Source organism: Streptomyces sp. NPDC035033 (assembly GCF_040636735.1).
Taxonomy (GTDB): Bacteria; Actinomycetota; Actinomycetes; order Streptomycetales; family Streptomycetaceae; genus Streptomyces.
Genome location: NZ_JBEZUZ010000012.1, coordinates 1 through 56,585 on the forward strand (window position 1 = coordinate 1; position 56,585 = coordinate 56,585).

At 74.3% G+C, this 56,585-nt stretch carries 49 protein-coding genes and 1 riboswitch (1 of these 50 running past the window's edge); of the genes, 21 read left to right on the top strand and 28 right to left on the bottom strand.

All coding sequences use genetic code 11. The features are described from left to right. On the bottom strand, nt 1-1,043 hold a 1,043-nt coding region (locus tag AB0E83_RS07700; protein ID WP_362107429.1), incomplete at its 3' end, for a LacI family DNA-binding transcriptional regulator. A gap of 223 nt (nt 1,044-1,266) precedes the next feature. Between AB0E83_RS07700 and chvE the strand changes: the two genes are divergently transcribed. Genes chvE through mmsB form a run of 3 tightly spaced genes read left to right on the top strand, consistent with a single transcriptional unit; the run spans nt 1,267 to nt 5,203 of the window. After that, entirely contained in the window at nt 1,267-2,376 is a 1,110-nt protein-coding gene (chvE, locus tag AB0E83_RS07705) for a multiple monosaccharide ABC transporter substrate-binding protein (RefSeq protein ID WP_362107432.1), read from the top strand. A gap of 14 nt (nt 2,377-2,390) precedes the next feature. Then, complete coding sequence (mmsA, locus tag AB0E83_RS07710) at nt 2,391-3,962, top strand: multiple monosaccharide ABC transporter ATP-binding protein (RefSeq protein ID WP_362107435.1); 1,572 nt, start codon at nt 2,391-2,393, stop codon at nt 3,960-3,962. Next, complete coding sequence (gene mmsB / locus AB0E83_RS07715) at nt 3,959-5,203, top strand: multiple monosaccharide ABC transporter permease (protein ID WP_362107438.1); 1,245 nt, start codon at nt 3,959-3,961, stop codon at nt 5,201-5,203. The genes mmsA and mmsB overlap by 4 nt, the downstream gene beginning before the upstream one ends. 67 nt (nt 5,204-5,270) lie before the next feature. On the opposite strand, the gene AB0E83_RS07720 is transcribed toward mmsB, so the two are convergent. The 12 genes from AB0E83_RS07720 to AB0E83_RS07775 form a co-directional block, all read right to left on the bottom strand. Then, a complete protein-coding gene (locus AB0E83_RS07720) occupies nt 5,271-6,338 on the bottom strand; it encodes an aldose epimerase family protein (RefSeq protein ID WP_362107441.1) in 1,068 nt (355 codons plus the stop codon). 74 nt (nt 6,339-6,412) lie between these two features. Beyond that, nucleotides 6,413-7,411: a galactofuranose ABC transporter, permease protein YjfF gene (gene yjfF, locus AB0E83_RS07725; protein WP_362107444.1), complete on the bottom strand. Its 999-nt coding sequence runs from the start codon at nt 7,409-7,411 to the stop codon at nt 6,413-6,415. Continuing rightward, nucleotides 7,408-8,523, bottom strand: a complete 1,116-nt coding sequence (locus tag AB0E83_RS07730) for an ABC transporter permease (RefSeq protein ID WP_362107447.1) — start codon at nt 8,521-8,523, stop codon at nt 7,408-7,410. The genes yjfF and AB0E83_RS07730 overlap by 4 nt, the downstream gene beginning before the upstream one ends. Continuing rightward, nucleotides 8,520-10,073 (bottom strand): sugar ABC transporter ATP-binding protein, encoded by a 1,554-nt coding sequence (locus tag AB0E83_RS07735; protein WP_362107450.1) that lies wholly within the window; start codon nt 10,071-10,073, stop codon nt 8,520-8,522. Before AB0E83_RS07735 ends, AB0E83_RS07730 begins: the two co-directional genes overlap by 4 nt. Nucleotides 10,074-10,140: 67 nt before the next feature. Then, nucleotides 10,141-11,142 (bottom strand): ABC transporter substrate-binding protein, encoded by a 1,002-nt coding sequence (locus AB0E83_RS07740; protein ID WP_362107453.1) that lies wholly within the window; start codon nt 11,140-11,142, stop codon nt 10,141-10,143. 518 nt (nt 11,143-11,660) lie between these two features. Further along, a complete protein-coding gene (gene ruvB / locus AB0E83_RS07745; protein WP_362107699.1) occupies nt 11,661-12,686 on the bottom strand; it encodes a Holliday junction branch migration DNA helicase RuvB in 1,026 nt (341 codons plus the stop codon). A gap of 122 nt (nt 12,687-12,808) precedes the next feature. Continuing rightward, nucleotides 12,809-13,978 (bottom strand): recombinase RecA, encoded by a 1,170-nt coding sequence (gene recA, locus AB0E83_RS07750; RefSeq protein ID WP_362107456.1) that lies wholly within the window; start codon nt 13,976-13,978, stop codon nt 12,809-12,811. A 61-nt stretch (nt 13,979-14,039) separates the two neighbouring features. After that, nucleotides 14,040-14,543, bottom strand: a complete 504-nt coding sequence (locus AB0E83_RS07755; protein ID WP_362107459.1) for a single-stranded DNA-binding protein — start codon at nt 14,541-14,543, stop codon at nt 14,040-14,042. Between the two features lie 93 nt (nt 14,544-14,636). After that, nucleotides 14,637-15,437, bottom strand: a complete 801-nt coding sequence (locus tag AB0E83_RS07760; RefSeq protein ID WP_362107462.1) for a hypothetical protein — start codon at nt 15,435-15,437, stop codon at nt 14,637-14,639. After that, nucleotides 15,434-15,949, bottom strand: coding sequence for a hypothetical protein (locus AB0E83_RS07765; protein WP_362107465.1), 516 nt, complete (start codon nt 15,947-15,949; stop codon nt 15,434-15,436). The genes AB0E83_RS07760 and AB0E83_RS07765 overlap by 4 nt, the downstream gene beginning before the upstream one ends. Continuing rightward, nucleotides 15,946-16,902 (bottom strand): ATP-binding protein, encoded by a 957-nt coding sequence (locus AB0E83_RS07770; protein WP_362107468.1) that lies wholly within the window; start codon nt 16,900-16,902, stop codon nt 15,946-15,948. Before AB0E83_RS07770 ends, AB0E83_RS07765 begins: the two co-directional genes overlap by 4 nt. Nucleotides 16,903-17,183: 281 nt before the next feature. Continuing rightward, nucleotides 17,184-17,546 (bottom strand): DUF1304 domain-containing protein, encoded by a 363-nt coding sequence (locus AB0E83_RS07775; protein WP_362107471.1) that lies wholly within the window; start codon nt 17,544-17,546, stop codon nt 17,184-17,186. Nucleotides 17,547-18,028: 482 nt separating this feature from the next. Here AB0E83_RS07775 and AB0E83_RS07780 point away from each other — a divergent pair, with 482 nt between their 5' ends. Then, nucleotides 18,029-18,514: a VTT domain-containing protein gene (locus AB0E83_RS07780; RefSeq protein ID WP_362107474.1), complete on the top strand. Its 486-nt coding sequence runs from the start codon at nt 18,029-18,031 to the stop codon at nt 18,512-18,514. A gap of 87 nt (nt 18,515-18,601) precedes the next feature. Here AB0E83_RS07780 and AB0E83_RS07785 read toward each other — a convergent pair whose 3' ends face one another. After that, entirely contained in the window at nt 18,602-19,309 is a 708-nt protein-coding gene (locus AB0E83_RS07785; protein ID WP_362107702.1) for a pyridoxamine 5'-phosphate oxidase family protein, read from the bottom strand. Nucleotides 19,310-19,416: 107 nt separating this feature from the next. Beyond that, a complete protein-coding gene (locus AB0E83_RS07790) occupies nt 19,417-20,688 on the bottom strand; it encodes a globin domain-containing protein (RefSeq protein ID WP_362107477.1) in 1,272 nt (423 codons plus the stop codon). A 420-nt stretch (nt 20,689-21,108) separates the two neighbouring features. On the opposite strand from AB0E83_RS07790, the gene AB0E83_RS07795 reads away from it, so the two are divergent. From AB0E83_RS07795 to AB0E83_RS07805, 3 genes are all read left to right on the top strand, one after another. Further along, the gene (locus AB0E83_RS07795) at nt 21,109-22,647 is read left to right on the top strand and encodes an FAD-dependent oxidoreductase (RefSeq protein ID WP_362107480.1); all 1,539 of its coding nucleotides are present in this window, start codon (nt 21,109-21,111) and stop codon (nt 22,645-22,647) included. A gap of 122 nt (nt 22,648-22,769) precedes the next feature. Continuing rightward, a complete protein-coding gene (locus AB0E83_RS07800) occupies nt 22,770-23,177 on the top strand; it encodes an FKBP-type peptidyl-prolyl cis-trans isomerase (protein ID WP_362107483.1) in 408 nt (135 codons plus the stop codon). A gap of 52 nt (nt 23,178-23,229) precedes the next feature. Next, entirely contained in the window at nt 23,230-24,546 is a 1,317-nt protein-coding gene (locus tag AB0E83_RS07805) for a cytochrome P450 (RefSeq protein WP_362107486.1), read from the top strand. A 12-nt stretch (nt 24,547-24,558) separates the two neighbouring features. On the opposite strand, the gene AB0E83_RS07810 is transcribed toward AB0E83_RS07805, so the two are convergent. Together AB0E83_RS07810 and AB0E83_RS07815 are read right to left on the bottom strand one after the other, a co-directional pair. Further along, the gene (locus tag AB0E83_RS07810) at nt 24,559-26,970 is read right to left on the bottom strand and encodes a polysaccharide lyase 8 family protein (protein WP_362107489.1); all 2,412 of its coding nucleotides are present in this window, start codon (nt 26,968-26,970) and stop codon (nt 24,559-24,561) included. Between the two features lie 98 nt (nt 26,971-27,068). Continuing rightward, complete coding sequence (locus tag AB0E83_RS07815) at nt 27,069-28,367, bottom strand: substrate-binding domain-containing protein (protein ID WP_362107492.1); 1,299 nt, start codon at nt 28,365-28,367, stop codon at nt 27,069-27,071. Between the two features lie 891 nt (nt 28,368-29,258). Here AB0E83_RS07815 and AB0E83_RS07820 point away from each other — a divergent pair. Both AB0E83_RS07820 and AB0E83_RS07825 read left to right on the top strand, forming a co-directional pair. Beyond that, nucleotides 29,259-30,404, top strand: coding sequence for a cellulose binding domain-containing protein (locus AB0E83_RS07820; RefSeq protein ID WP_362107495.1), 1,146 nt, complete (start codon nt 29,259-29,261; stop codon nt 30,402-30,404). Between the two features lie 175 nt (nt 30,405-30,579). Further along, nucleotides 30,580-31,710, top strand: a complete 1,131-nt coding sequence (locus tag AB0E83_RS07825) for a lytic polysaccharide monooxygenase (RefSeq protein ID WP_362107498.1) — start codon at nt 30,580-30,582, stop codon at nt 31,708-31,710. A gap of 94 nt (nt 31,711-31,804) precedes the next feature. Here the strand turns inward: AB0E83_RS07825 and AB0E83_RS07830 are convergent, their stop codons facing one another. After that, on the bottom strand, nt 31,805-33,295 hold the full coding sequence (locus tag AB0E83_RS07830; protein WP_362107501.1) for a DHA2 family efflux MFS transporter permease subunit: 1,491 nt from the start codon (nt 33,293-33,295) through the stop codon (nt 31,805-31,807). Nucleotides 33,296-33,707: 412 nt separating this feature from the next. On the opposite strand from AB0E83_RS07830, the gene AB0E83_RS07835 reads away from it, so the two are divergent. After that, nucleotides 33,708-34,049, top strand: a complete 342-nt coding sequence (locus AB0E83_RS07835; RefSeq protein ID WP_362107504.1) for a GNAT family N-acetyltransferase — start codon at nt 33,708-33,710, stop codon at nt 34,047-34,049. A 52-nt stretch (nt 34,050-34,101) separates the two neighbouring features. After that, nucleotides 34,102-34,674 (top strand): antibiotic biosynthesis monooxygenase, encoded by a 573-nt coding sequence (locus AB0E83_RS07840; protein ID WP_362107507.1) that lies wholly within the window; start codon nt 34,102-34,104, stop codon nt 34,672-34,674. Between the two features lie 28 nt (nt 34,675-34,702). On the opposite strand, the gene AB0E83_RS07845 is transcribed toward AB0E83_RS07840, so the two are convergent. The 3 genes from AB0E83_RS07845 to AB0E83_RS07855 form a co-directional block, all read right to left on the bottom strand. Beyond that, nucleotides 34,703-35,533: a DUF1206 domain-containing protein gene (locus AB0E83_RS07845; protein ID WP_362107509.1), complete on the bottom strand. Its 831-nt coding sequence runs from the start codon at nt 35,531-35,533 to the stop codon at nt 34,703-34,705. Nucleotides 35,534-35,590: 57 nt separating this feature from the next. After that, nucleotides 35,591-36,085, bottom strand: coding sequence for an ATP-binding protein (locus tag AB0E83_RS07850; RefSeq protein ID WP_362107512.1), 495 nt, complete (start codon nt 36,083-36,085; stop codon nt 35,591-35,593). 119 nt (nt 36,086-36,204) lie between these two features. Next, a complete protein-coding gene (locus AB0E83_RS07855) occupies nt 36,205-36,576 on the bottom strand; it encodes a hypothetical protein (protein WP_362107515.1) in 372 nt (123 codons plus the stop codon). Between the two features lie 96 nt (nt 36,577-36,672). On the opposite strand from AB0E83_RS07855, the gene AB0E83_RS07860 reads away from it, so the two are divergent. The 3 genes from AB0E83_RS07860 (at nt 36,673) to AB0E83_RS07870 (ending at nt 40,329) form a co-directional block, all read left to right on the top strand. Further along, entirely contained in the window at nt 36,673-37,536 is an 864-nt protein-coding gene (locus AB0E83_RS07860; protein ID WP_362107518.1) for a class II glutamine amidotransferase, read from the top strand. Between the two features lie 299 nt (nt 37,537-37,835). Beyond that, complete coding sequence (locus AB0E83_RS07865) at nt 37,836-39,266, top strand: Gfo/Idh/MocA family oxidoreductase (protein WP_362107521.1); 1,431 nt, start codon at nt 37,836-37,838, stop codon at nt 39,264-39,266. A gap of 34 nt (nt 39,267-39,300) precedes the next feature. Next, a complete protein-coding gene (locus tag AB0E83_RS07870; RefSeq protein ID WP_362107524.1) occupies nt 39,301-40,329 on the top strand; it encodes an NEW3 domain-containing protein in 1,029 nt (342 codons plus the stop codon). Nucleotides 40,330-40,394: 65 nt separating this feature from the next. On the opposite strand, the gene AB0E83_RS07875 is transcribed toward AB0E83_RS07870, so the two are convergent. Then, entirely contained in the window at nt 40,395-41,192 is a 798-nt protein-coding gene (locus tag AB0E83_RS07875; protein ID WP_362107527.1) for a DeoR/GlpR family DNA-binding transcription regulator, read from the bottom strand. Nucleotides 41,193-41,357: 165 nt separating this feature from the next. Then, nucleotides 41,358-41,563, top strand: a riboswitch (cobalamin riboswitch). 67 nt (nt 41,564-41,630) lie between these two features. On the opposite strand from AB0E83_RS07875, the gene AB0E83_RS07880 reads away from it, so the two are divergent. From AB0E83_RS07880 to AB0E83_RS07890, 3 genes are all read left to right on the top strand, one after another. Beyond that, nucleotides 41,631-42,674: an ABC transporter substrate-binding protein gene (locus tag AB0E83_RS07880; protein ID WP_362107530.1), complete on the top strand. Its 1,044-nt coding sequence runs from the start codon at nt 41,631-41,633 to the stop codon at nt 42,672-42,674. Nucleotides 42,675-42,787: 113 nt separating this feature from the next. After that, entirely contained in the window at nt 42,788-43,759 is a 972-nt protein-coding gene (locus AB0E83_RS07885) for an iron chelate uptake ABC transporter family permease subunit (protein WP_362107705.1), read from the top strand. After that, nucleotides 43,756-44,568 (top strand): ABC transporter ATP-binding protein, encoded by an 813-nt coding sequence (locus AB0E83_RS07890; protein WP_362107533.1) that lies wholly within the window; start codon nt 43,756-43,758, stop codon nt 44,566-44,568. The genes AB0E83_RS07885 and AB0E83_RS07890 overlap by 4 nt, the downstream gene beginning before the upstream one ends. A 44-nt stretch (nt 44,569-44,612) precedes the next feature. Here AB0E83_RS07890 and AB0E83_RS07895 read toward each other — a convergent pair whose 3' ends face one another. After that, complete coding sequence (locus AB0E83_RS07895; protein ID WP_362107536.1) at nt 44,613-45,422, bottom strand: ABC transporter permease; 810 nt, start codon at nt 45,420-45,422, stop codon at nt 44,613-44,615. Between the two features lie 299 nt (nt 45,423-45,721). On the opposite strand from AB0E83_RS07895, the gene AB0E83_RS07900 reads away from it, so the two are divergent. Next, a complete protein-coding gene (locus AB0E83_RS07900) occupies nt 45,722-46,096 on the top strand; it encodes a VOC family protein (protein WP_362107539.1) in 375 nt (124 codons plus the stop codon). Between the two features lie 56 nt (nt 46,097-46,152). Here AB0E83_RS07900 and AB0E83_RS07905 read toward each other — a convergent pair whose 3' ends face one another. The 3 genes from AB0E83_RS07905 to AB0E83_RS07915 form a co-directional block, all read right to left on the bottom strand. Beyond that, a complete protein-coding gene (locus tag AB0E83_RS07905; RefSeq protein WP_362107542.1) occupies nt 46,153-48,186 on the bottom strand; it encodes an alpha/beta fold hydrolase in 2,034 nt (677 codons plus the stop codon). Next, a complete protein-coding gene (locus tag AB0E83_RS07910) occupies nt 48,159-49,943 on the bottom strand; it encodes an N-acetylglutaminylglutamine amidotransferase (RefSeq protein ID WP_362107545.1) in 1,785 nt (594 codons plus the stop codon). The genes AB0E83_RS07905 and AB0E83_RS07910 overlap by 28 nt, the downstream gene beginning before the upstream one ends. A gap of 208 nt (nt 49,944-50,151) precedes the next feature. After that, nucleotides 50,152-51,333 (bottom strand): glutamate--cysteine ligase, encoded by a 1,182-nt coding sequence (locus tag AB0E83_RS07915; RefSeq protein ID WP_362107548.1) that lies wholly within the window; start codon nt 51,331-51,333, stop codon nt 50,152-50,154. Nucleotides 51,334-51,690: 357 nt separating this feature from the next. On the opposite strand from AB0E83_RS07915, the gene AB0E83_RS07920 reads away from it, so the two are divergent. After that, nucleotides 51,691-53,166 (top strand): ornithine decarboxylase, encoded by a 1,476-nt coding sequence (locus AB0E83_RS07920; protein ID WP_362107551.1) that lies wholly within the window; start codon nt 51,691-51,693, stop codon nt 53,164-53,166. A gap of 117 nt (nt 53,167-53,283) precedes the next feature. On the opposite strand, the gene AB0E83_RS07925 is transcribed toward AB0E83_RS07920, so the two are convergent. After that, nucleotides 53,284-54,534 carry an amidohydrolase gene (locus AB0E83_RS07925; RefSeq protein WP_362107554.1) on the bottom strand — a complete coding sequence of 417 codons (1,251 nt, stop codon included), beginning with the start codon at nt 54,532-54,534 and terminating at the stop codon, nt 53,284-53,286. Between the two features lie 256 nt (nt 54,535-54,790). Here AB0E83_RS07925 and AB0E83_RS07930 point away from each other — a divergent pair, with 256 nt between their 5' ends. After that, nucleotides 54,791-55,057, top strand: coding sequence for a DUF4235 domain-containing protein (locus tag AB0E83_RS07930; protein WP_362107557.1), 267 nt, complete (start codon nt 54,791-54,793; stop codon nt 55,055-55,057). Nucleotides 55,058-55,245: 188 nt separating this feature from the next. Here the strand turns inward: AB0E83_RS07930 and AB0E83_RS07935 are convergent, their stop codons facing one another. After that, the gene (locus AB0E83_RS07935; RefSeq protein WP_362107560.1) at nt 55,246-55,545 is read right to left on the bottom strand and encodes a YkvA family protein; all 300 of its coding nucleotides are present in this window, start codon (nt 55,543-55,545) and stop codon (nt 55,246-55,248) included. A 329-nt stretch (nt 55,546-55,874) separates the two neighbouring features. Here AB0E83_RS07935 and AB0E83_RS07940 point away from each other — a divergent pair, with 329 nt between their 5' ends. Continuing rightward, nucleotides 55,875-56,585: the 5' portion of a SigB/SigF/SigG family RNA polymerase sigma factor gene (locus tag AB0E83_RS07940; RefSeq protein ID WP_362107563.1), read on the top strand. 186 nt of this gene lie beyond the right edge of the window; 711 of the gene's 897 nt are visible here — the first part of the coding sequence; it begins with the start codon at nt 55,875-55,877; its stop codon lies off the right edge, out of view.

Below are 56,585 nucleotides of genomic sequence, written 5' to 3' on the forward strand. Positions count from 1 at the left end.
GCCCCGCCCGACGGGCGGGTGCTCGCCCGCATGATGAGCTGCGGTTCGACGAGCAGGTGCTCGGCCTTCCTGGCCCGGCCCTCGATGTGGTCCACCAGGAGACGGATGCTCCGGCGCCCGATGGTGGCGAAGTCCTGCCGGACCGTCGTCAGCGGCGGAGGGAAGTACTCGGCCTCCGGGATGTCGTCGAAGCCGGCCACGGCCACCTGCGCGGGGGTGCGGATGCCGCCCTCGCGCAGCGCCCGCAGGACGCCGAGCGCCATCTGGTCGTTGGCCACGAAGACGGCCGTGACCGGGGTCGTGCCGCGGCGGGCCAGGGCGAGGCCCGCGAGCTCCTGGCCCGCCCGGTACCCGGACAGCGGGCTCCAGTCCCCCGTCAGGACCCGCGGGGGCCGGATGCCGCTCTCCTCCAGGACGGCGCGCCAGCCCGCGGTGCGGGCCTCGCTCTCCAGCCAGTCGTCGGGCCCCGAGACGTGCCAGACGTTCTCGTGTCCGGCGGCGAGCAGGTGCTCGGTGACCAGGCGGGCGCCGAGCTCCTGGTCGAGGGAGACGCCGGGCAGGTCGAGCTGGTGGCCGCCCTCGACGGTGACCACGGGGAAGGGCGCGTCCAGTTCGGCGAGCGCCTGCACGTGCGAGCGCTGCGGGGTGATGGCGACGACGCCCTCCACGCCCCAGGCCGCGAGGTGGTCGATGGCGTCCCTGAGGCCCTGGCCCCCGCCGCCGCGCAGGCTGACGGTCGAGACGAGGTAGCCCTCCTCCCGCGCCGCCTCCTCCAGGCCGGTCAGGGTGCTGGCCGGGCCGTACAGGGCGGTGTTGACGGCGATGACGCCCAGCGTCCTCGTGCGGCGCGTCACCAGGGCGCGGGCGGCGGAGTTGCGGCGGTAGCCGAGCCGCTCGATGGCCACGGTGACCTGCTCGCGGGTGGCCGCGCGCACGTTGGGGTGACCGCTCAGCACCCGGGAGACGGTCTGGTGGGAGACCCCCGCCTCCCGTGCGACGTCGGCCATCGTCGGCGGGCGGACGTCTTCCGCGGGATGGGCCACGATCGCCTCCCTTCTCCGTGCTCACGGCTGTGTATCGATACGGGAAAAACCTTAGCGCCTCTTGTATCACGCCTTTGTGAGCGCTAACAATCTAGCTCGACCGGGGCGCCGACGCCCCGGCCGCCCAGCCGGAACGGTGCCGTCCCGGTGGTGCGTGGACCCGCGCTGCCGTCGACCCCGCTCCCGGTCGGAGCCGCCCTCGACGACGGGATGGGTAACGCCCATGAAGAAGTTCCGATCCGCATCCGCCCTCCTGGCCGTGGCCACCGGCTGCGCCCTGCTCCTGACCGCCTGCGGACAGACCGCCGAGGGCGGCAGCCAGGAGGCGAAGGAGAAGAAGGACCGCACCATCGGCATCGCCATGCCCACCAAGTCCTCCGAGCGGTGGATCGCCGACGGGCGCAACATGACGGAGAGCCTGAAGAAGGCCGGCTTCGCCACGACCCTGCAGTACGGCGAGGACGACCCCGACCAGCAGGTCGCCCAGATCGAGAACATGATCACCCAGGGCGTCGACGCCCTGGTCGTGGCCGCCATCAACGGCGAGGCCCTCTCCAACGTCCTCCAGCAGGCGGCGGACGCCGACATCCCGGTGATCTCCTACGACCGGCTCATCCTGGGCTCCCCCCACGTCGACTACTACGCCTCCTTCGACAACGAGAAGGTCGGCGAGCTCCAGGCCACCTACATCGTCGAGAAGCTGGGGCTGAAGTCCGGCGCGAAGAAGGGCCCCTTCAACATCGAGCTGTTCGCCGGATCCAACGACGACAACAACACCAAGTACTTCTTCAACGGCGCCATGAAGGTGCTGAAGCCCTACCTCGACAAGAAGCAGCTGGTCGTGCGCTCCCGGCAGACCCAGCTCAACCAGGTCACCACCCTGCGCTGGGACGGCGGGACGGCGCAGAAGCGCATGGACGACCTGCTGACCTCCGCGTACTCCACGGCCCGCGTCGACGCCGTCCTCTCCCCGTACGACGGCATCTCCATCGGCATCCTGTCCGCCCTGAAGTCCGACGACTACGGGAGCGCCGCCAAGCCGCTGCCGGTCGTCACCGGCCAGGACGCGGAGGTCGCCTCCGTGAAGTCGATCATCGCGGGCGAGCAGACGCAGACCGTCTACAAGGACACGCGCGCCCTCGCGAAGGTCGCCTCGGACATGGTCACCGCCGTCCTGGAGGGCAGGAAGCCCCAGACCAACGACGACAAGACGTACGACAACGGAAAGAAGGTCGTTCCGGCCTATCTGCTCGACCCGGTCAGCGTCGACAAGTCGAACTACCGGAAGGTCCTGGTGGAGTCCGGCTACATCGACGCCGGGGCACTGAAGTGACCGCCCTCCTCCAGATGCGTTCCATCGTCAAGACCTTCCCCGGGGTCAGGGCGCTCGACGACGTGACCCTGTCCGTGGAACGCGGCGAGGTGCACGCCCTGTGCGGGGAGAACGGCGCCGGCAAGTCGACCCTGATGAAGGTCCTCTCCGGCGTCCACCCGCACGGGACGTACGGGGGCGAGATCCTCTTCGACGGCGAGCCGTGCCGCTTCAAGGACATCCGGGCCAGCGAGCGGCGCGGGATCGTCATCATCCACCAGGAGCTCGCGCTCGTCCCCCACCTGTCGATCGCCGAGAACGTCTTCCTCGGCAACGAACCGTCCCGGCGCGGGATCGTCGACTGGCGCGAGGCGCTGCGCCGCGCGTCCGCACTGCTCCGGCGGGTCGGGCTCGACGAGCACCCCGAGACCCGGGTCGCCGACATCGGCGTCGGCAAGCAGCAGCTGGTGGAGATCGCGAAGGCGCTGGCGAAGGACGTCCGCCTGCTCATCCTCGACGAGCCCACCGCGGCCCTCAACGACGAGGACAGCGCGAAGCTCCTGGGTCTGATGGGGGAGCTGAAGGGCCAGGGCATCACCTCGATCCTCATCTCGCACAAGCTGAACGAGATCGCCCGGATCGCCGACTCCGTCACCATCCTGCGCGACGGACGCTCCATCGAGACCCTCGACGTCAGGGACCCGGCCACCACCGAGGAGCGCATCATCCGCGGCATGGTGGGCCGGGACCTCGACAGCCGCTTCCCCGACCGGACCCCGTACGAGGGCCCGGCCGACGCCACCCCCGTCCTGGAGGTCCGCGACTGGACCGTGCGCCACCCGCTCGACCGCGGCCGCAAGGTCGTCGACGGCGTGTCGCTCCAGGTCCGCCGCGGGGAGATCGTCGGCGTCGCGGGGCTCATGGGGGCCGGCCGGACCGAACTCGCCATGAGCGTCTTCGGGCGTTCCTACGGCCGCTACGAGCGGGGCACCGTGCTCAAGGACGGCCGCGAGGTGCGGACGCGCACGGTTCCCGAGGCGGTCGCCCACGGCATCGCGTACGTCACCGAGGACCGCAAGCACTACGGCCTCGACCTCGGGGACTCCGTGAGCCGGAACATCTCGCTCGCCTCCCTCGGCGCCCTGGCCCGCCGCGGGGTCGTCGACGGGCACGAGGAGCGCCGGGTCGCGGAGCGGTACCGGCGGACCATGAACATCAAGGCTCCGAACGTCCTCGAACCGGTCGGCCGCCTGTCCGGCGGCAACCAGCAGAAGGTCGTCCTCAGCAAGTGGATCCTCGCCGGGCCGGACGTCCTCGTCCTGGACGAGCCCACGCGCGGGGTCGACGTGGGAGCCAAGTACGAGATCTACACCGTGATCGACCGGCTCGCCGCCGAGGGCAAGGCGATCCTCCTCATCTCCTCCGAACTGCCCGAACTGCTCGGCATGTGCGACCGCATCTACACCATGGCCGCCGGGCGGCTGACCGGCGAGGTCGGGCGCGCGGACGCCACCCAGGAAGTACTGATGCGGCACATGACGCAGAGCTCCCCCGCACCGCCGGCGGTCCCCGCGGGCACCGCCTCCACCGAAGGACACCAGGCATGAGCACCGAAGTCGGCACGAAGACGACCGCCCCGGCGCCCCCGGGCGGCGGTTCCCCGTCCACCGGGACACCGGTGCTCCGGACGCTCCTCGACGGCGTCCGGCGGAACATGCGCCAGTACGGCATGCTCTTCGCGCTGGGCCTGATCGTGCTGCTGTTCCAGGTGTGGACGGGCGGCGACCTCCTGCTGCCGCGCAACGTCTCCAACCTGGTCCTGCAGAACAGCTACATCCTCATTCTGGCCATCGGCATGATGATCGTCATCATCTCCGGGCACATCGACCTGTCGGTGGGCTCGCTGATGGCCCTGGTGGGCGGCGTCGGGGCGGTGCTCATGGTCGAGCACCACGTCTCCTGGCCGGTCGCGGTGGTCCTCACCCTGCTCCTGGGGGCGGTCGCCGGCGCGTTGCAGGGCTACTTCATCGCGTACGTCGGCATACCGTCGTTCATCGTGACCCTCGCCGGCATGCTGCTCTTCCGCGGGCTGACGGAGATCTTCCTCAAGGGGCAGACGCTCGGCCCGTTCCCGGACGGTCTGCAGAAGGTCGCCAACGGCTTCCTGCCGGAGGTCGGGCCGCGCACGAACTACCACAACCTGACGCTGCTCCTCGGCCTGGGCCTGATCGCCTACGTGGTCTTCCAGGAGGTCCGGGACCGCCGCCGCCAGCGGGAGTTCGCCCTGGAGACGCTCCCCGCGGGCCTGTTCGCGCTGAAGGTGACCGCGCTGGTCGCCGCGGTCCTGGTCACGACCCTGCTGCTCGCCAGCTACAAGGGCGCGCCCGTGGTCCTCCTGATCCTGGCCGTCCTGCTCGTCGGCTTCGGCTACGTGATGCGCAACGCGGTGATCGGCCGCCACGTGTACGCGATCGGTGGCAACCTGCCCGCCGCGAAGCTGTCCGGCGTCAAGGACCGGAAGGTGACCTTCGCGGTCTTCCTCAACATGGGGATGCTCGCGGCGCTCGCCGGTCTCGTCTTCGCGGCGCGCTTCAACGCGGCCTCGCCCAAGGCGGGCGTGAATTTCGAACTGGAGGCCATCGCGGCCGCGTTCATCGGCGGGGCGTCGATGAGCGGCGGCGTCGGGACCGTCCTGGGCGCCATCATCGGCGGCCTGGTGCTCGGCGTGCTCAACAACGGCATGAACCTCGTCGGGGTGGGCACCGACTGGCAGCAGGTCATCAAGGGCCTGGTGCTGCTCGCGGCGGTCGGCTTCGACGTGTGGAACAAGCGGCGGGCGGGCGCCTGACGCGGCTCCGGACACGGCTGTGCCCGCCGGCGTTCCCGCCGGCGGGCACAGCCGTGTCGGTACGCGGTCAGTCGCGCGTGCCGAACCGGAGGACCGTCCTCGACGTGTACCGCTCCCCCGGTCGCAGCACCGTGGACGGGTCGCCGGGGCGGTTCGGGGAGTCGGGGAAGTGCTGGGTCTCCAGGGCGATGCCGGCGCCCGCCCGGTAGGGCGTGCCGCTCTTGCCGAGGACCGTTCCGTCGAACTGTCCCGCGGTGTAGACCTGGAGGCCGGGCTCCGTGGTCAGCACCTCCATGCGGCGGCCCGTGGCCGGGGCGTACAGGACGGCGGCCCGGCGCAGCCGTCCGTCGCCGTGCGGGTCCAGGACGAAGTTGTGGTCGTAGCCGTCGGGCGCGCCGGGGCGGGCCAGGGCGTCGGCGATCCTGAGCGGCCGGCGGAGGTCGAAGGCGGTGCCGTCGACGGGGCGGTGGTCCCCGTGGGGGATGAGGTCCGCGTCGACCGGTGTGTAGTGGGAGGCGTCGACGGCCAGTTCGTGGCCGAGGACGTCGCCGGCGTCCTCGCCGTCGAGGTTGAAGTAGGCGTGGTTGGTCAGGTTGACGGGGGTGGCGGCGTCGGTGACCGCCGTGTAGGAGAAGGCGAGTTCGTCGTCGCGGCCGATGAGGCAGCCGACGGTGACGACCAGGTTCCCGGGGAAGCCCTGGTCGCCGTCCGGGCTGCGGAGGCGCAGGAGCACACCGGTCCACTCCGGGGTGTGGACGCCCTCGGCTTCCCAGAGCCGGGTGTCGAAGCCGTCGGTCCCGCCGTGCAGGCAGTGGCCGTTCTCCTGGGTGGTCAGCCGGTGCGGCGTCCCGTCCAGGGTGAACCGGCCGTGGGCGATGCGGTTGGCGTAGCGGCCGACGGTGGAGCCGAAGTACCGGGCGGTGGTGGCCGTCTCGGCCGGGTCGCGGGGCGCGAGGACGACGTCGGCCGGGGTGCCGTTCCGGTCCGGCGCCCACAGTCCGTGGAGGCGGGCGCCGCGGGTGTGCACCTCGGCCGTGAGTCCGCCGGGGAAGCCGAAGGTCCATCGTTCTCCGGCGCGCGGGTCGGCGTGGCGGACCGGGGGGACTCCGGTGAGCGGGGGCGTGGCTGGGTTCATGGGGTTCCTTGGTCGCGAGGGGGGCGCAGCCGGAAAGGGGGCAGGGAGGTCCCTGCCCCCTCGTGGCCCGGGGTCTATTCCGCCGGGCGGGATCCGCCGAAGAGGCGCTGGAGGAGGATGAAGACGAACAGCAGGCCGCCGATGACGATGCGGGTCCACCACGAGCTGAGGGTGCCCTGGAAGCTGATGATCGTCTGGATCAGCCCGAGGACCGTCACGCCGAGCGCGGTGCCCAGGACGAACCCGGGGCCGCCGGTCAGCAGGGTCCCGCCGATCACGGCGGCGGCGATGGCGTCGAGTTCCATGCCGACGGCGTGCAGGGCGTAGCCGGAGAGCATGTAGAAGGTCAGCAGCAGGCCGCCGAGGGCGGAGCACAGGCCGCTGACGGCGTACACCATGACCTTGGTGCGTCCCACGGGCAGGCCCATGAGGCGGGCGGAGGACTCGTTGCCGCCGAGGGCGTAGACGGTGCGGCCGAAGCGGGTGTGGTGGAGGACGACGAAGGCGAGCGCGAGGACGACCAGGGCGATGACCACGGCGGGCGAGACGAACAGGCCGCCGGGGAGCAGTACCCGGGTCTGGGCGATCTGTGTCGTCGTCGGGTCCGTGATCGAGATCGACTCGGTGCTGATCATGTAGCAGAGGCCGCGGGCGAGGAACATGCCGGCGAGGGTGACGATGAAGGGCTGGATCTCGAAGGCGTGGATCACCCAGCCCATGAGGGCTCCGCCGCCGGCTCCCACTAGCAGGACCACGGGCACCGCCACGGCGAGCGGCAGGCCGTTCTGTTCGACGAGCCAGGCGGTCAGCATGGTCGACAGGGCCACCATGGAGCCGACCGAGAGGTCGATCCCGCCGGTGAGGATGACGAAGGTCATGCCGATGGCCACGACGAGCAGGAAGCCGTTGTCGATCAGGACGTTGAGCAGGACCTGCGCGGAGAAGAAGCCTTCGTACTGCACGGAGCCGACCGTGAACATGGCGACCAGGAGGGTGGCCGTCACCATGAGCGGCAGGCGGGCTGCGTGGCGGGCCGAGAAGCGGTGGAGCGGCTTGGTGAGGGTGGTGCTCACGGGTGGACCTCCTGCCGGCGGGCCGTCAGGTCGCCGGCCGCCGGGGCCGGGTCCGGGACGGGCGTGCGGCGACGGCGTGAGAGTCGCGCGCGGAAGGCGGGCGACTGGACGAGACACACGACGATGACGACCAGGGCCTTGAAGACGAGGGTGGTCTCCGGAGGTACGCCGAGGGTGTAGATGGTGGTCGAGAGGGTCTGGATGATCAGCGCGCCGAGGACGGTGCCGCCGAGGGAGAAGCGGCCGCCGGTCAGCGCGGTGCCGCCGATGACCACGGCGAGGATCGCGTCCAGCTCGATCCACAGGCCGGCGTTGTTGCCGTCGGCGCTGGACACGTTGGAGCTGATCATCAGGCCGGCGACCGCAGCGCAGACGGCGCTGACGACGTACACCGTGACGAGGAGCCCGGCCGCCCGGATGCCGACGAGCCGGCTCGCGACCGGGTTGCCGCCCACCGATTCGATGAGCATGCCGAGCGCGGTCCGCCGGGTGACGAGGGAGGCGACGGCGACGAGGGCCGCGGCGAGCAGGACGGCGAAGGGGAGGGTGAGCCAGTAGCCGCCGCCGATCATCTTGTAGGCGCCGCTGGAGACGCTGATGATCTGGCCGTCGGTGATCAGCTGGGCCACGCCGCGTCCGGCGACCATGAGGACCAGCGTGGCGACGATGGGCTGGACGCCGAGCCGGGCGACGAGCAGGCCGTTGAGCAGGCCGATCGCGGCGGCCACGCCGAGCGCGACCGCGATCGCGGCCAGGACGGTGGAGAGGCTTCCGGGGTCCTTCGCGGTGGCGATGTGCTCGCAGGCGAGGGCGCCGGCGATGGCGACCGTCGAGCCGACCGAGAGGTCGATGCCGCGGGTGGCGATGACGAGCGTCATGCCGACGGAGACCAGGATCAGCGGGGCGCCGAACTGGAGGATGTCGATCAGGCTGCCGTACAGGTGTCCGTTCTGGACGCGGACGGCGAAGAAGTCGTGGGTGAGCGCGACGTTTCCGAGGAGCAGGGCGGCCAGGACGGCGGCGGGCCAGAACAGGCGGTGCTCGGTGAGCCGCCGGGCGCCGCGCGCCCGGGCCGGACGCCCCCCGGCGCCGGTGTCGTCAGGTGGTGTCATGAGGTGGCTCCGGTGGCGATGGCGCCCAGGATCCGGTCGGGCGTCAGGGTGGTGTCGTTGGTGAGGGTGGCGACGAGCCGGTGGTCGCGCAGCACGCCGACCCGGTGGCTCAGCCGCAGCACCTCCTCCAGTTCGGCGGAGATGAAGAGGACCGCCGTGCCCTCCGAGGCCAGGCGGCTGACGAGTCGTTGGATCTCCGTCTTGGCGCCGATGTCGATGCCCCGGGTGGGCTCGTCCAGGATCAGCAGCTCGGGGTCGGTGAGCAGCCACCGGGCGAGCAGCACCTTCTGCTGGTTGCCGCCGCTGAGGTTGCGGACCTGGGCCTCGGGGTCGGCCGGGCGGATGTCGAGGACCTCGGTCCACCGGGCGGCGATCTCGTCCTGCCGGGCGCGCGAGAGGGGCCTGGTCCAGCCGCGGGCGGCCTGGAGGGCGAGCACGATGTTCTCGCGGACGGTGAGCTCGCCGATCAGGCCCTCCGCCTTGCGGTTCTCCGAGCAGAAGGCGATCTTGTGGGCGATCGCGGTGCGCGGCGAGCGCAGGACGGCGCGTTCGCCGTGGATCCGCAGTTCGCCGCCGTCGGCGTGGTCGGCGCCGAAGAGCAGCCGGGCGGCCTCGGTCCGTCCGGAGCCGAGGAGTCCGGCGAGGCCGATGACCTCGCCGCGGTGGATGTCCAGGTCGTACGGCTGGATGGCGCCGGTCCGGGCGAGGCCGCGGGCGCTGAGGAGGGGGGTCTCCGCGGACCCGGGGCCGGCGGCGGTGCCGGTGTGGGAGGTCTCGGCCAGTTCGTCGAGGGTGCTCAGTTCGCTGCCGACCATGCGGTGGACGAGGGTGACGGGGGTCAGTTCGTCGATCCGGTACTCGCCTTCGAGGCGGCCGTTGCGCAGGACGGTGACCCGGTCGCACAGGTCGAAGACCTGGTCGAGGAAGTGGGTGACGAAGAGGATCGCGACGCCCCGGTCGCGCAGCCGGCGCACCAGGGCGAACAGCTGGGCGACCTCGTCGCGGTCGAGGCTGGAGGTGGGCTCGTCGAGGACGAGGACCTTCGCCCGGACGTCCACGGCGCGGACGATCGCGACGAGTTGCTGGACGGCGAGGGAGTGGGCGCTCAGCGGCATGCGGACGTCGAGGTCGAGTTCCAGCTCGGTGATGAGCTGTGCCGCGCGCCGGTGGAGGGCCTTCCAGTGGACGAGGCCGAAGCGCCGGGGTTCCCGGCCGACGAGGACGTTCTCCGCGACCGAGAGGTTGGGGCAGAGGTTCACCTCCTGGTAGACGGTGCTGATGCCGGCGTGCTGGGCTTCGAGCGGTTCGGTGAACCGCCGGGCGTCGCCGTCGACGGTGACCGTGCCCGCGTCGGGCGGGTGGACCCCGGTGAGCACCTTGATGAGGGTCGACTTTCCGGCGCCGTTCTCGCCCATGAGCGCGTGGACCTCGCCCGGGAAGAGGCGCAGGTCGACGCCGTCGAGGGCGAGGACGCCGGGGAACGCCTTGCGGATGCCGCGGGCCTCCAGGACCGGCCGGTCGGTGGGGGTGGGGGTGGGTGGGGCTGTCATCCGCCCTCCTCTCCTGAGGGGCCGGGGGCGGCGCGGGGGCCGCCCCCGGTCCGGTGCGGGCGGTGGGTCAGTACTGGCGGCCGGGCAGGGCGGCGGCGGCCTGGTCCTGGGTGAAGACGCCCTCCTTCACCTCGACCCGTCGCGGGACGCTCTCGCCGGCCGCGACCTTCTTGACGAGGTCCATGAGCTGGTCGCCGAGGAGCGGGTTGCACTCGACCACCACGTTGATCTTCTTCTGCTGCATGGCGACGAAGGCGTCCTTGATGCCGTCGACGGAGATCACCTTGATGTCGGTGCCCGGCTTCTTGCCCGCCTCCTCGATGGCCTGGATGGCGCCGAGGGCCATGTCGTCGTTGTGGGCGTAGAGGACGTCGATGTCCTCGTGGGACTTGAGGAAGGCCTGCATGACCTCCTTGCCCTTGGCGCGGGTGAAGTCGCCGGTCTGGGAGGCGACGACCTTGAACTTGGGGTCGCCCTTGATGACCTCGGCGAAGCCGGCCTTGCGGTCGTTGGCGGGGGCGGAGCCGGTGGTGCCCTGGAGCTCGACGACGTTGACGGGGTCGGTGGTCCCCTCGTACTCCTTGACGAGCCACTTGCCGGCCTCCTGGCCCTCCTTGACGAAGTCGGAGCCGAGGAAGGTCCGGTAGAGCGAGGTGTCCTGCGAGTCGACCGCGCGGTCGGTGAGGATCACCGGGATGCCGGCGTTCTTGGCCTCCTTCAGGACGGTGTCCCAGCCGGACTCCACGACCGGCGAGAAGGCGATGACGTCCACCTTCTGCTGGATGAAGGTGCGGATCGCCTTGATCTGGTTCTCCTGCTTCTGCTGCGCGTCGGAGAACTTGAGCGTGATGCCGGCCTTCTCGGCCGCCTCCCGCACGGACTTGGTGTTGGCGGTGCGCCAGCCGCTCTCGGCTCCCACTTGGGCGAACCCGAGCACCAGCGTGCCGTCGGAGGAGCCCTTGCCGGCGGTGCCGGCGGGGCCGGTGGGTGCGGGCTCGGTGGTGCAGGCGGTCAGCACGCCGCCGGCCAGGACGGCGGCGGTGATGACGCGGAGGGCTCTGTGGGCCATGGCGTGGTTCCTCTCGGGACGTGCGTCGTACCAGGCGGAGCCCTGAAGGGGACGGGCCCGGCGAAGGCATGGCTGCGCAGCGGTGGTGGGGCCGGACGGGGGCGGAGCGACGCGTCGGCCCCCGTCGACCGGTGAGCTGACGAACGCGAGCATTGTGAGCGCTAACAGAGTTGTAACTCAAGGGTTCGTACGAGCGTTACTCGTTCTTGATGAAAAGTTGTGAGCGTTAACACTCTTCACCCGGGGATCGTCGCGGACCGCCGAAGACCCCTTGGGGCGACGGCCGTTGACACGCCCCACCGCCCTCCGTATCGTCGCGGCACGATTTCGGACGGCGTCCGAAGCATCGAACGTCAGGAGTCGCCCCATGTGTTCCGCTCGGCCCGCCGGCCAGGGCGGCCTCCTGTGACGCGGGGCCGGGTGGTGCGGGCGGCCCGGCTGATCCGGCGAGCCGCTCCGTGAGGTGCCACGAGCGGTCCGCCCGGGGCCGCGCCGGGGCGACGGTCCCGGGGCGCGGCTCAGGAGGGCCGGGACGGTCCGGGCGGTGGTGCGAGCCCGAGGTGGGCCCACGCGGCGGGGGTGGCGACCCGGCCCCGGGGCGTGCGGACCAGCAGCCCCTCCCGGACCAGGAACGGCTCGGCGACCTCCTCCACCGTCTCCCGGTCCTCCCCCACGGCGACCGCGAGGGTGGCCAGGCCCACCGGTCCGCCGCCGAAGAGCCTCAGCAGGGCGTGCAGCACGGCCCGGTCCAGGCGGTCCAGGCCGCGGCCGTCGACCTCGTAGACCCCCAGGGCGGCGGACGCGATCTCGCGGGTGACCACTCCGTCCGCGGTGACCTGGGCGTAGTCCCGCACCCGGCGCAGCAGCCGGTTGGCGATGCGGGGCGTGCCGCGGGAGCGGCCGGCGATCTCGGCGGCGCCGGCGGGTTCGATCTCCACCTCCAGCAGCCGGGCGGAGCGGTGGACGACGTGCTCCAGCGCGGCCGGGTCGTAGAACTCCAGGTGGGCGGTGAAGCCGAAGCGGTCGCGCAGCGGCGGGAGCAGCAGGCCGGCCCGGACGGTGGCGCCGACGAGGGTGAACGGCGGCAGGTCGAGGGACATGGCGGACGCGTCGAGTCCGGTGCCGACGACGACGTCGACGCGGAAGTCCTCCATCGCCAGGTAGAGCATCTCCTCGGCGGACCGGGACATCCGGTGGATCTCGTCGAGGAAGAGGACCTCGCCCCCGGCGAGCGAGGCCAGGAGCGCCGCCAGGGCTCCGGGGTGCTGGATGGCGGGGCCGGAGGTGACGCGCAGCGGGGCTCCCATCTCCGCGGCGATGATCATCGCCAGGGTGGTCTTGCCGAGCCCCGGAGGGCCGGAGAGCAGCACGTGGTCGGCGGTGGCGCTCCGCTGCCGCGCGGCCCGGAGGACGAGGTCGAGCTGCTCGCGGACCCGTTCCTGGCCGATGAACCCGTTCAGGTCCTTGGGGCGGAGCGCCGCCTCGGTGGCCCGCTCCTCGCCGTCGGCGGGGGCCGCGGCCGGCCGGTGGGGCGGCTCCGCCACGAGGGGCGCGGCGGGCCGGCCGCCGGCGGTCCCGTCCCGGGGTGCGGCGGCGGGGAGGACGGTGCCGCCCCGGTTCACCGGCGCCGGCCCCGCGCCGGGGTGAAGGGGCGGCGGGCTGGTCTTCACGGCCCGGCCGGGGTGCCGTCGAGGAGGACGCGGGGGGCCGGACCGCCCGGGGCCGACGGGGCGGGTCCGGTGGAGCGCCGTCCGGCCGCGACCGGGTCGAACGGCACGGTGCCGGGCGGGGCCGCCCGGTCCGCCGTGGCCGTCGGGGGCTCCGCCGCCGGGGTCTCCGGCCCCGTCCCGATGCCCAGTTCCTCCCTGATCCGCTCCTCGATCTCGTCGGCGAGGCCGGGGTTGTCCTTCAGGAAGTTGCGGGCGTTCTCCTTGCCCTGGCCGAGCCGGTCGCCCTCGTACGTGTACCAGGCGCCGGCCTTGCGGACGACGCCGTGCTCCACGCCCATGTCGATCAGCTCGCCCTCGCGGCTGATGCCCCGGCCGTAGAGGATGTCGAACTCGGCCTGCCGGAACGGCGGGGCGACCTTGTTCTTGGCCACCTTGACGCGGGTGCGGTTGCCCACCGGCTCGGCGCCGTCCTTGAGGGTCTCGATGCGGCGGATGTCCAGCCGGACCGAGGCGTAGAACTTCAGGGCGCGGCCGCCGGTCGTGGTCTCCGGCGAGCCGAAGATCACGCCGATCTTCTCGCGGAGCTGGTTGATGAAGATCACCGTGGTTCCGGAGTGGCCCAGCGCGCCGGTGATCTTCCGGAGCGCCTGGCTCATCAGCCGGGCCTGGAGGCCGACGTGCGGGTCGCCCATCTCGCCCTCGATCTCCGCGCGCGGCACCAGCGCGGCGACGGAGTCGACGACGACGAGGCCCAGGGCGCCGGAGCGGATGAGGGTGTCGGCGATCTGCAGGGCCTGTTCGCCGTTGTCCGGCTGGCAGACCAGCAGGGCGTCGGTGTCGACGCCGAGCCGCCGGGCGTACTCGAGGTCGAGGCCGTACTCGGCGTCGATGAACGCCGCGGTCCTGCCCGCCTTCTGCGCGTTGGCCATGGCGTGCAGGGCCAGGGTCGTCTTGCCGGAGGACTCCGGGCCGTAGATCTCCACCACGCGGCCGCGCGGCAGACCGCCGACGCCGAGGGCGAGGTCCAGGGCGATCGAGCCGGTGGGAACGGCCTCGACGGGGGTCTCCGGCTCATCGCCCAGGCGCATCACCGAGCCCGTGCCGAACCGCTTCTCGATCTGGGCGAGGGCGAGTTCGAGCGCTTCCTCGCGGTCGTGTTCCTTCATGGGGTCCGCCTCGGATGGGTGCGGTGGGGGGTCGCGGCCGGCGCACGGGCGCGTCGGTCCGTCAGAAGGGATCCGTCTCCTCCCCGGGGGCGTGGCGTCCGCTCCCGGCGGGGACCGGCCGCTCGCCGCCGTCGGGCCGGGCGAACGGGTCCTCGGCGGGCGGACGGGGGCCGCCGCGGGAACCGGCGGGGACGCCGGTGTGCGGGGGTTTGGTGACCGTCGCGGCGGCGAACCGCAGCGAGGGTCCGATCTCGTCGGCCTCCAGCTCGACGACGGTCCGCCTCTCGCCCTCCCGGGTCTCGTACGTCCGCTGGCGCAGCCGCCCCTGGACGATGACGCGGGTGCCCCGGGTCAGGGACTCGGCGACGTGCTCCGCCTCCTGCCGCCAGGCCGAGCAGCGGAGGAACAGCGTCTCGGCGTCCCGCCATTCGTTGCTCTGCCGGTCGAAGGTGCGGGGCGTGGACGCGACGGTGAAGTGCGCGACCGCGTCGCCGGACGGGGTGAGGCGCAGCTCGGGGTCGTCGGTCAGGTTGCCGACGACGGTGATGACGGTTTCACCGGCCATGGCGGCTTTCCTCTCGTGCGACGGGTGGTTCCCCACCCGTGCCGGTTCGCGTGCGACGGGCGGTCCCGTGGGTCTTCTCCCGGGTGGGGGCGTTCATCGGGTCCGCCCCGCTTCCCTCTCCCGCCCCGGCCCGGGCTCGGCGAGCCCGGCGGCGAGGAGCCGTGCCTGGTGGGCGGGGGCCCTCCGCAGCGGGACCCCGAGCCGGGGGACGGTGCAGGGGCGGCCCGCGGCGGCCCCGCACCAGGGGCAGGGCACCCGGAGGGAGCGGGCGCGCGGGTCGCGTGCGTCGTGCTTCGGGCCGGCGGGGCGGGCCGGCGGGACGGTCGGGGCGGCGGGTATCCGCTCGACGCGCCTCCCCGAGGCGATCGCGGTGACCAGTTCGAGGAGTTCCGCACGGTAACGGCGGGGGTCGTCGGGGTCGCTGTCCGGGAGCGGCAGCGGGTTGCGGGCGAGCCGCTCCTCCCGGATCGCGCGCACCTCGGCGCGGATGTCGGCGGCGTCGACGCGGGACCGCTCCCTGCCCAGCCTGGTCACGGCCGCCCGTACGTCGGCGACGTCCAGGTCGGCGAGGAGCAGGTGCCAGGCGTCCGTGGTGGTGTCCTCCAGGTGCATCGACGGCCACACCGCCGCGACCAGGGCGACGAGTTGGGCCGTCTCGGCCGGCAGCATGCGCTCCTCCTTTCCGCGGGGGGACGTCCCGGCCGGTGGCGGGGCGTCGCTTCCTTCCTCGTCCGCCGACCGCCGGTACACGTACAGGACGGCCCCGCAGGCGCACCGCAGCCGTGTGCCGCCCTCGAACGTCCAGCGGCCGCAGTCGAGGTGACCGGCCTGGGAGACCAGGAACCACACCGTGCCGAGCGCGTCCCGGCCGGGGTCGGCGGCGACGGCGGTCACGGGTCCTCGCCCCCCTCGGGCGGGAGCAGACGGCGCAGGTCGAGGGTGCCGGTGTGCCAGGCGCGGGCGATCCGCTCCCGCCCGCCGGGCAGGGGGCGCAGGCTGAACGACCGCGGTTCGGAGGCGGAGAGCACGCCCAGCCCCGGGATCGCCTCGCCGGTGTGGGGGTCGGCGACCGGATCGAGGCGGGTCAGCCGGGCGAGGAACCGCCGCTGCCAGTCGGGGCGCACCCGGACCAGCGTCTCCACCCCGTCGGGGTGGTTGTCGGCCACCCAGGCGGTGAAGGCCGCCTCGTCGGCGACCACGACCGCCGGTTCGGGGTCGACGAGGGTGAGGGTGGCGATCGGCGTGTCGTCCGGCAGGGCCACCCGGACCGACTTCAGGTTCAGCTCGGCGCGGGCCGCGCGCAGCTCCTCCAGGACCTCGTGGCGCTCGGTCCGGTACTCGGCGTCGACGGCGTCGCGCAGCACCCGGAGCACGGCGACCCGGGTGGCGTGCTCCTTGAGGCTCATGCGGCCTTGTCCTTCCGCTCGGTGCCGTTCTCCCGCCTGGTCCCGGCTCCGGACTCGACGTCCTCGGCGACCCTGTTCCGCGCCGCCGCGGTGCCGTGACGCACGATCAGCTGGCCGAGCGTGCAGGTCTCCCCGCTGTCGTCCAGGACCGCGGCGCCCAGCAGGTTGTGCCGGCGGGCCTCCTCGTACAGGGCGCGCAGCTCGTCGTGGCCGGCGCCCTGCGCGGTGGCCGCCGTGACGTAGTCGGAGACGGAGAGGGCGGGCTTGCCGGCCTCCAGCCAGTCGAGGACGGCCTCGGCGAACTCCGGGCCCGGCCTGTGGAGCACCGTGCCGGACAGCGGCTTCGCGCGGGACTTGGAGATCACCAGGGTGTTCTCGTGGTCGAGGTCGCCGACGATGTCGAACTCGTACTCGATGCCCTCCCGCTGCTCGGGCTTGAGCCCGATCTTGCGCGGCACCTTGCGGCCGCGCTCGTCGGCCTCCACGACGTACTCGGTCTTGGTGCGCATGGTGACGATGAGGTGCCCGGGGTAAGCGAGCAGGGCGTCGATCATCGCCCGCTCCTGGGGACGGGCCTCCTTCCAGCCGGCGAAGCTGCCGCCGGCCCCGAGGCGCTTGGCCGCGTTGTCGACCTGCTCCAGCATCCCGCCCGTGCCGGACCAGAAGTGGCTCAGGGAGTCGACGATCATGACGTCGTAGCCTTCGTGGGCCGCCACCGCGAGCGCGTCGACGAGGGTGGTGGGCTGGAACGTCGTGAGCGGGAGGGTGTCGAAGGCGAACTCGTCGGCGTACTTGGCGGCGCTGCCGTGCTCGGTGTCGATCAGGGCGACCCGCTCGCCGAGTCCGGTGGCGGTGACCAGGGCGGTGTAGGTCTTGCCCGACCCGGTGGGGCCGGCGAGCGCGATGCGCGCCTTGGCCTGTTCCTTGGTGGCGGTGGTGAAGGTGAGGTTCACGCCGTTCTCCTGGCGTCTGCGACGGCGGTTCCGGGTGGGTCCGGCCGGCGGGGCACGCGGTCCCCGTCCGGCAGGACGCGCGCCCCGCACGACCGCCCTCGGGTCGAATATGCATTCGAATTACTGCCTGCACCCACGCTAAGCGCCCCAGAGGGAACAATCCACCCTTTTCTGTGAGAAAAATACCGGAAAGGGTGAAATGTCGGCACGGAAGCGTATAATGCCCGCCGCGCACGCGCGGGCGGGCATCGAGCGGCCGGAGGGGAACCCGCGGGCCCCGCTCAGCGGGCGGCCAGCACCAGCGCCAGGCCGGCCAGTGCCGGAACGGTCTGCACGAAGAGGATCTTCCGGTCGGCCGTGGCGGCGCCGTACGCGCCCGCCACGGCCACGCACACCAGGAAGAACACCTTCGCCTGGAAGCCCACGGGGTCGGCGGCCACCGCGCCCCACACCAGCCCGGCGGCGAGGAAGCCGTTGTACAGCCCCTGGTTGGCGGCGAGCGCCTTCGTCTCGGAGGCGAACGCGGCGCTGGTCCCGAACGCGGCCCGGGCCCGCGGACCGGTCCACAGGAACATCTCCAGGACCAGGATGTAGACGTGGAGCGCGGCGACGAGCAGGACCACGACGGTCGCGACGATCGACATGGGCACCAGACTCACACACGGCGCCCGCACCCGCCGGGGAAGCCCGTCGCGGTCGCGCGGCGCGGTCACCGCGCGCAGGCCGGCCACGACGCGGCCCGGCCCCCGGGAGACAAAGGCCCGGTACACCCGGGCCGCCGCCCGCTCCGGCCGGTCCCGGCGGCCGTCCCACGGGGCCGGCCGGACCGCTCGACGGCTGGTGGCCGCCTTCTCCGGGGCGGCCGCGACCGCGCCGGGCGGGGTCGCCCCACGGCCCGTCCGACGTGGGGCGGCCCCACGCCGCACGCGCGTCCGGTTAGGCTTGCCTTGCCTGACGGTGGGTCCGGTCTCCGGTCCCGCGGGCGGGCTCCATGACGGAACGGGCGGAGGCGGGGCACAGGTGAGAGACGGTGACCGGGCTCGCGTGTCGTGCGCCCGCCGGGGCGACGGTCCCGCGCCGGTGAACGGCGTCCGGGATCCGGGACCGGAGCGCGGGGTGGGGCGCCGTGGATGAGATCGCGCTCACGGCGGGGGCCCTGTACGTCATCGTGCTGCTCCGGGCCGGGGGGACGTTCGCCGTCGGCCGGCTCGCGGGCGCCGGTGCCCGCCGGAGCAGGTTCGCCGACCGCGTCTCGTCGCCGAAGTTCCTGCGCGCCGAGCGGGCGATCCAGCGGTGGGGCGCGCCGGTGGTGGCCGTCTCCTTCCTCACCTTCGGTTTCCAGACGGCCGCCAACTTCCTCGCGGGCAGCGCGCGCATGCCGTTGTCGCGCTACCTCCCCGCCCTGTTCGTGGGCGGAGCCGCCTGGGCGCTGATCTACGCGACCGCGGGGGTCGGCGTGGTCGAGGTGCTGGGGAGGCTCTTCGCCGAGCGGCCCGCGCTCGGCGCGTCCGCCGTGGCCGCCCTCGTCCTCGCCGCGTGCGGAGTGGTGGTGCACCGCCGCCGGAAGAGGGCGGCCCCGCCCTCCGGCGGAACCGGGGCCGGGGACTCCTGACCCCTGGGACCGGCCGGGCGCGGCGTCGTCCCGGGCCTCCGTGCCTCCCGTGCCCCGGGCGCGGCGCGCGTGCGGGGGCCGCGCGGTTCAGCGCGGGCCGGTGCCGCGGCTGAACCAGCCGCTGAACTCCCCCGCGCCGGCCACGGAACCGGCCTTCGCCAGCACCGTCTCGGCCGCCGCGCGCCAGGTCGCCGGGTCGGCGCGGGGCGGCGGCACGAACGGGCCGCGCTCCGGGGCGGCGGCGGCCGCGCCGAAGAAGTCGCCGCCCTTGCGCCTGACGTCGTCCGTGCCCCAGGACCGGCCGCCGTCGCGGGCCGGGACCTTCTGGAGGCGGGGGATGTGCTTGGCGCAGTGGATGTACGCCTCGTCGACGGCGATCTCGACCCACACCAGGGCCCGCCGGCCGGGCACCGGGTCGACGGCGAGTCCGGCGTCGGGGCGGGCGCGGCGCATCTCGTCGTCGGCGACCACCCTGGCCCGGCCGTTGACGTGGAGGCCGATCCGGTCGCGGAGGAAGTCCACCATCAGGATGCCGACGTGCGGGTTCTCCTCGATGTTGCCGAGGCTGGCGTGGACGCCGTTGCCGCGGTACTCGGGGTAGGCGAGCGTCGTGTCGTCGAGGACGTGGAGGAAGCCGGGCGGGCCGGCGCGGAAGGTGTTGTCACAGGCTCCGTGGCGGTCGGCGGTGGCCAGGAAGAACATCTCCTGCCGTGCCGTGAAGGCGCGCATCCGGGGGTTCAGCCGGTCGAGGACCTGTTCGGCGTAGAACCGGTCGGCGCGTTCGGTGGTGCCCAGGCGCCACTGGACGAGGTGTTCGCCGTCGCTGCCCGGGCGGGTGGTGCGCGGGGGCGCCGGCCGTCGCCCGGTCCGCTCGGAGGTGCTCGGATCCTGCGGGAAGGTGCTCACGTCGTCGCCCCGGCCAGTTCCTCTAGGGAGTCGTGTCGTATGCGGTGGGTGGGGATGCCGACGCCCCTCAGGGCCTCGACACCGCGGCGGATCATTCCGGGCGGGCCGGACAGATAGGCGTCGTGGGTGTGCCACGGGCCGTGTTCGCGGACGGCGTCGGGCAGGCCCCCGGAGGGCAGGCCGCCGGGGCCGTCGTCCAGGACGGGCCGGACCGAGAGCCAGGGGTGCGCCTGCCGGAGCCGGAGCAGCGTCTCGATGTCGTACAGGCCGTGGTTCTCGCGGGCGCCGTAGAAGACGTCGACGGTGCGGTGCCGGCCGTGTCGGGCGACGTCCTCCACGAGGGCCTTGATGGGGGCGATGCCGGTGCCGCCGCCGAGGCACAGCAGCCCGTTGTCGGTGCTGTGGTCCACGGTCATGGAGCCGGCCGGGGGGCCGAGCCGCAGGACGTCGCCGGGGCGGGCGCGGTGGACGAGGGCGTTGGAGACCCAGCCCGCCGGGACGGCCTTGACGTGGAAGGACAGCAGCCCGTCGGGGCGGGGCGCGGAGGCGAAGGAGTAGTGCCGCCAGACCCGCGGCCACCACGGGGTCTCCAGGGCGGTGTACTGCCCGGCGAGGAAGGGGTAGGGCTGGTCGGGGCGGACCGTGACGACCGCGATGTCCGGGGTGCGCGTCTCGTGGGCGACCACCTCCGCCCGCCACCAGGCGGGCGAGCGGAGTTCGTCCTCGGTCGCCGCGTCGATCATGATCTGCGAGATCGTGGTGTAGGCGGCCACCCACGCGGCCTCGGCCCTCGGTCCCCAGACGGCGGGGGCGTGCCGGGCGAGGGCGCCGATCAGGGCCTCGCCGACGGCCGGGTAGTGCTCGGGGCGGGTGCCGTACTTCCGGTGTCCGCGGCCGAGGTGGGTGAGGTACGCGGTCAGGGCGGCGGGGTCGTCCGCGTGGGTCGCGGCGGTGAGCAGCGCCTTGAAGAGGCGGTCCCGCTGGGTGTCCATCGCCGCGGGGAAGAGCTCCCGCAGGTCGGGGTGGCGCAGGAAGAGCAGGGCGTAGAAGTACGAGGTGACCCGGTCGGCGATCGGTTCGATCTCGGCCAGGGTGCGGCGCAGGAGGGCCGCGTCCGACGTGTCCGAGGGTCCGGTCCCGGCGGGCCCGTCCGGTCCGGGGAATCCCCGGGCCGCGGGGGCGTTCTGAGGCGTCCGGTGGGGCCTCGGGGCGAACCAGCCCCCGCCTTCGCCCGCTCCGTCGGCCGCCGGAGTCGTCGGATCTCCCATTGCTGTGCCTCGCCTCGAATTTCCTCGCCTTCACGTCCACCCGTACCGGGGCGGCCCGACCATACATCGCCTTCCTGAAGCGGCGGGGTATTCGCCACGACCCCTCCGGCGACAGCGTTTCAGCAGGTCAGAGGCCCGTTACTCGCAAGTACAGGGAAGGGAACACGCATGCGACGATCTATTGTCCGCACATGATCGACGGAAAAAGTCACGCGACCGCCAGAATTCCTCCACATCCTTCCGGGAATTCCCCGGCACACGGCGGTCCGCTCCCGAGGCGTACGAGGGCGGCTGGAAGCCGGATCACGGGGCAGGCGCCGGGACGGGGGCGGCGGGCACGGGGCACGGGGCCGGTGCGGCGCCGCCGCGGTCCCAGGACCGCCCGCCCCGCGGACACGCACGGAAGTGGAGAGCACCGCCATGACGCATCTGCCCGGCACGGAAGAGTCCTACTGGATGGAGACCGCGGAGGGACCCGTCCACCCCGCCCTCGGCGACGGCCTGGAGGTCGACGTGGCGGTGGTCGGCGCCGGTGTCGCCGGCATCTGCACCGCCTGGGAGCTCGCCCGCGCGGGGCGGCGGGTGGCCCTGCTCGAAGCCGACCGTGTGGCCGCGGGGGTCACCGGGTACACCACCGCGAAGCTCTCCGCCCAGCACGGCCTCCTCTACGACCGGCTGCGCGGGGCGTCCGGCGCGGAAGGGGCCCGGCACTACGCGCGCTCGCAGCAGGAGGCCGTCGAGCACGTCGGCCGGGTCGCGGCGGAGCTGGGGGTCGACTGCGAGCTGGAGCGGGTCCCGGCCCACGTCTACGCGGAGTCCGAGGAGGCGGTCGACGCGCTGAGGACCGAGGCCGAGGCGGCCCGAGAGGCCGGCCTGGAGGCCTCGTTCGTCCGGGACACCGGTCTGCCGTACCCCGTGGCGGGCGCCGTGCGGGTGGAGCACCAGGCGCAGTTCCATCCGCGCAAGTACCTGCTGGCGCTCGTCGCCGACCTCGTCGCCCGCGGCGGGAGCGTGCACGAACGGACGCGGGTCGTCTCGCTGGACGAGGGGGAGCCCTGCCGCCTCACCACCGAGGCCGGGTACGAGGTCGTGTGCCGGGACGTCGTCGTGGCCACGCACTACCCCGTCTTCGACCGGGCCCTGCTGTTCTCCCGGCTCGTCCCGCACCGGGAGCTCGTGGTCGCGGCCGTCCTGCCGGCGGACCGGGATCCGCGGGGCGCGTACCTGACGCAGGAGGGGAACACCCGGTCGGTGCGTACCGCTCCGTACGGCGACGGAGAGCGGCTGCTCATCGTCACCGGAGAGAAGTTCGAGCCCGGCGCGGGGGACGTGGGCGCGCGCCACGAACGGCTCGCCGCGTGGACCGCGGAGCGTTTCCCGGACGCCCGGATCACCCACCGGTGGGCGGCCCAGGACAACGCGACCACGGACGGCGTCCCCTTCGTGGGGCCCTTCCGTCCCGGCTCCCGGCACGTGTACACGGCCACCGGTTTCGGCGGCTGGGGGATGAGCAACGGCGTCATGTCCGGCCGGCTCCTCAGCGCGCTGATCACGGGCGACGCGCCGCCCTGGGCCTCCCTCTACGACCCGCGGCGCCTCCACCTCCGGGAGGCTCCGGCCCTGCTGAAGGCGCAGGGTTCCGTGCTCAAGCACTTCGTCGGTGACCGGCTCCCCTCCTCCCACGTCGACGGCGTCGACGAGATCGCGCCCGGCACCGGGGCCCTCGTCCGCGCCGGAGGACGGCACTGCGCGGTCTACCGCGACGAGGACGGCGTCCCGCACGCCGTCTCCGCGCGCTGCACCCACCTGGGGTGCCTGGTCCTCTTCAACGACGCCGAGCGCGCCTGGGAGTGCCCCTGCCACGGCTCCCGGTTCGCCGTCGACGGCTCGGTGCTCCACGGCCCGGCCCTCCGCCCGCTCGAACCGCGCGCGCTCCCCGGGACCGAGGGGGACGGCTGACGGCACGGCCGGCGTCCGGCCCCGGGCGGGGCCTCCCGGGCGACGTGACCGTAGGCTGCGGGAAGGGTCCGTGTGTCCGGCCGCCCGCGCGCGGGCTTCCGGCGGAGAGTGATGAGGTCGTGATGGGTGAACCGGCGAAGCCCGAGGTCCGCGTGCCGGAGGGGGACGCCCCCGCCGAACTGACCGTCCGGGACCTGGTCGTCGGGGACGGGGCCGAGGCGAAGCCGGGCACGGTGCTCAAGGTGCACTACGTCGGGGTGACCTTCGGGTCCGGGAAGGAGTTCGACGCCTCCTGGGACCGGGGCGAGCCGTTCAAGTTCGCCCTGGGCGGCGGCAAGGTCATCAAGGGCTGGGACCGGGGCGTGCGGGGGATGCGGGTCGGCGGCCGGCGCGAGATCGTCGTTCCCCCGCGCCTCGGCTACGGCCGGCAGTCGCCCTCGCCGCTGATCCCGCCGCACTCGACCCTGGTCTTCGTGGTGGACCTGGTCGACGTGTACTCCGGCACGACCGGGTGGAGCACCGCGCAGTGATGCCGGGCACATCCCGGCCGGGACCGCGGTGCGCGCGTGTTAGCTTCCGGCGGTGACTTCCCCGGCCCTGGAGGCGTTCCCGCCCGGCACCGGAGCGGCCCGGGACCGCTCGGCAGCCGGTCCCGCGTTCCCCGGCACCCCCGATCCGCTCGGCCTGCTCGACGTGTTCGGCGAGCCCTTCGTCCGGGACCCGTACCCCTGGCTGGACCTCCTGCGGGCCGCGTCCCCCGTCCACCACGACCCCGGGACCGGGCTGTGGCTGGTCAGCCGGCACGAGGACGTCCGGCGGGTCCTGCTGGAACCGGAGGAGTTCCTGCCGGACAACGCCCAGCACGCCGTCACCCCGCTGCCCGTCCCCGTGCTCAGGATCCTCGCCCGCGCGGGCTTCGCGCTCCCGCCCGCGCTCGCCAACAACGGCGCCGAGAGCCACGCGGGACTGCGCCGCCTGGTCACCCGCTTCTTCCACGCGCGGCGCGTGGAGGAGGCCGTGCCCGTGATCGAGCGGATCGCCGGAGAACTGCTCGCGCGGCTGCGGCCCCCGCTCGACGCCGGCGGCGCCTGCGACCTGTTCGCCTCGTACGCGCAGGTCCTTCCGTGCCGGGTCCTGATGGAACTCCTCGGCATCGAGGGCGTCGAGCCGGCGACGCTGATCCGCTGGAGCGACGCCTCGCTGGAGCTGTTCTACGGCAGGCCGTCCCCGGAGCGGCAGCTCGAACTGGCGGAGCTCGTCGCGGACTTCCACCGGTGGCTCACCGCGACCGTCCGGAGCGGCACGGTGCCCGCCGACTCCTTCATCGGGGCGCTGCGCCGCCACCGGCTGCCCGACGGCGAGCCGCTGGACGTCAGGACGGCGGTCGCCGCCTGTTTCTTCGTCTTCATCGCCGGCCAGTCGACCACCGGCCAGCTCATCGCCACGGTGCTCCGCCGCGTGGCCGCGGAGCCGGGCCTGTGGGCGCGGGTGGCCGGGGAGGCCGGGCTCGCCGAGGCGTGGGTGGAGGAGGTGCTGCGCCGGGAACCGCCGGTGACCACGTGGCGCCGGGTCACCGCGCGGGCCACCTCGCTGGGCGGGGTGCGCCTGCCGGCCGGGGCCCCGCTGCTCCTCATGCTGATGGGCAGCGGGTCCGACCCGGAGGTGTTCCCGGAACCGGCGGCGATGTGCCCGTACCGGCCCAACATCCGCCACCACCTGGCCTTCGGCGCCGGCCGGCACCGCTGCCCGGGGGCGTCCCTGGCGCGCACCGAGGCGACGGTGGCCCTGCGGGCGGCGGCGCGCGCCCTTCCCGGCGTCCGGCCGGCCGCCGCGGAGCCGCCTCTGCTCGGCCTGCTGTCGTTCCGGGCGCCGCTGGAAGTGCCCGTGGTGGGGCGGTAGGCGGCCCGGCCGTCAGCCGAGGCGGACTCGGATCCGCTGCGGGGCGCCCGCGGTCCGGGCGAGGTCGCCGAAGACGAGTCCCAGGGTGGCGCCCGTCCTGACGGCGGTGACGGTGGCGGGCCCGGAGAGCACGGCGGAGACCCGCTTGGCCCAGGTGACCTCCAGGGAGCCGGCCCGGCGGGCCGGGTCGGAGACCACGACGGTCGCGGTGCCGTCGCGGTGCTCGCGGACGAGGACGGAGGCGGGCGCGTCGACGGTGAGGGGGCCCACGGTGCCGGCGGCCCAGAAGTTGACCGCGGTGAGCCCGAGCCGGGGTGCGCGGATCCCCTGCTGGGAGCCGGTGTTGGCGAGGATCCGCAGCCGGCCCCGGTCGGCGGCGCGCCGCGCGGTGGTCGCGGCGCTCGCGCCGGGCAGCAGGACGTAGGCGTAGTCCCCGCCGGCCGGGTCGGTGCCGTGGTCGGTCCAGAGGGTGAGGTAGCGGCGGGTGAGCGGCGTGGTGGGGCCGCCGGCGTTGATGTCCCGCCAGGCGCCGGTGCGTTCCTCGCGCAGGACGGTGAGGTCCAGCCCCTGGGGGAAGAGGTAGCCGGCGTGGCCCTCGACGTGCGCCCAGCCGGCGTTCTCGAAGGTCCGCCGCCACCCCTGCTCCGTCGGCTGGATCCGTCCGTCGACGGTGAGCGCGGGCGCGCCCGTCGTGCCGAGGGCGCGGTTGTCCACGGTGGTCTCCACGGCGTGGCCGTCGGCGGAGGTGATGCCGGCGCCCAGGCAGACGACGGAGTCGTCCAGCCAGAACCACGACTTCCTGGCGTTCATCGTGGAGGAGAGCCCGATGAGGTGCTGTCCGGTGGCGCCGAACTCGCCGTCGGTGGTGCCGCCGACCCACTCCGCGGCGGGCACGGGCTGGCCCCAGTTGCCGCCCTCGCCGTCGGCGAGCGGTTTGCGCGAGGCGGTGATGCCGGGGAGCCGGTACGGGTCGACGGTCGGCCAGTACGCGTCCGAGTACTGGTCCAGGCCGAAGTCGTCGCCCCACCAGGAGAGCCAGCCGGCGCCGGTGTGGTAGCCGCGGGCGTGCTCGCCGTTGCCGTACTCGTAGTGCGCGATGCGCCGCGACGCCATGGAGACCGAGGCGCACCAGCCCCGGCGGCGGTGGGTGACCCGGTCCATGTGGTGGAACAGCCGGTGCCCCACCGGTTCGGGCGCGGGGGCGACCGAGGCGTCGTCGAGGAGGGACTGGAGCAGGGCGGCGCGGACCAGGCTCAGCTTCGGGTTCCTCAGCGGCGGGGCGTGGTGGTCGCGCAGCATCCAGCCCTTGACCATGGCGCGCCAGCGGGCGTTCTCCTCCCGGCTCGCGCCCCGTCCGACGAGGACGATGGAGGCGAGCAGCGCGTGCGCCCTGGTGTGGTCGGAGGTGCCGGCCCGGCTGATGCCGCGCGAGGAGACGTTGTCCATGATCAGGCCGTTGTGGACGAAGGGCGCGATGGCGTCGTCGACGGTGTCCAGGAAGAGCTGCGCGTCCGGGGAGTCCACCGGCCACCGGGACCCGCGCAGCAGGGCCATGAGGCGTCCGACGCCGTCGTGGAGGACGGAGCCGTAGCCGCCGATGTAGGGGACGTTGCGGTGCTGGATGAAGGAGCCGTCGGCGTAGAAGCCGTCCCCGCCGGTCACGTGGGGGAAGACGGGGTCGAGCGCGGCGACGGCGCGCGCGAGGCGGTCGGCGTTCTCGCCGACGAGGGAGCGCAGGACGACGCTGCGGCACAGGTCGACCCGGTTGGCCCCGGTGGAGGTGCCGGTGTAGGAGTCGAAGACGGAGTCGGGCACGAAGTGGTCGACGGCCCGGCAGTACGCGGCGATCCGGTCCGCCGGCAGGTGCTCGTGGACCAGCACGCAGGTGTCCATCAGCGCCTGCGGGCCGCCGATCTGCCAGTTCCACCAGTTGCCGTAGCGCGTCGTGCGCTCGTTGTAGACCCGCGTGTACACGTGGTCCAGGCCCGTGAGCACGGCCTCCAGCACGGCGGGGTCCCCCGTCAGCCCGGTGCCGGGCTGCGCCCACGCCTGGGCGAGGGTGCCGAGCCGGTTGAAGCTCTCGTTCATCATCGCCGAGAAGCCGTAGGACTCCGCGTCCGTGTCCGGCTCCGGGTCCTTCCACACGGCGTCCGGCCACAGCGACCCGTCCGCGGGCGCCATCGCCGCCAGATGGGCCCGGGCGGCCCCGCCCAGGTCGGCGAGGAGCGTCCGGAACGGCTCGGCGGTGGGGCTGAACCCCGTCCCGAGCAGGAGCTCCCGCCAGGTGGCGCGCAGCGCCGCGAACTCCTGTGCCTCCCCCTCCTCGGCGCCCGCCGGCACGGCCGCGGCACCGACGAGCCCGAGGGCCAGCGCGGCTCCTCCGCCCGCCTGGAGGAAGGTACGTCGACGCAGTGAAGAGCCCATGGGGGAACCAGCCTTCGCGGAGGGAGGGTGTGTGGAAGGCAGCCTCCGCAAGCGCTTTCTGCCCGTCAAGGGACGGCACGGGATCGGGCAGTTTTCGGTCAGGAAGCGGGCCGGGGCGGTGACTTGGCGCCGTCGGTCTTCCGGGCGGGCCCGTCCGTCTCCCGGGCGGGTCTGTCGGTCTTCCGTCCGGGCCCGTCGGTCTCCCGTCCGGACGCATCAGTCTTCCGACCGGACCCGTCAGCCTCCCGTCCGGGCCCGCCGGTCCTCCGACCGGAGCCGTCCGTTTTCCGTCCGGGCCCGTCGGCCTTCCGGCCGGCGCCGCAGGAGTCCCGTACGACGAGCCTCGGGAGCCATTCGACGGCGGAGTGGGCCGCGTCGGGGTCTTCAAAGCGGCGGAGCAGGAGGCGGACGGCGGCTTCGCCGACGGCGAAGGTGGCGGGGCTGACGGAGGTCAGCGGGACGTCCGCGAGGGCGGCCGTCTCGTCGTTGTGGCAGACGAGGGCGAAGTCGTCGGGGACGCGCACGCCGTGCGCGGTCAGCCACTGGAGGAGGTTGAGTGCGTCGATGTCGGTGTGGACGAGGGCGGCGCGCACCTCACCCGTCCCGATGAGCGCGAGGAGGCGCTCCCGCGCGCTGTCGTCGGGGTGCCCCCACGGCCCGTTCGGGGGCGGGGACAGGTCGTCGTCGGGCAGGTCGAGGGCCTGGACCGCGGAGAGGTAGCCGGTGCGCACCGCGGCTCGCGTGTGGGTGTGGCGGGCCAGCAGGGCGACCCGCCGGTGGCCGAGGCGTGCCAGGTGCCGGACGGCGAGGGCGGCCCCGCAGGCGTGGTCGGAGACGACGCGGTCGAGCTGGGCCCCGGGGACGCCGAGGGGGATCCGGCGCTCGACGAGCACGGTGGGGAGCGGGGGTTCGGCGAAACGGGCGGCCTCTTCCCGGGTGGGGCCGTCGACGGACCAGCTGGGGGTGAGCAGGAGGCCGTCGGCGCCCGCGGCGAGCAGTGTGGCGACGTGCTGGAGGTCGCGGTCCGCCGAGTAGTCGGTGACGCCCACCAACAGGCGGGCGCCGGCGTCGGCCGCGGCCTGCCGGGCGCCCTGGACGACCGCCCGGAAGTAGTAGTCGGACACGGGCACGACCATGCCGAGCACCGGGCCGCCGGCCGCCCGGGGCGCGCTCCGGCGGGCGAGCCGGGCGTCGCGGGCGTTGAGCGGCGCGGTCGGCCAGGTGACGGTGCCGTGCAGCCGCCGTACCCGCCCCACGGCGGCCAGCGCGGCCACATCCCGCCGGGCGGTCTCCACGGACACCCCGAGGAGCGCGGCGAGTTCACCGACCCGCACGCTCTCGCGCTCCCGCACCACCCGAAGGATCCGGCGGTGCCGCCGCTCCACGCTCTCCCGCATCGGTGCCGCCCCTCGCTCCGCCGCTCCCCCGCGGCCGCAGCGTAGCCAACGCGCCGACCGGTCACCGGCCGGATACCGACCGGATACCGACCGCCCGGTGAGATCGGGCCCCGGCCGGGCCCGGGCGACGGCGGTGGCGGAAGCGCCTTCCGGGGGACGGCGGCGCGGGGTTCCCACCGCGCGGTCCCGTGCCGGGCCGGGGTCCGGGCGGACGCCCCTCACCGCCCCCGCGCGGCACGCGGGGCACTCGTCTCCGCGATCGCCGCCGAGAGCTGCCGTGATCACCACCGAGGGCTGCTACAAACTCGCCGAGCGCCCGGAGACGGCCCGTCCCGCCCCTTCGACCCCGGGCGCCCCGGCCGCGGCCGCCGTGGCCCGCGTCCGGTTCGCCAGCGACCGCCCGGCCCGGTTCCGCGTCCCGCTCGCCGGGCCCCGCGGCCCGGCCGGTGAGGAGAGCGTCGCCGCGACCTCCGCCCTCACCCGGTACGGCCTGGACGGCCTGGTACGGCCTGGTACGGCCTGGGCGGCCTCCACGCCGTCCTTCCCGGCGCCGACGGCACCGACCGCACCGACCACGCCGTCCGCGCCGGCGACCGCCGCTCGGACCCGCGTCCACGGCCCGGTGCTCCCGCACCTCGCCGACGGGCTCGACGCCTCCGGGGCCGCGCCTCCGCGGACACCCCGTCCGCCGCCCTCCCCGGCACGGAGGGAGCGGTCGCGGCCGGGCGGTGAAGACGAGACCTTCCCGACGGGTTGTCATGTCCCTCTCCAACTCCTACAGTTCCGCCCAGCGCCACCCCGTGGGAGCGCTCCCAAACGAAAGAGCCGTCGGTCGGGAGACGCTTCCGCTTCCCTGAGCCCCCACAGGTCACCCTCCCCGGGAGGTCCCGCATGCGAGCCCTGTCCCCTCGCCCCCGATCCCCGCTCGGCGCACTCGGCACGCTGTTCCTCGTCCTCGCCGCCGTGGTCGCGACCCTCGTGGGCACCGCGCCCGCGGCCCGGGCCGACACCCTGATCTGCGAGCAGTACGGCGCGGCCACAATCCAGGGCCGGTACGTCGTCCAGAACAACCGCTGGGGCACCGGCGCGGCCCAGTGCGTCACCGCCTCCGACACGGGCTTCCGGGTGACCCGGGCCGACGGGGCCGTGCCGACCGACGGTCCCCCGAAGTCCTACCCGTCGCTCTTCAACGGCTGCCACTACACCCGCTGTTCACCGGGCACCGCCCTCCCGGCGCGGATCGACGGCATCGCCGGGGCCCCCAGCAGCATCTCGTACGGTTTCGTCGGCGACGCCGTCTACAACGCCTCGTACGACATCTGGCTGGACCCGACGCCCCGGACCGACGGGGTGAACCGGACCGAGATCATGATCTGGTTCCACAGGACCGGCCCGGTCCAGCCGATCGGCTCGCCGGTCGGCACCGCCACCGTGGGCGGGCGCTCCTGGCAGGTGTGGACGGGCAGCAACGGCTCCAACGACGTCATCTCCTTCGTCGCGCCGTCGGCCCTCGCGGACTGGAGCTTCGACGTCATGGACTTCGTCCGGGAGACCGTCTCCCGCGGCATGGCCCGGAACGACTGGTACCTGACGAGCGTCCAGGCCGGTTTCGAGCCGTGGCAGAACGGCACCGGGCTCGCGGTGAACTCCTTCTCCTCGGCGGTGAACCTCGGCACCCCGCCGACCGGCCCCGGCGAGCCCGGCCCCGGCGAACCGGGCCCCGCCACGGCCTGCTCGGTGGCGTTCACCCCCAGCGTGTGGACCGGCGGCTTCACCGCCGGCGTCACCGTCACCAACACCGGCACCGCCCCCGTCGACCTGTGGAAGCTGGCCTTCACCCTGCCCGCGGGGCACCGGATCGACACCGCGTGGAACGCGACGGTCTCGCCGTCCTCCGGCACCGTGACGGCGACCGCCCTCGGCCACAACGCGCGCATCCCGGCCGGAGGCAGCCAGAGCTTCGGCTTCCAGGGCACGTACAGCGGCACGTTCGCCCCGCCGTCCGGGTTCAGCCTCAACGGCACCGCCTGCACCTGAGCCCCGCGCCGATCCGCCCTTCCTCCTCCCCCTCCTCCCCTCCACCCCTTCCCCCCCCCGAGACGCCCCGCCCGTCCGGTGACTCGCCGTCCCGGAGGGGCGGGGCCCGTCACCCGACGGACAGCACACGAGGAGAACACCGAACGGACGCACCACCCCACACACAGGAGACACGATGGCTGGACGCAAGAAGCGACTCGCCTCCCTGGCAGCGGTGCTCGCGACCCTGCTCGCCGGAATCGGCCTGACCCTGCTGGGCCAGGGCAGCGCACAGGCGCACGGCGTCACGATGACGCCCGGATCGCGCACGTACCTCTGCTGGCTGGACGCCAAGACGAACACCGGCAGCCTGGACCCGACCAACCCCGCGTGCGAGGCGGCGCTCGCCGAGAGCGGACCGAACTCGCTGTACAACTGGTTCGCCGTGCTCGACTCCCAGGCGGGCGGACGCGGCGCCGGTTACGTGCCGGACGGCACGCTGTGCAGCGCCGGCGACCGGTCGCCGTACGACTTCAGCGGTTACAACGCGGCCCGCACCGACTGGCCCCGCACGCACCTGACCTCCGGGCGGACCATCCAGGTCAAGCACAGCAACTGGGCCGCCCACCCCGGCTCCTTCCGGGTGTACCTCTCCAAGCCCGGCTACTCCCCCGCCACCGAACTGGGCTGGGACGACCTGGAGTTGATCCAGACCGTCACCGATCCGCCGCAGACGGGCTCGCCGGGCACGGACGGCGGGCACTACTACTGGGACCTGAGCCTGCCCTCGGGCCGCTCGGGTGACGCGGTGCTCTTCATCCAGTGGGTCCGCTCGGACAGCCAGGAGAACTTCTTCTCCTGCTCCGACATCGTCTTCGACGGCGGCAACGGCGAGGTGACCGGCATCCGCGGCGCGGGCGGCACTCCCACCCCGACCCCCACGCCCACTCCCACTCCCACCCCGACGGGACCGACCCCCACCCCGACGGGACCGACCCCGACCCCGACCGACCCGCACACCGGCTGCATGGCCGTCTACACCGTCGTCAACTCCTGGAACGGCGGCTTCCAGGCATCCGTCGAGGTGATGAACCACACCACGACGGCGCGCGACGGCTGGGCCGTGCGGTGGACCCCGGGCGCCGGCACCCGCGTCAGCAGCCTGTGGAACGGCGCGCTGACCTCCGGCACCGACGGCACGCTCACCGTCAGGAACGTCGACCACAACCGGACCGTCCCGCCGGACGGCAGCGTCACCTTCGGGTTCACGGCGACCTCGACCGGCAACAACCACCCGGTCGGCTCCCTCGTCTGCGTCACCCCGTGACGCTTCTCCCCGGTTCCTGAGCGAGGGGCCGTCTCCCGTGCCGTACGGGAGACGGCCCCTCGCGGGAGGAGATCCCGGCCCCGGCGGGCCGGCGTCAGTGGGCGGGGGCCGCGGTGTCCTTGTCCAGGGTGGTGCCGTCCCCGTCCTTCGGCTCGGCGGGCTGCTGCGGCGGGGTGCGGACCAACAGGGCGATCAGCACGGTCAGTCCGCCGATCACGGCGCCGACGCCGAATCCCCACCGGACGCCCGTCGCCAGGGCGCCGGTGGCGTCGGCGCCGCCGGCCGCCGCCGTGGCGGTGCGTCCCGTCATGACGCCGATGGCCAGGGCGGTGCCGGCGGCGGCCGCGACCTGCTGGAGGGAGCCCAGGACGGCGGAGCCGTGGGGGTAGAGGTGAGGCGGCAGCACGGACAGGCCGGAGGTGAAGACGGGGGTGAAGACGAACGCCATGCCGGCGCTCAGCGCCACGTGGAGGGCGAGCACCAGCCACGGCGAGGTCCCCTCGCCGGTGAGGGCGAAGAGGGCGAGGCAGACCGCCGTGAGCAGGGCGCCGGGGACGACGAGGCGGGGCGCGCCGAGCCGGTCGTACGCCTTGCCGACCTGCGGTCCGAGCATGCCCATGGTCAGGCCGCCGGGGATGAGGAGCAGCCCGGTCTGGAGCGAGGTCAGGCCGGACACCTCCTGGAGGTAGATCGGCAGCAGGATGAACGCGCCCATGAGGGCCATGAAGGACAGGCACAACAGGCCGAGCGCCACGGAGAAGTGACGGTAGGTCAGGGTGCGCAGGTCGAGGAGGGGGGCGGACGAGCGCTGCAGGGCCAGCTGCCGCCAGGCGAACAGGCCGACCAGCACCCCGCCGGCCAGGGTCGTGACCGCCGGGGGCACGGGCGCCTGGGCCGCCTGCTCGGCCCCGAGGCCGCTCAGACCGTAGACGAGGGCGCCGAAGCCCACCGCCGCCAGGGGGACGGACAGCCAGTCGAGGGGGCCGGCCTGCGGCTCGCCGACGTCGACCAGGTGGCGCCGGCCGAAGAGGGCCATGGCCCCGGCGATGGGCAGCATGGCCAGGAACAGCAGGCGCCACGTCCCCAGTTCCAGCAGGACGCCGGAGACGGCGGGGCCGAGGGCGGGCGCGACGGAGATGACGAGGGTGACGTTCCCCATCACCCGGCCGCGGTCGTGCGGGGGCACGAGGGTCATCAGCGTCGTCATGAGCAGCGGCATCATGACGGCGGTGCCGCAGGCCTGGACGACCCGGGCGGCCAGCAGCACGGGGAAGACGGGCGCGGCCGCGGCCAGCGCCGTGCCGGCGAGGAAGAGCGTCATGGCCAGGCCGAAGGCGGTCCGGGTCGTCACCCGCTGGAGGAACCACCCCGTCACCGGGATGACGACGGCCATGGTGAGCATGAAGGCCGTGGACAGCCACCCCGCGGCCGCCGCGCCGACCTCGAACTCGCGCATGAGCCGCGGGATCGCGTTGACCATGATCGTCTCGTTGAGGAGGACGACGAAGGTGGACAGCACGAGGATCCGCAGCACGGCGGTGACACGGGCGGGTGGGAGGGTGGGCGTCGCGTGGGGTGCGGACATGGCGCCTTCCGTCGTGTGGGGGTCCTCCGCTCGGAGCGGTTCACGAGGACGGACCGCGGCGCCGGGAAGAACTCATCGGTGTGCCCCGATCCTCCCCGTGCCGCCACCGGGACTCAACCCGTTTAACGGCCGGGGCCCGCCTCGCTCGGCCGGCGAAGTGCGGAACTGCCCGACCCGTTCGGCCGGCGAAATACGGAGGGAGCCGCCCGGGCCGGAACCGTCACCGCCCTGCGCGCCGAGCAGCCCCGCGGGGTGCGACGGCGGGCCGGCCGCGGCGACGGGCCGGGGCCGGGTCGTCGTCGTGGCTTGCGGCCGGGGGCGGCGCCCCTCATAATAGTTGAACACGCAACTAAATGCGGCGGGGAAGGATCCTCCCGTCACCGTCACGCCCCCACGCACCAGGAGAGCCATCGTGAGCGAGCAGACCACCGCCCCCGTCGTCCGTCGCGTCGACGCCCGCCACCGCTACGAGATCCTCGTCGACGGCGAGCGCGCCGGCCTGACCGCGTACCGCGACCGCGACGACCGGCGGGTCTTCTTCCACACCGAGATCGACGAGGCCCACGCGGGGCGGGGGCTCGCCGGGATCCTCGTCGAGCAGGCGCTGAACGACGTGCGCGCCTCGGGGATGCGGATCGTGCCGGTCTGCCCGTACGTCGCCAAGTTCCTCAAGAAGCACGAGGAGTTCGCCGACATCACCGACCCGGTGACCCCCGAGGTCCTCACCTGGCTCGACGCCCGGCTGGGGCGCTGACGCCCGTCCCGTAGAGTGGGCGGGGGCGCGGCGAGATCACGAGGAGTCCGTCTTGACCGCGGCCAGTCTTGAGCACGCCACCGTCCCCGCCGACACCGGCGAGGTCACCCTCCTGATAGCCCGCCGGGTCGATCCCGGCCACGAGGCCGCCTTCGAGCGGTGGGCGAAGGGGATCCTCGACACCGCGGCGACCTTCCCCGGCCACCTCGGGTACGGGCTCTTCCGCTCCACCGGCGGCGACGCCCCCTGGTTCCTCGTCCACCGCTTCCGGGACGCCGCGGCCTGCCGCGCCTGGCAGGAGTCGCCCGAGCGCGCGGCCTGGTTCGCCGACTGCTCCGGGCACCACCACACCGAGATCGCCCGGCGGCGACTGACCGGCATGGAGACCTGGTTCGCCAAGCCGGGCTCCACCCGGCCCGCGCCGCCCCGGTGGAAGATGGCGATCAGCGCCACCCTCGCCGTCTATCCGATCTCCGTCCTCGGCGGCCTCTTCCTCCTGCCCCACCTCACCGGCCTCCCCCTCCTCCTCAGCAGCGCCGTCACGGCCTGCGTCTTCAACGTCCTCATGACGTACGCGGCGATGCCGGCCGCCAGCAGACTCCTCCGCCGCTGGCTCGCCCCGTGACGCCACGGGCGGGCGGCGCCGGGCGGGGTCAGAGCTCGCGCCACTTCGCCTGGCCGAAGGAGAAGAGCCCGAAGAGCACGAGGCCGGCCGCCACCGCGAGCAGCAGCCAGGGGCCGGCCGGGGTCTGGGCGAGCGAGCGGAGCGCGTCGTCCACGCCCTTGGCCTCGCTCGGGTCGAACTCCGCCGCCGCCCTCACCCCGGAGAAGCCGAGCGCGGCGAGGACGATCCCGCGCCCCGTACCGCCGGCCATCCCGGTCACGTCCATGAAGCGGCGCTGGCGCGCCGTCAGGCGGCCCCACGCCAGGTGGTCCCGGTACTTCCGCAGGACCGCGCCGCCCGCCATCCACACCCCGGCCACCAGCACGCCCACGGCGACCGCGCCGACCCACCAGCGGCCTCCGGGCAGGCCGAGCAGGCGGCCGGTGAGGTCCCGGCTCTGCCGGTCGGTCGAGCCCGCGCCGCTCCCCCGCGCCCCGGCCGCGAAGGAGAGGACGAGGAAGGCGGAGGCGGCGTAGAAGACGCAGCGGGCGGCGGACAGGGCGCGCCGGTGCGCCTTGTCCCCGTCCGGGCCCGCCGCCCCGAAGACCGCCTCCGAGAGCCGCCACGCGGCCATGCCGACGAGTCCGGCGCCCAGCGCCCAGAGGAGGACGGCGCCGAACGGGGTGTCCGCCACGTGCGCGACGGCCCCTCCCCGGTCGGCCTGCGCCCGCGTGCCCGTCAGGCCGACGCGTACGGCCAGTGCCCCGACGAGCAGGTACAGCACGCCCCGCGCGGTGAAACCGGCCCGGGCGGCCGTCCGCAGGGCCCCGCCGCGGATCGCCCGTCCCGTCCCGGCCCCCTCCGGCCCCGCTGCGGTCATGTCGGCTCGTTTCTCCCGGTCGACCGTCCGGGTGCCCGGTTCCCGCCGGACCAACCCCTACCGGGCCGTTCGATCTCCCCCGGGGCCCCCGCCGGCCTCCCCGGCGCCCTCCGGGAGGAGGGAGAGGCGCGCCCGGACCCGCTTGCCCGCCGGGGCCGGCTCCACGGTCACGCTCTCGCAGACGGCGACGACGATCTCGACGCCGTGCTGTCCGATGCGGCGCGGGTCGTGCCCGCGGGGTATCGGAGCGGCCGCCACCCGGTCGAAGACCGAGATCTCCAGCACGTCCCCGCGCAGCTCCAGGAGGAGGCGGCAGGGGCCGGCGGCGTGCCGGACCGCGTTGGTCACCAGCTCGCTGACCACCAGCTTCGCCAGCTCGACGCGGTCGTCCGGCACCGGTGCGCGCCGGACGGCCGGAGCGGCCGCGAGGAAGTCGACGGCGAAGGCGCGGGCGGACGCGATCACGCCGCCGTCCGCCGCGCCGTCGTAGACGACGCTCGCGGACAGCGGGGGCTTCGGCGCCGCGCGCTCCGCGGCGATCACGTCCGTCATGGCCCTGGTACTCCCCTCGTACGGCTCGGCGGGCGCGCCGGGCACCTCGCTCGTCCCCCGCCTTTCCCGTCCTCGCCGTTCCCACACCGCCCTGTGCCGGGAAGGAGCGGGCCCCGCTCTCAGGGGCGGTGCGCGAGGAGCCGGACCACCGGGACCCGGGCGCGCCGTCCCGCCCGGTGGCCGGCCCGCCGCCCCAGCGTGTACGCGGCCGTGACCACGACCGCCGCGCCCGCGGCGGCGCCGCCCGCCACCGCCGGGTGGGCGCGCACGGTGGTCCACAGCGCCTCCCCGGCGCCGCGGGCCACCCGCGTGGCCGTGCGGGCCTTCTCGGCGAACGGGGCCGGCAGGAGGCGCGGCTCCCCCGTGACCGCCGGGTCGTACGCCTCCGCCATGTCGGGGTCCTCCTCGTCCTCCCACGCGGCGGGGTCCGGGACGGCGTACGGGTCGATCAGGCGGAACGGGTTCCGGTCGCTCTTCTCCGAGGCACTCATGGGGGTCTTCTCGCCGGACCCGCGCGGAGTAAACCTCGTGCGTCGCGTGGCGCCGGACGGGGGTGCGGCCGAGAATAGGAGGCTGGAGGATCATGTATGTGCCGATGGCTGGCCTATTCGGGAACACCTGTCCTGCTCGACACCATCCTGTACAAACCGACACATTCCCTGATCGACCAGAGCCGGTTCGCCAAGCTCGGCGTCGAGACGACGAACGGCGACGGCTTCGGCATCGGGTGGTACACGAAGGAGGCCGAGACCCCGGCGCTGCTGAGGGACATCGGCCCCGCCTGGAACAACCGCAACCTGCAGGAGCTGGCCAACCACGTCCGTTCCCCGTTGTTCTTCGCCCACATCCGGGCGTCGACCGGGACGGCGGTCCAGCAGTCCAACTGCCACCCGTTCCGGTACGGCCGCTGGATGTTCATGCACAACGGCGCCATCGCCGCGTTCCACCTCGTGCGCCGCGACCTGCTCCTGCTGGTGGACCCCGCGCTGTTCGCCGGGATCGAGGGCACGACCGACTCCGAGGTGATGTTCTACCTGGCCCTCACCTTCGGCCTGGAGCAGGACCCGCCCGCCGCCGTGGCCCGGATGGCGGGGGTGGTGGAGCGCGTCGGCCGGAAGCACGGGGTGGAGTTCCCGCTCCAGATGACCCTCGCCATCACCGAGGGCGAACACGTCTGGGCCTTCCGCTACTCCAGCGAGCGCGCGTCGCGCTCGCTGTTCTACAGCAGCCGGGCGGACGACGTGCGCCGGCTCCACCCCGACGTCGCGTTCCTGCGGGACATCTCCCCGGAGACGCGCCTCATCGTCTCCGAACCCCTCGACGACCTGCCCGGGGTGTGGAACGAGGTGCCGGAGGACAGCTGCAAGATCGTCGGGCCGGGCGTCGCCGAGCTGCGCCCCTTCGCCCCGGAGCCCGCGGACTGGTGGACCGGCGATCCCGTGAACCCGTGAACCGGTGATCCCGGGAGGCCGGTAAGCCGGTGATCCCGGGAGGCCGGTGAGCCGGTGAGCCTGTGCCCCCGGGAGCCGGTGCCCCGGGGCGGAGGCGCGCTCCGGGGCAGAGGCGCGCCCCCGGGGCAGCCGCGCGCACCGCGTCTCCGAAGGGGTCCGGTCATGCGGGAATCCGAGCCTTCGTTGCGCGAGAATGCATCAAACGGCCATCGAATGAGCAACTCTTGACATGCCGGTGAGCACGCCGCCAGAGTCGTGCCGTACCCGCTGCCCGTACGTCTCGAGGAGCGATGCCGAACATGCCTGAAATCCGAGCAGTCTCACGCCGTTTGCTCCTGGGGGGCGCTCTGGCGACCACCGGGGCCCTCGCGACCGGCGCGGGGGCCTCCTCCGTCGCGGCCGCGACGCCGGCGGCGGCCGCGCCGCGGCGGGAACCGGGCCAGACGTCCATGATCGACGTGCCCTACCCCGTCCACCGGACGGTGCGCGTCGGCGTGATCGGACTGGGCAACCGCGGGTCCGGCATGACCACGGGCTGGTCCGTCGTCCCCGGCTGCGCGGTCACCGCCGTCTGCGACGTCCGCGCCGACCGCGCCGAGCGGACCGCCGACCGGCTGGCCGCCGCCGGCAGGCCCCGCCCCGCCACGTACGGCGGCTCCGCCGACTCCTACGCCCGGATGCTGGAGCGCGACGACATCGACCTCGTCTACATCGCCACGCCCTGGGAGTTCCACTACGAGCAGGGCCGGGCGGCGCTGCTGGCCGGCAAGCACGTCATCGTCGAACTGCCCATCGCGACCGGGCTCGACGAGCTGTGGGACCTCGTCGACACCTCCGAGCGCACCCGCAGGCACCTCATGCTCGCGGAGAACTGCAGCTACGGGCGGAACGAGCTGGCCATGCTGAAGATGGCGCACGAGGGCCTGTTCGGCGACATCACCAACGGCCACGGCGGCTACCTGCACGACCTGCGCGCCCTGCTGTTCTCCGACACGTACTACACCGACGCGTGGCGCCGGCTGTGGCACACCCGCAGCACCGCCTCCTTCTACGCCATGCACGGCCTGGCGCCGATCGCCGCGGCCATGGACGTCAACCGGGGCGACCGGATGACCACGCTGACCGCCACGGCGACCGCGCCGAAGGGGCTGGCCGACTACCGGGCGCGGTTCGTCCCCAGGAACCACCCGTCGTGGAAGGAGACGTACGTCAACGGCGATCTGGTCACCTGCCTCATCGAGACGGCCAAGGGCCGGATCATCCGCGCCGAGCACGACGTGAGCTCGCCCCGGCCGTACAGCCGGATCAACTCCCTCGCCGGCAGCCGGGGCATCTTCGAGGACTACGCGGGCGTGGTGTCGGCCGGCGGCGGGCGCATCTACGTGGAGCCGGACCACAGCGGCCACGCGTGGCGGGACTTCGGCTCCTACCGCAAGGAGTTCGACCACTGGCTGTGGAAGAAGATCGGCGACGACGCCGCGAACAACGGCGGCCACGGGGGCATGGACTACGTCCTCCAGTGGCGGACCGTCCAGCTGATGCGGGCCGGCCTCGTGCCCGACATCGACGTGTACGACTCGGCCGCCTGGTGCGCCCCGGTCCCCTTGAGTGTCATGTCCCTGGCAGCCGGAGGGCGTCCCGTCCCGGTCCCCGACTTCACCCGGGGCGCGTGGGTCAACCTCCGCATGGGCCTCGACTCGCGCACCACCGAGATGCCGCCCGTCGCCTGACGCGGCCTCCGTCCCTCCCCCGAAGGAGCAGTACGTGAGACCAGCACGACTGATCGGATCGCTCGGAGCCGCGGCCGTGGCGGGCGCGCTCATGGTCCTCCCGGCCTCGACCGCCACCGCCACCGCCACCGCGGACGGGAACCCCGCCGTCACGGCGGCGGAGACCCGGCCGGCCGCCGCCGGGACGACGGTGGCGATCTCCCCCGTCGACCTGGACGGCCCCGCCGTCGTCACGGTGAAGGTGACCGTCACCAACCCCGGGCCGGACCGGATGCGTGCGCTGGAGGTGACCTTCGGCGGCCCCGCCGGATGGGCCGTCCAGCCCTCCGCCGTCCGGGTGGACGGCTCCCTGGCCGCGGGCGCCTCCGCCGAGGCCGCCTTCCGGATCCGGGTGCCGGAGCGGCGCGCCGGATTCACCGTCCGTACGTTCACCGCGACCGCGACGTACCGCGGCGGCGACGGGGCCGGCTCCGCCACCGCCACCCGGACCCAGCGCAGCGGCACTCCCCTGCCGAACCTGGCCGCCGCCTACAACAACGTGGGCGTGACCGACGAGAGCGACACCCGGCCCGGCGACTACGACGGCGAGGGCAACAGCTTCTCCGCGCAGAAGCTCGCCGCCGTCGGGCTGCGGCCCGGCGCGACGGTGAAGGCCCTGGGCGCGGAGCTGCGCTGGCCGGACGTCCCCGCCGGCACCAGGAACAACGTCTCCACCACCGGCCAGGCCGTCGCCCTCGACGGCAGCGGCAGCCGGCTCGTCCTCCTCGGCTCGGGCGTCACCAGCGGGGCGGCGGGCACCGCGACCGTGTACTACACCGACGGGACGAGCGGCACAGGTTCCTTCGGCTTCCCGAACTGGTCCTTCGACCCGGCGAACGCCCACGGGGCGACCCTGGTGGCGTCGAGCGACGGGCGCAACCGGCCCGGCGGGTACGGCAACGCCGGCATCGCGTACCGCGTCTTCGCCCACTCGATCCCGCTCGACCCGGCCAAGCGGGTGGAGTTCGTGGTGCTGCCGAGCAACGGCAACATCCATCTGTTCGACATGGCCGTCGCCCCCTGACCGCCGGCGGCACCGCCCCGGACGCCTCCCGGTGTCCGGGGCGGTGCCGTGCCGCCGGGGGGGCCTCAGACCGTGATCACCTTGATGCCCATGTCGTCGAGGCGGGCGACGGCGTCCGCGGGGGCCGCCGCGTCGGTGACGACCACGTCGACGGCGTCGAGGCCGCAGATCCGGGCGAAGGCCCGCCTCCCCAGCTTCGACGAGTCGGTGACCACGACGACCCGCTGGGCGCGTTCGGCGAACAGCCGGCTGATGCTCGCCTCGTCCTCCTGCCGGGTCATCACGCCGAGCCGGGGGTCGAGCCCGTCGACGCCCAGGACCGCGACGTCGAGGACGACCTCGTTCAGCACCCCCGCCGTCAGGGGGCCGACCAGCTCGTACGTCTGCGGCCGGGCCACGCCGCCGGTGACCACGAGCTTCACCTGGGGCCGCACGGCGAGTTCGCCGGCGATGTTGAGGGCGTTGGTCACCACGGTGAAGACCGGCGTCGCGCCGTCCGCCGCGTCCCGCCGTTCCCCGCCGGCCCGCAGGGCCAGCGCGCGGGCCACCTCGGTGGTGGTCGTCCCCCCGTTGAACCCCACGACGTCCCCGGGGGCGACGAGTTCCACGGCGGCGGCCGCGATGCGCTGCTTCTCCGTGGCGTGCCGGGAGGACTTGTAGCGCAGGGGCAGCTCGTACGAGACGCCGTGCGCGATGGCCCCGCCCCGGGTCCGGATCAGCATCCGCTGCTCCGCCAGTTCGTCGAGGTCCCGCCGGATCGTCGCGGACGAGACCTCCAGGGCGGCGGCGGTCTCCTCGACGTCCAGCCTGCCCTCGGCGGCCAGCAGATCCAGCAGAGCGTGCCACCGCTCACCTTTGGACATGCCTCGGAACTCCTTCGACGTCTGGACCCGCGAACTGCCCGTCCACCATACTCCCCGCACCGGATGTGCTCGAAAGTGCGCGAAGCGCGTCGTCTTCGAGCTGTTTCGCGCAGCGAGACCGGGCGTCCGGTCGCGGGTGGGTAATCCTGGGCCGCGACCCGTCTGTGGTAGCTTGCCCGGGCCAGTCGCACCTGTGTACACATCGACACGATCTGTGCGCGGGTCAGGGAATCCGGTGGGAATCCGGAGCTGACGCGCAGCGGTGAGGGTGACGGGCGGAGCATCGGCCACTGGGCCCCGAGGGGGCCTGGGAAGGCGCCCCGTCCGGACGACCCCGAGTCCGAAGACCTGCTGGCGGCCCCGGCGCCGTGCGCCGTCGTCCGGGGAGCACCGTTCGACAGGCTCCGCGCATGAGCCGTGACGCAGAGGACCCCTCTCATGCCCCACGCACGTCCCGCCCGTCCCGCCGCGCTCCTCCTCGCCGGCGCCGTCCTCCTGGCCGGCTGCGGAACCGGCGGCCAGGAGGCCCCGTCCGGGGCGAAGGGGGCGGACGCCGGCCACCGGCCGGTCAGCCTCGGCAACTGCGGGCAGCGGGTCGAGGTCGACCGCCCGCCCCGCCGTGCCGTCGCCCTCGACCAGGGATCGGCCGAGATCCTGCTCTCCCTCGGCCTGGCCGACCGCATGGCGGGCACCGCCACCTGGACGGACCCCGTCCTCAAGGGCCTGGAGAAGGCGAACGCGAAGGTCCCCCGGCTCGCCGAGCGCTACCCGTCGTTCGAGAAGGTGCTCGACGCCGAACCCGACTTCGTCAGCGCCTCCTTCCTCTACACGCTGGGCAAGGGCGGTGTCGCCCCCCGCGAGCGGTTCGCCGAGCTCGGCGTCCCCACGTACCTCTCCCCCGCCGACTGCGTCGGCAAGGACAACGGCGGGGACGGCGACGGCGTGCGGACCGCACCGCTGACCATGGACACCGTGTACGGCGAGATCCGTGACCTGGCCCGGGTGTTCGGCGTGCCGGAGCGCGGCGAGAAGCTCGTCGGAGAGCTCCGCGCCCGGGTGGAGAGGGCCACGGCGGGCTCCGACTTCGGCGGCGCGTCCGTCCTCTACTGGTTCTCCGACTCCCAGGGGCCGTACATGGCCGGGTGCTGCGGCGCCCCGGGGATCGTCAGCCGGGCGCTCGGGGTCCGGAACGTCTTCGACGACACCAAGGAGGAGTGGCCGCAGATCAACTGGGAGACGGTCGCCGACCGGGACCCCGACGTGCTGGTGATCGCCGATCTGACGCGCCGGGCCCAGTCCGCCGAGAGCGCCGCGAAGAAGATCGCGTTCCTGGAGTCGCACCCGGTCACCCGGAACATGACGGCGGTGCGGAAGAAGCGGTACGTGGTCCTCAGCGGCCAGGCCATGAACCCCACGATCCGCACCGTGGAGGGCATCGAGAAGACGGCGGCCGCGCTGCGGGCGTACGGGTTCGCGAAGTGAGCCGGCCCGGCCCCGCGGGTCCGCCCGCCACCGAGGAGACGGCCCCCCGGGTCCGCCGCCCCGCCCGCTCCTCGCGGGCGGTCCCGCCGCTCGCCGGGGCCGCCGGGCTCCTCCTGCTGTGCGTCTCCGTCGCCCTCGCCGTCACCCTCGGCCCGGCCGACATCCGCGTCGCCGACACCTGGTCCGTCATCGCCTCCCACCTCGGCGGAGCCCCGTCCGGCCTCAGCCCCGTCCGGGACGGCATCGTCTGGAACCTCCGGCTGCCCCGGACGCTCCTCGCCGCCGTGTGCGGCGCGGGACTCGCCGTCTGCGGCGCGGTGATGCAGTCCCTGCTGCGCAACCCGCTCGCCGACCCGTTCGTCCTCGGCGTCTCCTCCGGCGCCTCGACCGGCGCCGTCGCGGTCGTCGTCCTCGGCGTGGGCGGGGGCCTGGTCTCCGTCTCCGGCGGCGCCTTCCTCGGCGCCCTCTGCGCCTTCGCCCTGGTCCTGCTCCTCAGCCACACCCTGGGCGGGTCGACGGACCGCGTCGTCCTGGCGGGGGTCGCCGCGATGCAGCTCTTCTCGGCGCTCACCTCCTTCGTGGTGATGACCGCCGCCGACGCCGAGACCACCCGGGGGGTCCTCTTCTGGCTGCTCGGTTCGCTCACCGGCGCCGGCTGGACCGACGTCGGCGTGTGCGCCGCCGTCCTCGCCGCGGCCCTGCTGGTCTGCGGCGGACACGCCCGCACCCTCGACGCCTTCGCGTTCGGCGAGGACGCGGCGGCGTCGCTCGGCGTCTCCGTGGCGCGGACCCGCCTGGTCCTCCTCTCGGTCACCGCCCTGCTCACCGCCGTCCTCGTCTCGTCCGCCGGCGCGATCGGCTTCGTCGGCCTGGTCCTGCCGCACGCGGTCCGCGCCCTCACCGGCCCCGGCCACGCCCGGCTGCTGCCGCCGGCCGCCCTGGCCGGGGCGGTCTTCCTGGTGTGGGCCGACACCCTCGCCCGGACCGTCCTCGCTCCCCAGGAGGTCCCGGTCGGCGTGGTGACCTCGCTCGTCGGCGTCCCCGCCTTCGTCCTCGTCCTGTACCGCACCCGGAGCCCCCGGTGACCGGGCCCCCGACGCGCGCCGGCGGCGGCACGGGCCTGCGGGCCGATCGCGTCTCCCGCACCGCCGGCGGCGCGCTCCTCCTGGACGGCGTGACCATCGCGCCGCGCCCCGGCACGCTCACCGGGCTGCTGGGCCCGAACGGCTCGGGGAAGTCCACCCTCCTGCGCGTCCTGTCCGGCGTCCTCGCGCCGGACGCCGGCGTCGTCACCCTGGACGGCGCCCCGCTGGGCGCCGTCCCGCGCCGGACGCGGGCCCGGCGCGTCGCCGTCGTCGCCCAGCACGCCGACACCCAGGTCGACCTCACCGTCGCCGACGCCGTACGCCTCGGGCGCGTCCCGCACCGCCGGGCGTGGTCGCCGGCGACGGCGGCCGACGAGGAGGCCGTGCGCTCCGCCCTCGCCCGCACCGGCCTGGCCGACCGGGCCCACCGCGCCTGGAGCACCCTCTCCGGCGGCGAGCGGCAGCGCGTCCAGATCGCCCGCGCCCTCGCCCAGGAGCCGCGCGAGCTGCTGCTCGACGAACCGACGAACCACCTCGACGTCCAGCACCAGCTGGAGCTCCTGTCCCTGCTCGCCGGGCTGCGGCTCACCTCCGTCCTCGCGCTGCACGACCTCAACCTCGCGGCGATGTACTGCGACCACCTGGTGGTCCTGCGCGAGGGGCGGGTGGTGGCCGCGGGACCGGCGGCGGAGGTCCTCACCGAGCGGCTCGTCGCGGACGTCTACGGGGTGCGCGCGACGGTGACCCGGCCCGGCCCCGACGGCCGTCCCCACGTCCGCTTCCTCGGCCCCGCGTCCGCGGACGGCTGAACGGGCCCGCGCCCGGGCCGCGGCCCGGAACGCCCGGCTCCCGGTCAGGCGCGGGGAGCCGCGCCGCGCCGGGGCCCGGACGCGGGACGGCGGTGGATCCTGCCGCGGGCGGCGAGTTCGAGGGTCAGGGCGACGGCGAGCGCCTCGACGGCCAGGAGGGCGACGAGGACGAAGAGCTGGACCGCCCCGGCGGTGACGGGGGACGCCCCGCCCAGCAGCATGCCGACGAAGGCGCCCGGCAGCGTGACCAGACCGACGGTGCGGGTCTGGTCCAGGGCGGGCAGCAGCGCGTCCGAGGCCGCGGCGCGGGCCACTTCGAGCCGTGCGGCGCGCTCGGGGAGGCCGAGCGCCAGGCCGGCCTCGACCTCCCCGTGACGCTGGGTCAGTTCGTCCAGCGTGCGGCGGCCGGCGAGGACCGTCGCGGTCAGCGCGCCGCCGACGAGGATGCCGCTGACGGGGACGACGGCGATGCCGGGCACGGTCAGCAGCCCCGCCGCGACCAGCCCGGCCACGGTGGGCACCACCGGGACCGCCAGGGGGAGCGCCGCCCACCACCAGGTCCCGTTGCCGGTGATGCGCCGGCCGGCGGTCCGGGTCGCGACGGCGAGCATCAGCAGGAGGAACCCCAGCAGGGCCGCGGTGTGGTGGACGGCCCAGCCGATCAGCGCCGAGACCGCCGCCAGCTGCGCGACCGCCCGCAGTCCGGCCGTGACGATCTCGCGGGCCCGCCGGGACGATCCGTCCGGCGACAGCCGGAACACCGCGACCACGGCGGTGGCCACGAGGAGCAGCACGACGAGCGCGACCGCGAGCGACGTGTCGACGGGCAGCAGGGTCTCGGCGGCGAGAGGCATGGGACATCGCTACCCCGTGGAGCGGGAACTCCTCCGGAACGACCCGTCCGCGTCCGCGCGTCCGGTGGACCGTCCGGTGGCCGGTCTCCGCCCGTTGTCATGATCGGCGGGATCCCGTAAGGTCGTCCGACATGAACACCGGATCGGCGACACGCCACGCACGGATCGGCTACCCGGTGGAAGGCTGATCGCCCGGCGGGTGCTCGACAGGCACCCCCGTTCCACCCGCGGACCTCCCCGCGCTCGCGCACACACGAGTCCCTTCTTCTCTTCGTGCCGAGCGAAAACGAGGTCACCGCATGGCAGTCACGTTCAACCACACCATCATCGCCGCCAAGGACCGGGCCGAATCGTCCCTGTTCTTCCGGGAGTTGCTGGAACTCCCGGAAGCGCCGTCCTGGGGTCCGTTCACCAACGTCCAGCTCCACGACGGGGTGCTGCTCCAGTTCGCCGAGCCGCCGGTGGAGATCCAGATGCAGCACTACGCGTTCCTGATCGACGACGAGCTGTTCGACCGGGCGTACCGGCGGCTGTGCGAGCGGGGCGTCGAGCACTGGGCCGACCCGCAGATGCGGCGCCCCGGTGAGATCAACCACGAGCACGGCGGTCGCGGGGTGTACTTCAAGGACCCCGCGGGACACGCGATCGAGCTGATCACCCGCCCGTACCTGTAGCCGGCGGCCGGCCCGGCCGGGGCCCGGGCACGGGGTCCGGCCGGGCCGTCCCGCGGTCACGGGAGGAGGCGTTTCTCGATCCAGTCCGCGGCGGTGCGGCGGAAGAGGCGGCGGCTGTCGGCGCGGCGGAAGTCGTGGCCCTCGCCGTGGAGGAGGAGCAGTTCCGCCTCCAGGCCGCGGTCCCGGGCGGCGCGCACGATCTGTTCGGACTCGTTCGGCGGGACGTTGGTGTCGTGGGCGCCGTGGACGGCGAGGAGGGGGACGTCGAGGGCGTCGACGCGGCTCATCGGCGAGAGGGCGCGCAGCAGTTCCCGGTCGTGTTCGGGGTGGCCGTACTTGTGGGCCGCCGATTCGGCCAGCCAGGGTTCCGTGGTGGCGAAGAAGGTCGTGAGGTCGGACATGCCGCAGACGGTGACGCCGGTGCGGAACAGCCCGGGGTGCCAGACGAGCGAGGCGAGGGTCAGGTAGCCGCCGTACGAGTGGCCCATGACGGCCAGGCGCGTGAGGTCGGCGAGGCCGGCCTCGACGGCGTGGGCGACGCAGTCGGCGACGTCGTCGATGGCGGCGAAGCGCCCCTCGCCGAGGTCCGCGTCGCGGAAGGTGCGGCCCCAGCCGGAGGAGCCGCGGACGTCGGGGGCGAAGACGTCCAGGCCGCGGCCGGTCAGTTCGTGGTAGAGCGGGTCGAAGACCGGCCGTTCCTGTTCCTCGGGGCCGCCGTGCAGGTGGATCACGCAGGGCGCGGGTTCGCCGGGGGCGCGGCCCGGGGCGCGGTGGTACCAGCCGCCCAGGAGCATCCCGTCGCGGGCCTTCGGCCGCAGCGGGAAGGGGCGTACCGGCGCGGGTCCGGGCGGGACCGTGTCGGCGTCCCGCGCGGTCCACGCCGTGCGGACCGGGGTCGAGGCGTCGGGCAGGTGCCACACGCCGGGGCGGCGCTGGGATCCGGCCAGGGACGCCACCAGGCCGTACGGTCCCGCGGCGGCGACGCGGGTGACGACCTCGTGGTCGAGCTCCACCGTCCGGGGCGGGACCGGCACCGCCTCCGGGGCGGGCAGGGCGAGGGTCTCCAGTTCGCTGATGCCGCCGGTGTTCCAGACGAGGGCGGCGCGCCGCCCGTCCTCGACGAGCGCGAGCAGTTCCAGGTCGGCGGCGGCCCTCCGGGCGATCTCGCGGAGGCCGGTGCGCCGTCCCTCGCCGTCCAGGTCGAGGGCGAGGAGGGCCGCGAACTCCGCTCCGTGGTCGCTGCGCAGCCACACCGTACGGGCGTCCGCCGAGAAGCGGCCGATCCACGGGTCGCCGTCGGCGACGGGGAGCGCGCAGCAGGCGGTCTGGTCGGCGACGCGGACCACGACCGCCTCGCGCCGACCGCGCGGGCCGCGCCGCAGCAGGGCGAGCCGGCCGTCGCGGCTGACGTCGCAGACGCGCAGGGTGGCCGCCTCGGACTCGTCGGCGAGCAGGGCCGGCGGGCGGATCCCGTCGGGGTCGACGAGGTAGGCGGTGAGCCGGTCGCGGGCCGGGCCGTGGCCGGCGGTCCGGGCCGGGCGGCCGTCGGGGCCGAGGAGGGTGGCGTGCCCGTCGCGGTCGGTCAGGCCCGGCGGCTCGTCCGGGAGCGCGGGGGCGCCGGCCGTCTCGCCCACGGGTTCGGCGATGGTGACGGCCAGCGCCGAGCCGTCGCCGACCCAGCACCCCAGATAGGCGGAGGTGCCGGGGACCGCCCCGGCGAGGACCTTGCGGTCCGAGCCGTCGGGGCGGACGCAGAGGACGCGGGTGTGGCCGCTGCCGCCGGGGGCGACGGTGTACGCGATCCACCGGCCGTCCGGCGACCAGGCGACCTCCGTGACGGGGTCGGGCGCGGTGTCGAGCGGCCGGGCCGGGTCGCCTCCGGCGGGCCCGACCCACAGCTGGGGCGAGCCGTCCCGGTCGCAGACGAACGCGATCCGCTCGCCGCCCGGGTCGGCGGCGGGGTACCAGCAGGCGTGTGCCGTCTGGAGCGGCGGGGTGTCGTGGAACCTCGCCCCGGCGGGCAGCGGGCGCGCCGCGGGCGCCCCCGGCCGGCCTTCTCCGATCAGTCGATTCCGTGCGTCTGCAGCCATATCTCCAGCAACGCTACCTGCCACAGGGTGTTCTGCCCGCGGTGGGCGCGGTGGTCGTCGGGCGCCTCCAGGAGGGAGGCGACGTACTCCTCGCGGAACAGCCCGCGGGATCGGGCGGCGGGCGCGGCCAGGGCGTCGCGGACGCGGTCCATGACGGGCGCGGCGAGGTGGTGGACGGCCGGGACGGGGAAGTACCCCTTGGGCCGGTCGACGACGTGGCTCGGGAGGACCGTGCGTCCGATGTCCTTGAGGACGCCCTTGCCGCCCTGGGCGAGCTTCAGCTCGGGCGGGCAGGCGGCCGCCAGCTCGACGAGTTCGTGGTCGAGGAAGGGCACGCGGGCCTCCAGGCCCCAGGCCATGGTCATGTTGTCGACCCGCTTGACCGGGTCGTCGACGAGCATCACGTGGGTCTCGGTGCGCAGTCCGGCGTCGACGGCCGTCTCGGCGCCCGGCGCGGCCATGTGGGCCTCGACGTACTCGCGGGACACGTCGCGGAGCGGCAGCATCTCCGGTTGCAGGATCTTCTCCAGGTCGGCGTGGGTGCGGTCGAAGTACACCTCGGCGTACCGCCGGGGCTCCTCGGCGCGCGGGACCCCGGCGAGGCTCTGGTGCCAGTGGTAGCCGGCGAAGACCTCGTCGGCGCCCTGGCCGCTCTGGACGACGCTGACCTCCTTCGCGACCAGCTCCGACAGGAGGTGGAAGGCGACGGTGTCGTGGCTCGTCATGGGTTCGCTCATGGCGTGGACCGCGGCGTCCAGCGCGGTGGAGACCCGGTCGGACGGCACCATGAGCTGGTGGTGGTCGGTCTCGAAGCGCCGGGCGACGAGGTCGGAGTAGTGGAACTCGTCGCCTTCCTGGCCGGCCTCCGTCTCGAAGCCGATGCTGAAGGTCGCGAGGTCCTTCTGTCCCTCCTCGGCGAGCAGGGCGACGATCAGGCTGGAGTCGAGTCCGCCGGAGAGGAGCACCCCGACGGGCACGTCGGCCACCATCCGGCGGCGCACCGCGGTGCGGAGCGCGTCGAGCACGGCGTCCCGCCACTCCGGCGCCCCCATGCCGGCGAACTCGGCGCGGCGCGTGTAGGAGGGCTGCCAGTAGGTGTGGTCGGTGTGGGTGCCGTCCGGTTCCACGACGCGGACGGTGGCCGGGGGGAGTTTGCGGACCCCGGCGAGCACGGTGCGCGGGGCGGGGACCGTGGACTGCCAGCTCATGTAGTGGTGGACGGCGACCGGGTCGAGGGCGGTGTCGACGCCGCCGCCCGCGAGCAGGGCGGGCAGGGTGGAGGCGAACCGGAGCCGGCCGGGGGTCCGGGCGAGGTAGAGCGGCTTGATGCCCAGCCGGTCGCGGGCCAGGACGAGCCGGCCGGTGCGGTGCTCCACCAGGGCCACGGCGAACATGCCGACGAGGTGGGAGACGAAGTCGGTCCCCCACTGGTGGTAGGCCTTGAGGACGACCTCGGTGTCCGAGGCCGTGACGAAGGTGTGGCCGAGCCGGCGGAGTTCTTCCCCGAGCTCCCGGTAGTTGTAGATGCAGCCGTTGAAGACGCAGGTCAGGCCGGCTTCGGGGTCGGTCATGGGCTGGCTTCCCCGGTCGCTCAGGTCGATGATCCTGAGCCGCCGGTGCCCCAGGGCGACGGCGCCCTCGGACCACAGGCCGCGCCCGTCGGGGCCCCTGTCCGAGAGGCGGTCGGCCATGCGTTCCACCGCCGCCAGGTCGGGACGGCCGCCGTCGAAGCGGATCTCACCGCTCACACCGCACACGGGGCGCCTCCCTGGACGGCGGACGGATCCGTACAGGTGACGGCCCCCGTGACGACGGCGGGCCGGGTGGCGCGTTTTCGCATGGTCGCTCTCTCCTCGGTGGGACGGCCGGGCTCCGCCCGGCCGGGTGGTGGGGTCTTCCCGGCCGGTCGGCCGGGTCGCTTCCGCCGGGGCCGGCCCGGTGGGGGCCGGCCCGGGCGGAGCCGGTTCACGGGGTCTTCGCCGCCGCGCGCCCGTCCCGGAGGCCGGCCGGGGTCTTCGCGGGGTGGCGCAGGAACCGGTCGCGGGTGACGGGCCGGGTCCGGCCGCGCGTCTCCGCGAGGAGGTGGTCCACCCCCGCCAGCAGGTCCTCCCGGGCCGCCGTGGCGCGCAGCCGCGCGGCGGCGCTGCCCTGCGCGAGGATCTCCTCCGCGAGGGACCGCACGGTCACCCAGTCCCCCTGCGCCTCCAGCGTCGGGCGCAGGTGGCGGAGCATTCCGCGCACCACCCCGTGGGCGGGGGCGGGGTGGCGGGTGAGGGGGTCGACGAGGTCGCCTTCGAGACCGGACCGGGCGGCGCGCCAGGTCGCCGCGCGGAGCCAGGCGTGGTTCCCGTCGCAGCCGGTCTCCCCGGTGGCGCGGAGGCGCGCGCGGGCGTCGGCCACGAGGGCGCGGTAGAGGCCGGCGATCAGCACCACCGTCCCGACCTGCGGGCAGGCGTCGCAGACGCGCAGTTCGAGGGTGGGCAGGTGCGCCGAGGGGCGGACGTCGTAGTAGATCATGCCGGGGTCGCTGATGACGCCCGAGTCGACGAACGCGCGCACCGTGCGGTCGTACTCCTCCGCGCGGGTGAAGCAGCCGGGCTGGCCCGAGGTGGGCCACCGCTGCCAGACCATGGTGCGCCAGCTCGCGTATCCGGTGTCCTCGCCGAGCCAGTACGGCGAGCTCGCGGAGAGCGCCAGGAGGACCGGCAGCCAGGGGGCGACGACGCACATCGCGCGGACGGCGGTGTCCCGGTCGGGCACGTCGGCGTGGACGTGGACGCCGCAGATCAGCTGTTCGTCCGCGAGCCGCCGGTACTCGCCGGTCATGTGGACGTAGCGCGGGAGGTCGGCGGTCGGCACGGCGCCGAGCCGCGCCAGGGGGGCGGTGCCGGCGGCGGCGACCGCGAGGCCCTCGGAGGCGGCCGCCCGGTCGAGGCGGGCGCGGGTGGTGGTCAGGTCGGCGAAGAGGCCGTCCAGGGTCGCGTGGACCCCGCTGTTCGACTCGACGACGGACTGCGGCAGCTCGCCGGTGAAGGTCTCCCCGTAGCGCTCCACGGCGCGCAGCAGGGCGTCGGCGCGGGGTACCAGCTGCCCGCTCTCGATGTCGATCACGTGAAACTCTTCCTCGACCCCGATGCGGACGGTCACGGTGGCTCCCTGTGTCGGACGGTTCCTCGTCCCGGGCCGGGCCCGGCGGTGAGGTCCTCGCCCTGTCCGGGTGCCCCGGCTCGGGCGAACCATGCCTCCACCCTCACCCGCTCCTCGGGGGAGGCGCACCCCGGGAGCGGAATCGTCGACGCTCCGCCGTCGGGGGACGACTCCCGGTCGCGGCGCGGAACGCCGGGTGAGGGACGGGGCACGGGGGGTGCGCGCCGGTCACGCACCGTACGGGCCGGGTGACGGCCCTGGCGGAGGCACGGGCGGGAAGGCCCGGCCGGGCCCCGGGCACGCCCCTCCGCGCGTCCCTTTTGCGTGTTCTCGTCCTCTCGGGGAAGCCGCAGTTCCATGGATCACTCACAGGCACCCGTGCTCGACGCCCTCGTCTCGTACCACGCCGAGGAGCAGACCCCCTTCACTCCGCCCGGCCACAAGCAGGGCCGGGGCGCCGATCCGCGCGTGCGCGCGGTCCTCGGCGACGCCGTGTTCCGGTCCGACGTCCTGGCCGTGAGCGGTCTGGACGACCGGACGTCCTCGAAGGGCGTGCTCGCGAAGGCCCAGGCGCTGATGGCCGACGCCGTGGGCGCGGACCACACCTTCTTCTCGACCTGCGGCAGTTCCCTCTCGATCAAGGCCGCGATGCTGTCGGTGGCCGGGCCGCACGAGAAACTCCTGGTGGGGCGGGACGCCCACAAGTCGGTGGTCTCCGGTCTCGTCCTCGCCGGCATCGTGCCGGTCTGGGTCGACCCCCAGTGGGACGCCCGGCTGCACCTCGCCCATCCGCCGTCGGCCGAGGCCTACCGGGCCGCCTTCGCCGAGCATCCGGACGCACGGGGCGCGCTGGTCACCACGCCGACGCCGTACGGCACCTGCTCGGACCTGGAGGCCATCGCCCGCACCTGTCACGACCACGGCGTCCCGCTCATCGTGGACGAGGCCTGGGGCGCGCACCTGCCGTTCCACCCCGGGCTGCCGACCTGGGCCATGGACGCCGGCGCGGACGTCTGCGTCACCTCCGTCCACAAGATGGGCTCCGGCCTGGAGCAGGGCTCGGTCTTCCACCTCCAGGGCGATCTGATCGAACCCGAGGTCCTCAAGAACCGGGAGGACCTCCTGGGGACGACGAGCCCGTCCTCCCTCGTCTACGCCGCGCTCGACGGCTGGCGCCGCCAGATGGTCCAGCACGGGCGCGCCCTGTACGACGAGACGATCGCCCTGGCGGAGACGGTGCGGGAACGGCTGGACGGGATCGACGGCGTGCGCGTCCACGGCCGGGACGACTTCTGCGGCCCCGGCCTGGCGGCGGACCTCGACCCCCTCCAGGTCGTCGCCGACGTCAGCGCGCTCGGGACGACCGGCTACCGGATCGCCGACTGGATCCGCGCCCGCCACCACGTCAACCTGCACCTCTCCGACCACCGCCGCACCAGCGCCCAGCTCACCCACGCGGACGACACGGCCAGCGCCGACGCCCTGGTCGCGGCGGTGCACGACGTCGCCCGGCACGCCGACGAGCTGGCGGACGCGCCCCGCGTGGAGGTGCCGGACCCCGCCGAGCTCCGCCTGGAGCAGGTGATGCTGCCGCGCGACGCCTTCTTCGGACGGGTCGAGCAGGTGCCGTGGGAGAAGGCCGTGGGCCGCGTGACCGCGGAGATGCTGACGCCCTACCCGCCCGGCATCCCGGCCGCGCTGCCCGGGGAGAGGCTGAACTCCGAGGTTCTCCAGTACCTGCGCAGCGGCGTCGAGGCGGGGATGGTCGTGCCGGACGCCGCCGACACGGAGGTCCGGACCGTGCGGGTCGCGGTGGAGGACCAGGAGGGCTGAGGTCACCGCGGAGGATCGCCGCCGGAGGATCGCCGCCGGGGATCGCCGTCGGGGGATCGCCGTCGGGGGATCGCCGTCGCCGGTCAGAGCCCGGCGACGGTCAGAGCCTGGCGGCGGTCAGAGCCTGGCGGCGGCCTTCCGCCGGTGGCAGTCCCAGGCGCGCTCCGACACCTCGGGGCGGAGCAGGAGGTCGGCGGCCGTGCAGGCGAGGGCCTCCGCCGCGTTCCGCATGACGCGCCGGGCCCGGGGGCCTCCGGCGGCCTCCGCGAAGCGGGGCGTGTGGTCGGAGCCGTCCGGCCCGTCCGCGCCCATGATGGCGACGAAGGGGTGGACGGCGGGGACCCGGGTGCTCACGTTGCCGATGTCCGAGGAGCCCAGGTACACGCCGGGCAGGGGTTCGGTGAGCCGGATGCCCGTGCGCGCGAGGTGTCCGGCGAAGAGGTCCGACAGCACGTCGTTGTCCCGGAAGTGCTCGTAGCGGCCGCCGACGTCCGTCACCTCCGCCCTGGTGCGGGTGGCGAGGGCCACGCCTTCGGCGCACGACCGCACCTCGTCCACCAGGGCCTCCAGCGCCGCGGTCGTCCCGCCGCGCAGTCCGAACAGGCCCTCCGCGTGGGCGGGGACGATGTTCGTCGCCTCGCCGCCCTCCGTGACGATGCCCTGGACGTGGGAGCCGGGCGGCAGCCGCCGGGCCAGGACGCCGAGGGTGTTGAAGAGCTGGATCAGCGCGCCCAGGGCGTCGATGCCCTGCGTCGGGTTGCCGGTGGGGTGGGCGGCCCGCCCGTGGAACCCGACCCGCAGCTGCGCACTGGCGGTCAGGGGCGCCCGCGCCCAGTCGTACACGCCCGGGTGGAACATCAGGGCCGCGTCGACCCCGTCGAAGACGCCGGCCTCCACCATCGCGACCTTGCCGCCGCCGCGCTCCTCGGCGGGCGTCCCCACGGCCAGCAGGGGGCCGGCCGCCCCGCCGAGCGCGGCCCGCACGGCGAGGGCGGCGCCGAGGCCCGCGGCCGCGATCAGGTTGTGTCCGCAGGCGTGCCCGAGCCCGGGCAGGGCGTCGTACTCCATCAGCAGGGCGACGCGGGGCCCGGGGCTCTCGCCGGGCCGTTCCCCGGCTCGCGGGCCCGCCCCGGCCTCGGCCCCGGCCCCGGCCTCGGCGACGAAGGAGGTCGGCAGCCCGGCCGCTCCCGTCCGCACGCGGAAGCCCTCGCGGGCCAGTTCGCCGCTCAGCAGCCGGGCGGCCCGGTGTTCCTCGTACGCGGTCTCGGGCTCGCGGTGCAGGGCGAGGCTCACCTCCCACAGCCGGTCGGCGCGGGCGTCCACCTCCTGGCGGATCCGGGCGTACAGGGACTCCGGAGACGGTGGCATCCGGTCCTCCTCGGGTCGGCGCGGCCGTGCGCGGCTCTCCCGCGCTCCCCCGCGTCTTCCACCGCGGGCGCGTCCGACACCTCCGGCCGCCGCCCGCGCGGGGTTCGTACGCGGCGGGGCGGATGCCCGGCGGGCTCCGGGGTACGCGCCCGCCGAAGGCGCCCCGTGCGTCGAGGACCGGAAGAGGACCGCGCGGGCGCTCGCCGCCGGGTGTTGTGGCGGCACTGGTGTTCCCGCGCCGGGGAAGGAGGTCGCGATGAACAAGGGAAAGATCGTCTACAAGCCGGTGGGGCTCGCGCTCGGCACCGTGAGCGGTCTGCTGGCCGGCATGGCCTTCAAGCAGACGTGGAAGCTGCTGGGGCACGAGGACGACGCGCCCGACTCGACGGACGAGGACCGGGCGTGGAAGGAGATCCTGGTGGCCGCGGCCGTCCAGGGCGCGATCTTCGCGGTGGTCAAGGCCGCCGTGCAGCGCTCCGGGGCCGTCGCCACCCGGCGCCTGACGGGGACGTGGCCGGCCTGACGAGCACGTGGCCGGCCTGACGGACGTGTGGGCGGGGTGAGGGACGCGCGGGCGGACGCGCGGGGGTACGTGAGCGGGGCGAGGGCGCGCGGACGGAGCGCGGAGGTACGCGGGCGGGGTGAGGGCGCGCGGGCCGGGGTCAGCGGCTCCGGGCGGGGCCGACCCCGGCCGTACGGCACGTGCTCCGGTCACCTCGCCCCGCCGGGTTCCCGCGCGCCCTCCCGCGCCCCGGCCCGCCGCAGGGCGTGGAGCGCCGCCAGCAGGACCCCGATGTCGTCGAGGAGCACCGGGTCGGGCAGCAGGTCCGCCGGGCTGACCAGGTAGACCAGGGCGCCCCAGAAGAGGACCTTGCGGGACGCCGGGACGCCGGAGTCGGCGAGGAGTCCACGCGCCCGGAAGAGGCGTACGGCCAGCACGACCGCCACCGCCAGGGTGGCCGCGACGGCCACCGCCGCGACCGTCCACCAGAACGCGCTCGTGCCGTCCACCGGGCCACCTCCCTCTCCGGGCGCTCGGGGAAGGTGTGCCCCCGGACCCCGCCTCCATACCGCCGCCGCCTCCCCTGCCGCCCTCCCCCGTCGCCTCCCCGTCGTCGATCACACGAGATGGCTTTCACGTAATTATTGACGTATATGTCCGACAGGCGGAAACTGGAGTACGCCCTTCCGGCCGACCGGGCCGGTCCCGATCCCGATCCGCGGAGGCCCTCTCCGTGATCACCCCACCTCCGACCGACGCTTGCAGGGACATTCCACTGTCGGACCGCGTCCGGCCTCCCCGGGCGACGCCGATCCGCCGGAACCGCGGAAGGAGTCCCATGACCACCGGCCGAACCATCCGCAGCCGCGCGCTCGGCGGCCTGTCCGCACCGGAGCGCCCGACAGAGGTCTCCACCCACGAGGCGCGCACCCTGTCCGCCTCACTGTTCGAACGACTGGCCGAGCTCGACGAGGGCACCCCCGAACACGCCTATCTGCGCAACACCCTGATCGAGCTGAACCTGAGCCTGGTCAAGTTCGCCGCCCGCCGCTTCCGCACCCGCCCCGAACCGATGGAGGACATCGTCCAGGTCGGCACCATCGGCCTGATCAAGGCGATCGACCGGTTCGACCCCGGCCGCGGCGTCGACTTCTCCACGTTCGCGCTGCCGACCGTGGTCGGCGAGATGAAACGCTTCTTCCGCGACACCGGCTGGTCCGTCCACGTCCCCCGCCGCATGCAGGAACTCCGCATCGACCTGGCCAGGGCGGCCGACGCGCTCGAACAGACCTCGGGCCACCGCCCCAGCCGCGCGGAGCTGGCGGACCGGCTCCACCTGTCCGAGGCGGAGGTCGCCGAGGCCGAGCTGGCCGCCAACGCGTACAGCGCCCGCTCCCTCGACGCCCCCGTGGGCGACGCCGAGGACGACGCGCACGCCCCGGAGGGCACCGCGGGCCGCCGCACCGCCGTCACCGAACCCGCCTACGACCTGATCGACGACCTCGAATCCCTCCAGCCCCTGATCGCCCATCTCGACGACCGGGACCGC

Coding starts and splice junctions, on each gene's coding strand:
- AB0E83_RS07930 (WP_362107557.1), top strand. CDS start 54,791: ATGAACAAGGGAAAGATCGTCTACAAGCCGGTGGGGCTCGCGCTCGGC.
- AB0E83_RS07875 (WP_362107527.1), bottom strand. CDS start 41,192: ATGTCCAAAGGTGAGCGGTGGCACGCTCTGCTGGATCTGCTGGCCGCC.
- AB0E83_RS07720 (WP_362107441.1), bottom strand. CDS start 6,338: ATGAACCCAGCCACGCCCCCGCTCACCGGAGTCCCCCCGGTCCGCCAC.
- AB0E83_RS07820 (WP_362107495.1), top strand. CDS start 29,259: ATGCGAGCCCTGTCCCCTCGCCCCCGATCCCCGCTCGGCGCACTCGGC.
- AB0E83_RS07765 (WP_362107465.1), bottom strand. CDS start 15,949: ATGAGCCTCAAGGAGCACGCCACCCGGGTCGCCGTGCTCCGGGTGCTG.
- AB0E83_RS07895 (WP_362107536.1), bottom strand. CDS start 45,422: ATGCCTCTCGCCGCCGAGACCCTGCTGCCCGTCGACACGTCGCTCGCG.
- AB0E83_RS07865 (WP_362107521.1), top strand. CDS start 37,836: ATGCCTGAAATCCGAGCAGTCTCACGCCGTTTGCTCCTGGGGGGCGCT.
- AB0E83_RS07920 (WP_362107551.1), top strand. CDS start 51,691: ATGGATCACTCACAGGCACCCGTGCTCGACGCCCTCGTCTCGTACCAC.
- AB0E83_RS07860 (WP_362107518.1), top strand. CDS start 36,673: ATGTGCCGATGGCTGGCCTATTCGGGAACACCTGTCCTGCTCGACACC.
- AB0E83_RS07825 (WP_362107498.1), top strand. CDS start 30,580: ATGGCTGGACGCAAGAAGCGACTCGCCTCCCTGGCAGCGGTGCTCGCG.
- AB0E83_RS07810 (WP_362107489.1), bottom strand. CDS start 26,970: ATGGGCTCTTCACTGCGTCGACGTACCTTCCTCCAGGCGGGCGGAGGA.
- AB0E83_RS07795 (WP_362107480.1), top strand. CDS start 21,109: ATGACGCATCTGCCCGGCACGGAAGAGTCCTACTGGATGGAGACCGCG.
- AB0E83_RS07850 (WP_362107512.1), bottom strand. CDS start 36,085: ATGACGGACGTGATCGCCGCGGAGCGCGCGGCGCCGAAGCCCCCGCTG.
- AB0E83_RS07735 (WP_362107450.1), bottom strand. CDS start 10,073: ATGACAGCCCCACCCACCCCCACCCCCACCGACCGGCCGGTCCTGGAG.
- AB0E83_RS07815 (WP_362107492.1), bottom strand. CDS start 28,367: ATGCGGGAGAGCGTGGAGCGGCGGCACCGCCGGATCCTTCGGGTGGTG.
- AB0E83_RS07740 (WP_362107453.1), bottom strand. CDS start 11,142: ATGGCCCACAGAGCCCTCCGCGTCATCACCGCCGCCGTCCTGGCCGGC.
- AB0E83_RS07845 (WP_362107509.1), bottom strand. CDS start 35,533: ATGACCGCAGCGGGGCCGGAGGGGGCCGGGACGGGACGGGCGATCCGC.
- AB0E83_RS07800 (WP_362107483.1), top strand. CDS start 22,770: ATGGGTGAACCGGCGAAGCCCGAGGTCCGCGTGCCGGAGGGGGACGCC.
- recA (WP_362107456.1), bottom strand. CDS start 13,978: ATGAAGGAACACGACCGCGAGGAAGCGCTCGAACTCGCCCTCGCCCAG.
- AB0E83_RS07775 (WP_362107471.1), bottom strand. CDS start 17,546: ATGTCGATCGTCGCGACCGTCGTGGTCCTGCTCGTCGCCGCGCTCCAC.
- AB0E83_RS07925 (WP_362107554.1), bottom strand. CDS start 54,534: ATGCCACCGTCTCCGGAGTCCCTGTACGCCCGGATCCGCCAGGAGGTG.
- AB0E83_RS07880 (WP_362107530.1), top strand. CDS start 41,631: ATGCCCCACGCACGTCCCGCCCGTCCCGCCGCGCTCCTCCTCGCCGGC.
- AB0E83_RS07790 (WP_362107477.1), bottom strand. CDS start 20,688: ATGGGAGATCCGACGACTCCGGCGGCCGACGGAGCGGGCGAAGGCGGG.
- chvE (WP_362107432.1), top strand. CDS start 1,267: ATGAAGAAGTTCCGATCCGCATCCGCCCTCCTGGCCGTGGCCACCGGC.
- AB0E83_RS07730 (WP_362107447.1), bottom strand. CDS start 8,523: ATGACACCACCTGACGACACCGGCGCCGGGGGGCGTCCGGCCCGGGCG.
- AB0E83_RS07900 (WP_362107539.1), top strand. CDS start 45,722: ATGGCAGTCACGTTCAACCACACCATCATCGCCGCCAAGGACCGGGCC.
- AB0E83_RS07905 (WP_362107542.1), bottom strand. CDS start 48,186: ATGGCTGCAGACGCACGGAATCGACTGATCGGAGAAGGCCGGCCGGGG.
- AB0E83_RS07830 (WP_362107501.1), bottom strand. CDS start 33,295: ATGTCCGCACCCCACGCGACGCCCACCCTCCCACCCGCCCGTGTCACC.
- mmsB (WP_362107438.1), top strand. CDS start 3,959: ATGAGCACCGAAGTCGGCACGAAGACGACCGCCCCGGCGCCCCCGGGC.
- AB0E83_RS07755 (WP_362107459.1), bottom strand. CDS start 14,543: ATGGCCGGTGAAACCGTCATCACCGTCGTCGGCAACCTGACCGACGAC.
- AB0E83_RS07855 (WP_362107515.1), bottom strand. CDS start 36,576: ATGAGTGCCTCGGAGAAGAGCGACCGGAACCCGTTCCGCCTGATCGAC.
- mmsA (WP_362107435.1), top strand. CDS start 2,391: ATGCGTTCCATCGTCAAGACCTTCCCCGGGGTCAGGGCGCTCGACGAC.